Here is a 56,016-nt window from a genome sequence, read left to right as displayed (position 1 = left end):
GCCTGAACGCCATGCTGCCGGAACCGTCGCTGATAGCGATTTATCTGCTCGGACTGTGGGATGGTTTTTTCGCCTCGCTCGGCGTGACGGCGCTGCTGGCGGCAACCCCTGCGCTGGTGGGGCGCGAGAATCTGATGCAGGCCGGGGCGATTACCATGCTGACGGTGCGTCTGGGGTCGGTGATCTCGCCGATGCTCGGCGGTCTGCTGCTTGCCTCCGGCGGCGTGGCCTGGAACTACGGTCTGGCGGCGGCGGGGACGTTTATTACTCTGCTGCCGTTGCTGAGCCTGCCCGCGCTGCCGCCACCGCCGCAGCCGCGTGAGCATCCGCTGACCTCGCTGCTGGCGGCGTTCCGCTTCCTGCTCGCCAGTCCGCTGATTGGCGGTATCGCGCTGCTCGGCGGCCTGCTGACGATGGCGAGCGCGGTGCGCGTGCTCTATCCGGCGCTGGCGTCGGGCTGGCAGATGTCGGCGGCGCAGATTGGCCTGCTGTACGCCGCTATTCCCCTCGGCGCGGCGGTCGGCGCGCTGACCAGTGGACAGCTGGCGCACAGCGCGCGTCCGGGTCTGGTTATGCTGATTTCCACCGTCGGATCGTTTCTGGCGATTGGTCTGTTCGCGCTGATGCCGGTCTGGGCGCTGGGTATGGTATGCCTGGCGCTGTTCGGCTGGCTGAGCGCGGTCAGTTCGCTGTTGCAATACACGATGCTGCAAACCCAGACGCCGGAACATATGTTGGGGCGCATCAACGGCCTGTGGACCGCGCAGAACGTCACCGGCGACGCCATTGGCGCAGCGCTGCTGGGAGGTCTGGGGGCGGTCATGACGCCGGTCGCATCGGCAAGCGTCAGCGGATTTGGCCTGGTGGCGGTTGGCGTGATGTTGATGCTGCTGCTAAGCGAGCTGCGGCGTTTTCGTCAGCAGCCGGGCGAAGCCCCGCAGGCCGGATAAGGCACAGCCGCCATCCGGCAAAACAGAGGTTAAAACAGTCCCGTAGGCCGGATAAGGCGCAGCCGCCATCCGGCAAAAGCACGGATTAAAACAGCGCCGCAATACGGTCCAACACCCGCATCGCGCTGTAATAATCCAGACGGAAGGATTCGGTGCCCAGCGCATAAACGCGCTTATTCTGCACCGCAGGCAGGTGCGCCAGCAGCGGGTTGGCATAAATCGCTTTCTCGTCCTTTTCGTCTCCGGCAAACAAAAACAGCGCTTCGCCGTTCAGCCCGGCGGCCAGGTTTTCCCCGCCAAGCTGAATGATGTCGTGACGTTTGCCCTGACTCTGACTGGCCTGCAACCCTCCAGGCAGCGGCGCCAGCGTAAAGCCAAGCTGCTCCAGCAGCTGGCCCTGGGCCGATTCCGGCGTCCACAGATTAGCGCTGTGGGCGGCGGCGGTATAGACCAGCGCGCTTACCGGCTGCGGCGGCAGCGTCAGCTGCTGCTTCACGCTCGCCAGCTTTTTATCGAACTCGGCGATGCGGCTGGCGGCCTGCTTTTCCTGGCCGGTAATCTCGCCCAGCTGCGTCAGCAGCGTCTGCCAGCTTTTATCATCGTAGTTGATGATTAACGTTGGCGCGATGGTCGAGAGCTGATCGTAGAGCGCCAGCGCGGAGTCGCCGCCGGTCGCGCTGATCAGAATCAGATCCGGCATTTGCGCGGCGATGGCCTCAGCGCTCGGTTCGCCGATATACAGACGCGTCAGTTTGCGCGCTTTCGCCACCTCGCTCCACTGGCGTAAAAAGCCCCGATCGTCAGCCACGCGGTTGTTTGGGGTGGTGGCGCCGCTGGCGACGACCGGCGCATCAATCGCCAGCAGGGAGCCGGTGAGGGTGACGCTGGTAGAGATGATACGTTCAGGCTTGTGCGCCAGCGTGTGGCTTCCGCGGCTGTCGGTGATTTGACGCGGCCAGTCGGCGGCCTGGGCTGAGGAGAATCCGAAAACGAAGAGGGCGATTAGCAGGCCGGGAAGGGAAGAGAGTCTCACAAATCAGTTCCTGGGTAGTGTTATTAATGCTTCTCATTTTCATTATTAAGCGTGGGGGATGCAAGCGTTAGTCGCACAATGTGCTGCGCAGGAGTTGACATAGTGGCTGTTTACTTTTAGGTTAGCGCCGAAATATAAATGATAATCATTATTAAAGCCTTTATCATTTTTGGAGGATGATATGGATACGTCACTGGCTGAGGACGTTCAGCAGACGATGGCAACGCTTGCGCCCGATCGCTTTTTCTTTATGTCGCCGTACCGCAGTTTTACGACGTCAGGTTGTTTTGCCCGCTTTGATGAACCCGCCGTCAACGGCGATTCGCCAGACAGTTCCTTCCAGAAAAAATTACACACCCTGTTTGCCGATGCCAGGGCCGCCGGCATCGACAAGCCGGTGGTGGTCGGCGCGATTCCTTTCGATACCCGCCAGCCTTCAGCGCTGTTTATTCCCGAAGCCCGGGAAAGCTTTTCCCGCCCGCAGAAACAGCACGCCTCGCGTTCTTTTACTGCCCATCAGTCGCTCAACGTCATTGAGCGTAAAGCGATTCCGGAGCAGAAAACCTTTGAGACGATGGTCGCCCGCGCCGCCGCGCTGACTGCGACGCCGGAGGTCGACAAGGTGGTGCTGTCGCGGCTGATTGATATTACCACCGATGGTGACATCGACAGCGGCGCGCTGCTCGAGCGCTTAGTGGCGCAAAATCCGGTTAGTTACAACTTCCATGTGTCGTTGCAGGATGGCGTCGTTCTGCTCGGTGCCAGTCCTGAACTGCTGCTGCGCAAAGAGGGCGATCGCTTCAGCTCGCTGCCGCTGGCAGGTTCGGCGCGTCGCCAGCCAGATGAGGTGCTGGACAGGGAAGCGGGCAACCGACTGCTGGCTTCTGAAAAAGATCGTCATGAACACGAGCTGGTGACCCAGGCGATGAAGGCCGTGCTGCGCGATCGCAGCAGCGATCTGCAACTGCCGGATTCGCCGCAGCTGATTACCACCCCGACGCTGTGGCACCTCGGCACGCCGTTCGAAGGCAAAGCCAACGCCGGGGAAAATGCCCTGACGCTGGCCTGCCTGCTGCATCCTACCCCCGCGCTGAGCGGCTTCCCGCATCAGGCGGCGAAACGGCTGATTGCCGAACTGGAGCCGTTTGACCGCGAACTTTTTGGCGGCATCGTTGGCTGGTGCGACGCCGAAGGCAACGGCGAGTGGGTGGTGACGATCCGCTGCGCCAGATTGCATAAAAACCAGGTTCGTCTGTTTGCGGGGGCGGGAATCGTTCCGGCCTCTTCGCCTGTCGGAGAGTGGCGCGAAACCGGTGTGAAGCTCTCCACGATGTTGAACGTCTTTGGATTGCATTAAGGAGTGATGATGAGCATACCTTTCACCCGCTGGCCTGACGACTTAGCCCGTCGCTACCGCGAAAAAGGGTACTGGCAGGATCTGCCGTTGACCGACATTCTGACCCGCCACGCAGACAGCGACAGCACGGCGGTGATCGACGGCGAGCGACGCCTGAGCTACCGCGAGCTGAACCAGGCGGCGGATAATCTGGCCTGTAGCCTGCGCCGTCAGGGCATCCAACCGGGCGAAACGGCGCTGGTGCAGTTAGGCAACGTCGCGGAGCTGTACATCACCTTTTTCGCCCTGCTGAAACTTGGCGTCGCGCCGGTGCTCGCGCTGTTCAGCCATCAGCGTAGCGAACTGACCGCCTATGCGCAGCAGATTGAACCGGCGCTGCTGATTGCCGACCGCCAGCACGCGCTGTTCGCCGCTGATGATTTTCTGCCTACCTTTATTGCGCAGCACAACTCCATTCGCGTCGTACATCTGCTGAACGACAGCGGCGAGCGCTGTCTGCAGACGGCGATAAAGACCCCTGCGGCGGATTTTACCGCTACCCCTTCGCCTGCCGATGAAGTGGCGTATTTCCAGCTCTCCGGCGGCACCACCGGGACGCCGAAACTGATCCCGCGTACCCATAACGACTACTACTACAGCGTGCGCCGCAGCAATGAAATCTGCCGGTTCACCGCGCAGACGCGCTTTTTATGCGCCATTCCGGCGGCGCATAACTACGCGATGAGTTCGCCGGGGTCGCTGGGGGTGTTCCTCGCGGGCGGGATCGTGGTGCTGGCCGCCGATCCGAGCGCCACGCTGTGCTTCCCGCTGATTGAAAAACACCAGATTAACGCCACGGCGCTGGTGCCGCCTGCGGTGAGCCTGTGGCTACAGGCAATCAGTGAATGGGGCAGCAATGCGCAGCTGGCCTCGCTGAAGCTTTTGCAGGTTGGGGGTGCGCGTCTGTCCGCGTCGCTCGCCGCGCGCATTCCGGCGGAGATCGGCTGTCAGCTTCAGCAGGTCTTCGGCATGGCGGAAGGGCTGGTGAACTACACCCGCCTCGACGACAGCCCGCAGCGGATTATTCATACCCAGGGACGTCCGATGTGTCCGGACGACGAGGTGTGGGTGGCCGACGCCGACGGCAACCCGCTGCCGCAGGGGGAAACCGGACGGCTGATGACGCGCGGCCCGTATACTTTCCGCGGCTACTTCAAAAGCCCGGAGCATAACGCCAGCGCTTTTGACGCCAACGGTTTTTACTGCTCAGGCGATCTGATCTCCATCGATGAGGATGGCTACATCACCGTGCATGGCCGTGAAAAGGATCAGATCAATCGCGGCGGCGAGAAGATCGCGGCGGAAGAGATCGAAAACCTGCTGCTGCGCCATCCGGCAGTGATCCACGCGGCGCTGGTCAGTATGGACGACGAACTGATGGGCGAAAAAAGCTGCGCCTGGCTGGTGGTTAAAGAACCGCTGCGCGCCGTGCAGGTGCGCCGCTTTCTGCGCGAACAGGGCGTCGCCGAATTTAAGCTGCCGGACCGTGTGGAGACCGTCGAGGCGCTGCCTCTGACCCCGGTCGGTAAAGTCGATAAAAAACAATTACGTCAGTGGCTGGCAACGCGCCCGGCCTGAAGGAGAATATACGATGGCAATCCCTAAACTGCAGGCCTACGCGCTGCCAGACGCACAGGATATCCCGACCAACAAGGTTAGCTGGGCCTTTGACCCCGAGCGCGCGGCGCTGTTGATTCATGATATGCAGGACTATTTCGTCAGCTTCTGGGGCGAAAACTGCCCGATGATGGAACAGGTGATCGCTAATATCGCCGCCCTGCGCGACTACTGCAAAGCGCACCATATTCCGGTCTATTACACCGCGCAGCCGAAAGCGCAGAGCGATGAAGATCGCGCGTTGCTGAACGATATGTGGGGGCCGGGTCTGACCCGCTCGCCGGAACAGCAAAAGGTGGTGGAGAGCTTAACGCCGGATGAAGCCGATACCGTGCTTGTTAAGTGGCGCTACAGCGCGTTTCACCGCTCGCCGCTGGAGCAGATGCTGAAAGAGACCGGGCGCAATCAGCTGATCATCACCGGCGTGTACGCGCATATCGGCTGTATGACCACCGCTACCGACGCGTTCATGCGCGACATCAAACCGTTTATGGTGGCCGACGCGCTGGCGGATTTCAGCCGCGAGGAGCACCTGATGGCGCTGAACTATGTTGCCGGGCGTGCCGGACGCGTGGTGATGACTCAGGATCTGCTGCCCGCGCCGGTACCGGCCAGCAAAGAGGATCTGCGGGCGCTGATCCTGCCGCTGCTCGATGAGTCCGAAGAGCCGATGGATGATGAAAACCTGATCGACTATGGCCTTGATTCGGTACGTATGATGGCGCTGGCGGCGCGCTGGCGCAAAGTGCATGGCGATATCGACTTCGTGATGCTGGCGAAAAACCCGACGATTGACGGCTGGTGGAAACTGCTGTCGCGCGAGGTGAAATAATGGCCGGGTTCGATTTTCGCGGTAAAACGGTGTGGGTCACCGGCGCGGGCAAGGGCATTGGCTACGCCACCGCGCGGGCGTTTGCTGAGGCAGGCGCGCAGGTGACGGGCTTCGATCGTGCGTTCGTGCTCAGCGACTACCCGTTTGCCTGCGAAGTAATGGACGTGGCGGACGCGGAACAGGTAAGCGATGTTTGCCAGCGGCTGCTGGCGCAGACTGAACGACTGGACGTGCTGGTTAACGCCGCCGGGATCTTGCGAATGGGGGCCACCGATGCGCTGAGCCAGGACGACTGGCAGCAGACCCTGGCGGTTAACGTCGGCGGCGCGTTTAACCTCTTTCAGCAGACGATGGCGCAGTTTCGACGCCAGCAGGGCGGGGCGATCGTCACCGTTGCTTCTGACGCCGCCCATACGCCGCGCATCGGCATGAGCGCCTACGGCGCGTCGAAAGCGGCGCTGAAAAGCCTGGCGCTGAGCGTCGGGCTGGAGCTGGCGGGCAGTGGCGTGCGCTGTAACGTGGTGTCGCCGGGCTCCACCGACACCGATATGCAGCGCACCTTATGGCAAAGCGATGACGCGGAACAGCAGCGCATTCGCGGCTTTGGCGAACAGTTCAAGCTCGGTATTCCGTTGGGGAAAATCGCCCGCCCGCAGGAGATCGCCAGCACCATTATGTTCCTTGCGTCCGATCTGGCCAGCCACATTACGCTACAGGATATCGTGGTGGACGGCGGCTCAACGCTGGGAGCGTAATGATGATCTGGAAACGTCACTTAACGCTTGCAGAGCTGAACGCCACCAGCCAGAACACGATGGTGGCGCATCTGGGTATTGTCTACACCCGGCTTGGCGACGATGTGCTGGAGGCGGAAATGCCGGTCGACAGCCGTACCCATCAGCCGTTTGGCCTGCTGCACGGCGGGGCGTCGGCGGCGCTGGCGGAGACGCTGGGATCGATGGCCGGTTTTCTGCTGACCCGCGACGGCCAGTGCGTGGTGGGCACTGAGCTGAACGCCACCCATCATCGTCCGGTCTCGCAGGGCAAAGTGCGCGGCGTTTGCCAGCCGCTGCATCTCGGACGCCAGAGCCAGAGCTGGGAAATCGTGGTATTTGACGAGCAGGGTCGGCGCTGCTGCACCTGTCGGCTGGGAACGGCGGTTATCGGCTGAGATAAACGCCCCTCCCGCTTCAGGGAGGGGCAAGGGCTTAAAGCTGCGACAGGATGCGGCGCAGCAGGCGGATTCGTGGTTCGATCGAGGCGATATCCAGCCACTCTTTCGGGCTGTGGAAACCAGCGCCCACCGGACCAAGACCATCCAGCGTCGGTATACCTAACGCGGCGGTATGGTTCGCGTCGCTGCCGCCACCGACGGCCTGCCAGCTAATCGCAATACCTTCTTCTTTACCCGCCTGCTCAACCAGCGCCATCAATTCGCCGGTCGCTTCGCTCGCCGCCATCGCGGGCTTATGAGTGACCAGAGTCAGCGTGGTGGCGACCCCTTCAAGGAATCCCTGTTCACACATCGTCTGCAGCGCCTGACGGACGCGGGCATCCTCTTCATTTTGCCAGAAGCGCACGTCCAGTTCGGCAAACGCGCTGTCCGGCACCACGTTGGCGGCGCTGCCGCCGCGCACCACGCCGACGTTAAGCGTGGTTCCCGTGCTGCTGTCGGCAAGAGCATTGATGGCGACAATGCTGTTCGCGAGGGCGGTAATCGCCGAACGACCTTTTTCCGGTTCGTTACCGGCATGGGCGGCTACGCCGCTAAAGGTCAGATGGTAACCTGCCATCCCTTTTCGCGCTTTCACCAGCGAGCCGTCGGCGCGCGCCGCCTCACAGACTAAAACGCAGCGCGATTTTTTCGCCAGCTCGCCAATCCACTCATGAGAATGAACGCTGCCGGTCTCTTCATCGGGGTTCATGGCCACGGCGATCGCCAGCCGTTCACGATGTTCCGGGGCCAGCGTGCGCATGGCCCAGAGGATATTGAGCAGGCCGCTTTTCATATCGGAGACGCCCGGCCCGTACAGGCGGGTTTCATCGCGGCTTAACGGACGTTCGGCAACGGTGCCAGGCGGAAAAACGGTGTCCAGGTGGCCGACGAGCAGTACGTCGAATTTTTCGGCATCGGGCTTATTGGTGACAAAAAGCCCCGGTCCCACCGCATCGCCCAGATTAACGGTGTCTACGCGCCAGCCCTCCTGTAGCCAGAGCTGACGAACGATTTCCGCTACCCTGGCGACGCCATCAATAGTGCTGGTGCCGCAGTCCACGTTGACCAGCGTTTGCAGTTCGGCAATGTACTTTTCGAGATTCATAAATTGTCCTTAATTCAGAGAATGATGCGCATCAGCAGCATGGCGATAAACGCGTTAACGATCGAGATAGCGATCATCAGCGGAATACGTCTGGCCTGGGTGCCAATCACCCCGAGAATGCGTCCCAGATACTGCACCTGAGAGCCCATCAGGTAGATGGCGGGAGCCAGAATGGCAAGGTGTTGGCCGGTAAGGATCCCCTTGTCAAACAGACCAATGGCGACGCCGATCCCGCCGCCCATCGACATCCAGCCGCCGATCAGCACCGCCGCGGCTTCGCCGGGAAGACCAAACAGTCCCATCAGCGGGGCGAAAACCATCCCCATCCCTTTCAGCGCGCCGGTGATTTCCAGCGCTTTGATGATAATAAAGGCCATGACCACGTTGGGCAGCGTGCTGCTGGTGGCAATGTTCCATCCTTTACGGGCGCCTTCAACGAATACGTCCGTGATGACCGGTCTGGCGTTTGGCACGCTCATCAGGCTTCTCCTTTTTCTGCGGTGGTTACCGGGGCGCTTTTATTGTTGAAGGTAAGGATCAGGCGCATCAGATTGGCGCCGAAGATTTTCATCACGAACATCACCATAATGCAGACGCCGATAGAGGTGGGAACGGCAGGCGTACCGTCCATCGCTATCAGGGTAAACAGAATGGCGCCGGAGGAGAAAAAGTTGGTGATCATCGCCCCGGCGGAGAACTGAAACATGGCGAAAATGTCCTTCTCTTTTTCGGTAATTTGACCCTCATCGGACAGGTTGCGGGTCAGCGAAGCGCCAACGTCGGTGCTTTGCAGGCTACCGATCAGCGCCAGACCGGTGTTACCGGGAATGCCCATCAGCGGACGCAGCAGTGGCGTTAACAGGCGGCGCGCAGCGCGCAGCGCGCCGTAATGCTCCAGCACGTTAATCATCCCCAGCGCGAACATCACCGCTGGAATAAGACCAAGGGCGAATAGAAAACCATCCATCGCGCCGTTGCCGCCCACGCCGCGGAAGGCGCTGGTGGTGGTGGCAATGGTATCTCCCTGTTGGCTGACGCCGCTGACGACGCGGCCAAAAGCACCGTTGAGAGTGGTAAAGTCAAAGACGCCATACCACTCCTTACCGCCCAGCAAACCTGAAAAAAAGACGGCCGCAAAAGCCAGGGCGAAGTAGGCGCCAGCTCCTGTTTTTTGCTCCTTTACATCCGAACTACTCATTTCCATCTCCTTGTAGATACGCGTTTTAGCCCGCTTATTCTGACGACACGGGCAATTAAAAAAATGATTCAAATCATTTCATCAATCAACGCAGTGGAAACGAATAAAAAACTGTGAACTGGGGGAATATTTTGCTGTGGGGCGAGTTTTTCGACGGAAAGTGATCTGCTTAACAATGCAATGTAAAAAACAGGTGATGGTTCAGGTTTGTAAGGTTGTCAGGTTGTTAAATTGCCAAAAGGTGTTATAGAAACAAAATGTAACATCTCACTTCTCTGGAACACGTAGACGGATAACAACCATGAATAAATCAGGGAAATATCTTATCTGGACGCTGCTCTCGGTACTGGGCGCGTTTGCGCTTGGCTATATTGCGCTTAACCGTGGAGAACAGATCAACGCGCTGTGGATTGTGGTGGCGTCGGTCTGCGTCTATCTCATCGCCTACCGGTTTTACGGATTGTACATTGCCAGAAACGTGCTGGCGGTAGATCCGACGCGTATGACGCCCGCCGTGCGTCATAACGATGGTCTGGACTATGTGCCGACCGACAAAAAAGTGCTGTTCGGTCATCATTTCGCGGCGATTGCCGGCGCAGGCCCGCTGGTCGGGCCGGTACTGGCGGCGCAGATGGGCTATCTGCCGGGGATGATCTGGCTGCTGGCCGGCGTCGTGCTGGCCGGGGCGGTGCAGGATTTTATGGTGCTGTTTGTCTCCACCCGCCGCGACGGGCGCTCGCTGGGCGAACTGGTCAAAGAAGAGATGGGGGCGACCGCCGGGGTGATCGCGCTGGTGGCCTGTTTTATGATCATGGTGATTATCCTCGCGGTGCTGGCGATGATCGTGGTGAAGGCGTTAACCCACAGTCCGTGGGGAACTTATACCGTGGCGTTCACCATTCCGCTGGCGATCTTTATGGGCATCTATCTGCGCTATCTGCGGCCAGGGCGCATTGGCGAAGTGTCGGTGATTGGCCTGGTATTCCTCGTCTTTGCGATTATCTCCGGCGGCTGGGTGGCGGAAAGCCCAACCTGGGCGCCATATTTTGATTTCACCGGCGTACAGTTAACCTGGATGCTGGTCGGTTACGGCTTTGTGGCGGCGGTGCTGCCGGTGTGGCTGCTGCTCGCGCCGCGCGATTATCTCTCCACCTTCCTGAAAATCGGCACTATTGTCGGCCTGGCGGTCGGCATTCTGATTATGCGTCCGACTCTGACCATGCCCGCGCTGACGAAATTCGTCGACGGCACCGGGCCGGTATGGACGGGGAATCTGTTCCCGTTCCTGTTTATCACTATCGCCTGCGGTGCGGTATCTGGCTTCCATGCGCTGATCTCCTCCGGCACCACGCCGAAGATGCTGGCGAATGAAGGGCAGGCCTGCTTTATCGGCTACGGCGGTATGCTGATGGAGTCCTTTGTGGCGATTATGGCGCTGGTTTCCGCCTGTATTATCGATCCGGGCGTCTATTTCGCGATGAACAGCCCGATGGCGGTGCTGGCGCCGGCCGGAACGACGGACGTGGTAGCTTCTGCCGCTCAGGTGGTCAGTAGCTGGGGCTTTACGATTACCCCGGACACGCTGAATCAGATCGCCAGTGAAGTGGGTGAACAATCGATCATTTCCCGTGCGGGCGGCGCGCCGACGCTGGCGGTGGGGATGGCGTACATTCTGCACGGTGCGCTGGGCGGCATGATGGACGTGGCCTTCTGGTATCACTTCGCTATTCTGTTTGAAGCGCTGTTCATTCTGACCGCGGTGGACGCAGGCACGCGTGCGGCGCGCTTTATGCTACAGGATCTGCTGGGCGTCATCTCTCCGGGGCTGAAGCGTACCGATTCGCTTCCCGCCAACCTGCTGGCGACGGCGCTGTGCGTACTGGCGTGGGGCTATTTCTTGCATCAGGGGGTAGTCGATCCGTTAGGCGGCATTAACACCCTGTGGCCGCTGTTCGGCATTGCCAACCAGATGCTGGCGGGAATGGCGCTGATGCTCTGCGCGGTGGTGCTGTTCAGGATGAAGCGCCAGCGCTACGCGTGGGTGGCGCTGGCGCCAACGGCATGGCTGCTGATTTGTACGCTGACCGCCGGCTGGCAGAAGGCCTTTAGCCCGGATGCGAAAATCGGCTTCCTGGCGATTGCCAACAAGTTCCAGGCGATGATCGACAGCGGCAATATTCCGCCGCAGTACACTGAGTCGCAGCTGGCACAGCTGGTGTTCAACAACCGTCTGGACGCTGGCCTGACTATCTTCTTTATGGTGGTGGTCGTGGTGCTGGCGCTGTTCTCGATCAAGACCGCGCTGGCGGCGCTGAAAGAGGACAAGCCGACGGCGAAAGAGACGCCGTACCAGCCGATGCCGGCAAATGTGGATCAGATTGTCGCGCAGGCGAAAGGCGTGCACTAACATATCAACCCCCTCTCCCGACCGGGAGAGGGGAGTCAGACAGGTGGTAAAAGATGTTTGATACGCTTTCGAAAGCCGGAAAATATTTAGGCCAGGCGGCGAAGTTAATGATCGGCGTGCCGGATTATGACAACTATGTCGCGCATATGCGCGCGACCCATCCCGAGCAGACGCCGATGACCTATGAAGAGTTTTTCCGCGAGCGTCAGGATGCGCGCTATGGAGGGAAGGGGGGCGCGCGCTGCTGCTGATGCTCTTCATCATTCAGATGGCTGCTGCGTTTTCACCGGCCAGGCCGGATAAGCGTGAGCGCCATCCTGCGCCTTTCAGCTTTATTTCACCGTCCAGGCTTTAGAATATCGACGGTTGGCAAACAGCTCCTGCAGGCCGTTGATCTGTTTCAGGCGCAGCACCTCATCTTCGTCCATACCCAGCTCTTTGCCGATACGCTCGTCGCTCCACCCCAGCAGCGCCAGCTCGCGCACTATCTCTGACATCGCGTGGATCTGATGACGCCCTCTGGCGCGGTTATGGCGAATCGTCGCGGCCATGCGTTCGTGGCGGGTGCGTTCAAGGCAGGATACCGGAAGATAACCTTTCAGCCGGGAGCGGATCGCCGCTTTACCCTTGCCTAACTCATGGCGGTGAAAGCCATCGACGATTTCATACTCCCCGCTTCTGGCTTGCGAAACGACGATAGGTTGTGTGAAACCGTCCGCTTCGATCGATTTCAACAACAGCTTTTTCTCCGGTGGCGCGACGTTGTTCGGGTTGTAATCGTTAGGCGTAATCTGTTCATTTTTGACCCAAAGTACGCAGTCAACCGGCTCATCGCGAAATGGGCTGACGCTGTGTATCACCATGCGAAATTCATTGATCGCCTTGATCCGCTCCTCTTCACTCAAAGACGAGAGAAAGCGCGTAAGCTCCTGCTTTAATCGTTGTTGCATAGGATTCCCCACTCTTTACGTTTTGCTTTCATGCGTTCGCTGTAACGCTGGTAGCTTCTGGGTTTTGTCGGGCTGAAAGAGAGCGCCCGGCACCAGTAATCATTGTTCAGCAGCACTTTGCAGATGCGTCGCCATGAAGGAATGTCTTTCGAACCGATATCGCCTTGCTGGGTTTGCGGTATTTCGTCGAGACCGTTTTTTTTGTACCAGTGCAAATAGGCGGCGATCTTATTGCGATAATGCTCCGCCGTTTCTTCCGGCATGCTAAATAACAGCAGCATTGCATATTCCTGCCAGCTCAGGTGTTCGGGTTTGAGAATTTTGCGATGACCGTAGAAATGGTTGCCCTGTCCGGCATAAATACCGCCGCTACGCACGCCGCTGACGCGGGCGCACATCGTCGCCCAACGTTCGGGTTCCAGAACGTGGTACAGCCACAGTCCCTGGCGCTGCTCGGGGCCAAAGGGTTCGCAAATCCGCATATAACGGGGCGGCACCCCCGCCTGGTACATCAGGTTATATAGCGGATTACAGGGGAGTCTGGTACGGCCAAACCATGTCCAGATATCAGCGGTTTGCCAGTCGTACATCGGGTAAATATACCAGGTATGTCCCCCCGGTGCGGAGGTGGTCCAGGGCTTATCATCAGCGAAACGCTGTTTACTCAGGTTGGCAATGGCGACAAAACGATTATAAGACTCGTCTGCGCGGATCCCGACCAGCATGGCGGCGGGGCGTTTATTTGAAAACCAGTCGGCGAAATCGCGCACGAACTGTTCAAAGGTCATGCCCGCCTGATAAAACGGAAAAAATGCGGTATCGGTTATCGCATCTGCCGGCGGCTGGCGTACCCAGCAGGTATTCGGTTCCCAGCATTGCCATTCCTGCTGGAATTGCGAAAGAGAATTTTGCGTCGTCATCGGTAATGCCACCCAATAGAATTGCTCAATGACGTCGGAATACATTTCGCGCATTGCTTCAATATAACGGATGGTGCAGGAAAATTGCGCTTCCCAGTCTATAAACAAAACGCTAATTTTTTTACCGGACTGGCGCGCAAGTTTAGCTGTTAAATGCAACATAATCCCGGAGTCTTTACCCCCGGAAAATGACACGCATACGCGTGGGAGATTTTCAAGGGTCCATGCTATTCGTTCTTCAGCGGCTTCAAGAACGTTTTGCTCTAATGGAATTTTATAAACCGACATACCAACACGAGTCCCTGCAAGATATTACGTGTCCATATATACCATAAGATAAGCCGGCGTGTTTAAGATAAAACACAATATTTATATTCATTTCAGAAGAAAATGAATTCAATACTAAATATTAGCATAGTAAATATGTTGACCTAAATGAAATTCAGGGGACATTATCCAGACAGGAAATCACTTCGGCGAATAACTTGTTGTTCAGCGAAGCGCGATTATACATATAATAGAGACGCAACGAGGGGGTTGATAAGGGGTAGGCGACGCGCTTAAACCCCAGTAGCGGCTGGTAAAAATCGTACACGGGTTTGGGGATAAATCCGATGATATCCGTTGTGGCGATGACGTTGGCGATAGAGATAACCGACTGGCTTCTGAAGCCAATTTTTCTGCCTTTGATGATATTATCCGGATGAAGCTGAAACTCTTTTACCCCCGGATCGTCGTGCATAAGCATTGTGAATTGCTCTTCAGTTATCTCGTCCAGTGATGAATGTTCATGAATACGCGGATGATCTTTATTGCATATCAGAACGCACTCGACCGGTCTGGAGGGCTTACAGACGATGGAGAGATTATTCACCGCATACAGAGAGATGACCAAATCGGCTTTACGGTAGGCTAATAAATCTTCCGCCGATTCTTTACTGGCTATAATATCGTGATGCTCAATTTCAATGTTCCTGTTTTGACGGATCTGCTTAATCAGCATTAAGACATTGCTGGAGATAATTATTTGTGGACCATAGATAATGAATTTCTTTCTGATATCCGTCTCATGCATAATATTTATGGTTTGCTCGAGACTATTTAGATTATTTTCAAGATGGTGATGTAAGTTAATTCCCATTGTGGTCGGCGTAATGCCTTTGCCCGAACGGATGAATAAGGGATCGTTTAGCTGAGTCCGTAGCCGCTGTAACGACTGGCTAACCGCAGAGGGCGTGATGTAAAGCGTTTCGGCCGCTTTGCTGATGCTGAGATGTTGATAAATGCATTCAAATATAACTAACAAGTTAAGGTCGAACTTTTTGAGATCGTAAAGGTTAGCCATGTGTTTTTCCTTTTCTCACTTTTTGATATGAAATCATCCGTATCATTAATGCTTTCCGTGTCATCTTAAGCTAAAGAAATCAATGCCTGACTTAAAGTTAGTTTTAGTATGGCTAAAATAGCACAATAAAATTTCTTTGGGGAACTATTTAAATTATATTCAGGGTGGTTATATTTGAGATATTTTTAATCACCCTGATAAATTTTAATGGCTTTCCATCATTGCCGCGAGCTGTTGCTTATCCGGGAGACCGATCACCTGTTGCAGCGTGTTTTCCCGGCTCATGTAATAGATGGCTGGCGTGACGTTGGCACCGAGATCGTCCATGATTTTTTCATTGTGGTTTAACGTCTCCTTATATCTGGCATCGATGGACGCCGGGACGTTAAGCGTCATTTTTCCTGCGGAATTTTCGTAGTCGCGCCACGCCTTCGCTGGGTCCTTCGCCGCCAGGATCGCCGCTGCCGTCGCCGGGCTTTCCGGCTTAATCACTCCGACCAGCAGCGTGCGTAACTGAACCTTCCCTGACTCAACCCACGGGCGCGCCTGTTGCCAGAACTGTTTACAGTAGGGGCAGAACGGATCGGCAAAGACATACAGAACCACCGGCGCCTCTTTGCTGCCCTCCAGCAGCCAGGAGGCTTTCTCCATGCGTTGCCACAATTCACGTCCGGCAGGCGCATAAATCTCTTTTTCGATCAGCTGATTACTCAGGTTATCGCCTTTTTCGTTATACATGTAGCCGGAGATAGCCTGTTTACCGTCCGGCGTCAGGTAAATCGTTACGCCCATATCCTGGTACTTTCCCAGGTAACCTTTCATTCCCCCCGGCGCGTCAAAGGATTTGATGATGGTAATGCCTTGCTGTTCAATGGCTTTGACCGGAGCGGGCAGTTCCTCAGCGTATGCGCCAAAAGGGAGTAAGGCGAGAAGAAGCGTACGTTTAAGCATTTTTTATCCTTATAAATCATAAATATATCGAGGGGAGTGAGCAAACCTATCGCAATCATAGGTAACACCTCAGACAGGAAGATTGCCCTTTTAATTGTGGGGTGTTGTAATTCCTCTCGCTGTTACAACCTTTGTTAAGGTAATGTAGAGCGCAACACTTAGCCAGTCTCACTGGCGCTGAAGTTACCTACGGGTAGTTCAGGTAACGGGGCCGCCTGTAAAGGTGGCCTTTTTACTATGGGTCGTAGTATGTTCATCACGTTGGTGAAAAACGGTTGTTAGTTAACGCTTATTGATTTGATAAAAGAAACGCATTAGCCCTGTCAGTCATTTTTCGTTAACTTACACCTCAACGAAAACACGGAGGAAGTACAGATGTCCTTGATTAATACTAAAATTAAACCTTTTAAAAACCAGGCGTTCAAAAACGGCGAATTCATTGAAGTTACCGAGAAGGATACTGAAGGCCGCTGGAGCGTGTTCTTCTTCTACCCGGCTGACTTTACCTTCGTATGCCCGACTGAACTGGGCGACGTTGCAGACCATTACGAAGAACTGCAGAAGCTGGGCGTAGACGTGTACTCTGTTTCTACTGACACCCACTTCACCCACAAAGCATGGCACAGCAGCTCTGAAACCATCGCCAAAATCAAATATGCGATGATCGGCGACCCGACTGGCGCCCTGACCCGTAACTTCGACAACATGCGTGAAGATGAAGGTCTGGCAGACCGCGCAACGTTTGTTGTAGACCCGCAGGGTATCATCCAGGCGATCGAAGTTACCGCTGAAGGTATCGGCCGTGATGCGTCTGACCTGCTGCGTAAAATCAAAGCAGCTCAGTACGTTGCCGCTCACCCAGGCGAAGTTTGCCCGGCGAAATGGAAAGAGGGTGAAGCGACCCTGGCTCCTTCCTTAGACCTGGTCGGCAAAATCTAAATTTCCGTCGTCTTTCACGCCATAGCTGCGTTGGCGTCGCCTGCTCACCCCGGTCACTTACTTCAGTAAGCTCCCGGGGGATTCTCAGGCTAGCCGTCTTGCTCTGACGCGAAATACTTTGGAAATTGTTTCAGTCATGGGCGCATCTGCGCCCATTTCATCCCAACACCATGATTCAAGTTGCATTCAGGCAGCCCGTTTAAGGCAGCTTGCATGATGATGTTTTCAGAGAGGGAACAATAATGCTCGACACAAATATGAAAACCCAGCTCAAGGCTTATCTTGAGAAACTCACTAAACCTGTTGAGCTGATTGCCACGCTGGATGACAGCGCTAAATCGGCAGAGATCAAGGAACTGCTGGCTGAAATCGCCGAACTGTCGCCGAAGGTGACGTTCAAAGAAGAGAACAGCCTGCCGGTGCGTAAACCGTCCTTCCTGATTACAAACCCCGGTTCCGATCGGGGGCCGCGTTTCGCAGGTTCTCCGCTGGGCCACGAGTTTACCTCTCTGGTGCTGGCATTGCTGTGGACCGGCGGCCATCCGTCAAAAGAAACGCAGTCTCTGCTGGAGCAGATCCGCGATATCGACGGCGATTTTGAATTTGAAACCTATTATTCGCTTTCCTGCCATAACTGTCCGGACGTGGTGCAGGCGCTGAACCTGATGGCGGTGCTGAACCCGCGCATCAAACACACGGCTATTGACGGCGGCACCTTCCAGAATGAGATCACCGATCGTAACGTGATGGGCGTTCCGGCGGTATTTGTGAACGGCAAAGAGTTTGGTCAGGGCCGTATGACGCTGGCTGAAATCGTGGCGAAAGTGGATACCGGCGCGGAAAAACGCGCAGCCGAAGAGCTGAACAAACGCGACGCTTATGATGTGCTGATTGTCGGCTCCGGTCCGGCGGGCGCGGCGGCAGCGGTTTACTCTGCGCGTAAAGGCATCCGTACCGGTCTGATGGGCGAACGTTTCGGCGGTCAGGTGCTGGATACCGTCGATATTGAGAACTATATCTCTGTGCCGAAAACTGAAGGCCAGAAGCTGGCAGGGGCGCTGAAAGCGCACGTCAGTGATTACGATGTGGATGTGATCGACAGCCAGAGCGCCAGCAGACTGGTGCCGGCAGCGGTAGAGGGCGGTCTGCATCAGATCGAGACGGCCTCCGGCGCGGTACTGAAAGCGCGCAGCATTATCATCGCCACCGGCGCGAAATGGCGCAACATGAACGTTCCGGGCGAAGATCAGTATCGCACCAAAGGCGTGACCTACTGCCCGCACTGCGACGGCCCGCTGTTTAAAGGCAAGCGCGTGGCGGTGATCGGCGGCGGTAACTCCGGCGTCGAAGCGGCGATTGACCTTGCGGGGATCGTTGAACACGTTACCCTGCTGGAGTTTGCGCCGGAGATGAAGGCTGACCAGGTATTGCAGGATAAAATTCGCAGCCTGAAAAACGTCGACATCATTCTCAACGCCCAGACCACCGAAGTGAAAGGCGACGGTTCGAAGGTTGTCGGTCTGGAATACCGTGACCGCGTCAGCGGCGATATTCACAACGTTGAGCTGGCGGGGATTTTCGTCCAGATTGGTCTGCTGCCGAACACTAACTGGCTGGAAGGCGCGATTGAGCGTAACCGGATGGGTGAGATCATCATCGATGCGAAATGCGAAACCAGCGTGAAAGGCGTATTCGCCGCAGGCGACTGCACCACCGTGCCCTATAAGCAGATTATCATCGCTACCGGCGAAGGGGCGAAAGCGTCGCTGAGTTCGTTTGACTATTTGATTCGCACCAAAACTGCATAAAAAGAAAGTAAGACATTACCTGCAAAAAAGCCCTGCCTTTCGGCAGGGCTTCTTATTACCCAATCAACTTCAAATCAGCTTTACGATGTTTCTTCTGCTCGTCGTAAAAATTTTCGTGCGAGCCGACGTGAAGTAAATAAAGCTCTATCTTATCCTCAAGCCAGGTATAGCCTAACAGCGTTAACTGACCATTAAGGCGGAACTTATGTACCCGTAGGTGCGATAAGTCGCCTTTTTTCAACTCGCCGATCTGCGGGTTAGCGAGGATAATATCGATTTGATCTTCAACTTCTTCCTGAAGTGCTTCAGGCAGTTTATCTACCGTTTTCTTGAACCTATTGGTCTCGTAAACGTCAATCTGTGTCTGATTTTCTTCTTGTCCTGCGTTCATAACGGGAAACCCTGTTGTTAGCGACTTCCGCCTGAGCAAGTAAGATTTCGCTAATGAAGCTATACGGCAAATCCGGGTTATCTTCGGCAATGCGGCCAATTTTGGCCCAATGCTCGATTTGCTTCGGAATGCTGCGGCTAGCTGCGTCAGCATAAACCTTAACGTCGCTCACGAAGTCATCATCTAGACGGATGCTCGTAGCCATAAATTGAGTTCCTTGAGTGTCGATGAGTAGCTATTAACTCTCTGCTTTATTTGAGGTTTAATAAAATAAAACGTATAGGGATCTACGTTTTAGTCTGAAATCAGTATGCAACAATTTGTCGCGTAATGCAACTTTTTGGCGTAAGCAATTACTCGCAAGCACAGCGGGTGAGGCGGCAAAAGCCGATTTACTGTTTTCTTCGGCATCAGCCACAGATTTTTTATCAGTCGTTCAGAGCTGGCAGTATCAAATAGAAGTTTATCAGCCTGTCCATGACTACAATAAAGAACCGATAAGCCTGACATTAACGGGCCTGAATCCGGGAGAATACCTAAATCAGGCCCTGGAAGCCGCTTAATATGAACTGCCTGGTTTTATGTGGCAGTCCATTATGCGGTTTTTTTAACGCTGCCTGATTACAGCGGGTAACGTAAAATCGCGTACAGATCAGCGCCAGCTGGCAGATCTTCGCCGCGTACAGCTAACACTCTGGCCCCGGTAGCCATCGCCCGTTTAGCGATCTCGTCAATAATCCCGTAGCTGTGTTTATTATCGTCGAACGAGATTAAGCCATCCTCGTCAATGGTTCCCTTTATTGCGCTTTCGATATTAATCAAAAGCAGTTCGATAGCCCCAAAAGTAGCGGCGCGGGCGGCGTCCGATAGCTCTTGAGTAACCCGCCGTTCGCCTGAGCGGATTTCGAAACGGGTTTTAAGGGAATCTAACTGCGCCTGATAATAGTTATCCAGTAACGGACGAACCTGAGATACCAGATCGGATATACTCATATGGTCGGCGTTAGTGAACAAGGTTTCGTCGGTAAGGTTAGAAAGAGAATTAGTTGCACGATAGATAGAAGCTAAGGGTTCGGCAGCCACTAAAAAGAGCGGGTAGTCGTGGCTGATAAACAGCGGGCGTAAGGCTTGATCTACCTTTCGGGTGTATTGTGCGAGCCGTACCTTATGATGCACAGCGCCATGATGATGGTCGTTTAATGCCGCTTCGCACATTGCATCGCGTCTACAGGTCGGCATGTTCGGAACGATCACTTCCGCCGGGGGAACATCGGCGAAAAACTCGATCAGCCGCGCTTCGTTCACTGATAAAGCCAGAATATACGCGGAATGCGGGAAAGTAAGCGCGCGTAACAATGGCTTAAGGTAAAAGCGTTCGCTTACTTCAAGCCGGTCAGGTAAGTTGTTCGCTAACCGGTAAGTCGTAATGCTTTCCGGAGTCGCCAGAATGGCGAGGCTGCGGGCGTGGAAATCCCAAAATTCAACATCTTCCAGCACCGAACAGAGTTCTTCTTCCAGCATGGCTAAACGGCGTTTATCAATGCCTTTTTCTTCGACCTGTTGCAAAGCCTCTTTTATGAAGTTACTTAATTGAATTTTGCTCGCGTCTAAATTTTGCCGGATCGGGGAGGTTTCCAGATAGATAGAGATACACGCATCAGAGCGAATATCGGATAAGCGGGAAAACTCTTCACGGCAAGGAATATCAACGTATAACATTATCTACCTCAAGGAATTTATTTTTTAGTAAAGTTGTGTCACCCGTATTAAGCGTTATGTAATCCTGGTTTGAGATATACTGTATGGGTGACGAGTTTTTATTATTCTCGCGCAGTGCGTTACTCTGACAGGTCAAATAACTGAAAACTTTCTGTAACCCCTTGACAGAAATAAGGGGTTACTTTTATCAGCGCACAACAAGCACCGGGCATTCGGCATGTCTTACAACTGCTGAAGTTGTGGAACCGAGCAAAAATTTAGTAAATTTATCGCGGCGGGAGCTAATAATGATGAGGTCGATAGAGAGTTTCTCCGCCATTTCGAGAATTTTATCTTTTGGGGAGCCTGCAATGACATGAACGAAGGTTTTTACATCAGGTAGCTCGAAGTTTCTTACTGTTTTTTCAAGCGTTTTTCTTGCGTCGTCAACGAGTTCATCAATCGATGGGATGTGGACAGAGTGACGTCCTCCCAGCGCGGGGTAATAAGGAAACGGCTGTACGACTGACAAAAAATGTATCTCGGCGGTATCAAAACGTGATTCATTTTGAGTATGGGTAATAATAGTGTGAGCTAACTCACTTTCGGTCACATCAACAGGTATAAGTAGTTTTCTGGTCATAAATCCTCCATTTTTTATAACTTTTCAATTTATATGGCTGTCAGCGCTATAGTCGATCGGGAGTGTATCCTCCATAAGAGGTAAAATTTTATTGCACTTTAAAAAATATACCTTTTTCGTTGAATTATCCTAAACCGTTTTTAAACGGGAAAGAGATAAATAATAAAGCGAGAAACAGAATGAACTATTTAATGAGACATGCTTAATCAGGGTGATCTATATCAATCTATGTACATTGTTTTTATTATACTGGGCGCGAGAGTTATAATTAAAAAATGTGATAATGCTCAGAAATCGGTTACGCAGATTTGCATTTTAAATCTGCGTTGAAATTCGGATGATTATTGAGGTTGTCTGACTTTATTCGTCTGGCCTGAAGAGATCTTTTCCGCTTTTTGCGTAATCCTGTAAGAAAAAGCCCTGGCTAAACTGGACCGATCCCATCAGGCTGGACAGTCCAGGGCAGGGCTTGTTTCTGAAGCGGCGAACTAAACGTACTACCAGCACCGGTAACGTTGCGTGGCGCACCACGCTGGAGGCATTTGAACCGAGCAGGTGAGTGGTAATGGAGGGGCTACGCGAGCCGATCACCACCACGTCCGCGTCCAGTTCTTCGCCCAGCTCATTGACCACATCGCGTACGCTGCCGAAGCGGACGTGCTGCTTAATGCGTGAAGGATCAATGCTGAAATGGCTGACCATCGTTTGCAGCCGGGTTTCGGCTTCGTGCTGCAAATGTTCCTCAAAACGACGGACATCGGCGGCAAAGCGGTGCAGGCTCATGCTGGCGGAGCCTGGTAATACGTGTAACAAATGAATGACGCCATCCTGCTGCGCAAGAAACTCAGCGTGGCGGATCGCCTTATCGCTTAGCTCCATTTCAAAAACATCAACCGGCATAATGATCGTCTTATACATACCCGTTTCTCCCTGTTAATTAATGCTCAAATCATTCAAGCACAAAATAATATACTTTTCTGCTATCTGTATGGCACTTTTTTCACTTTCTCTGCTTTCATTTAACGAAACCGGCTATCCAGGAATATTCTTAAATCACCGCGGCGTGACGGCTTTTCCCGGACGATAGCTACCCTTTATAGATGCGCCGTTTCTGAAACTCTGTTCCGGGAGGTTGTATGAAAGCACTGACGTACCACGGTCCGCATCATGTTCAGGTAGAAAATGTTCCCGATCCCATTATCGAGCAGCCTGACGATATCATCCTGCGCATTACCGCCACCGCCATTTGTGGTTCCGATTTGCACCTCTATCGCGGGAAGATACCTCAGGTTAAGCATGGCGATATTTTTGGTCATGAGTTCATGGGCGAAGTGGTGGAAACCGGGCGCGATGTGCGCAATGTGCAGAAGGGCGATCGGGTGGTGATCCCGTTTGTGATTGCCTGCGGCGACTGCTTTTTCTGCCGTCTGCAGCAGTATTCCGCCTGTGAAAATACTAATACCGGCAAAGGCGCGGCGCTGAATAAAAAGCAGATCCCGCCGCCGGCGGCGCTGTTTGGCTACAGCCATCTTTATGGCGGCGTGCCGGGCGGGCAGGCGGAGTATGTCAGGGTGCCGAAAGGCAACGTCGGGCCATTTAAAGTGCCGCCGTTGCTCTCTGACGACAAAGCATTGTTTCTGTCCGATATCCTGCCAACCGCCTGGCAGGCGGCGAAAAACGCGCAAATCCAGAAGGGTTCAAGCGTGGCGGTGTTTGGCGCCGGACCGGTCGGGCTGTTGACCATCGCCTGCGCGCGGCTGCTCGGCGCGGAGCAGATCTTTATCGTCGATCACCATCCGTACCGCCTGCGTTTTGCCGAAGAACGCTATGGCGCGATCCCGATTAATTTTGACGATCATAATGACGCTGCGGAGATTATCATCGAACAGACCGCGGGCCATCGCGGGGTCGATGCGGTGATTGATGCCGTTGGCTTTGAGGCAAAGGGCAGTACCACGGAGACGGTGCTGACCAATCTGAAGCTGGAGGGAAGCAGCGGCAAAGCGCTTCGCCAGTGCATTGCGGCGGTAAGACGCGGCGGGATAGTCAGCGTTCCCGGCGTCTATGCCGGATTTATCCATGGCTTCCTGTTTGGCGACGCCTTTGATAAGGGACTGAGCTTTAAAATGGGGCAAACGCACGTTCACGCCTGGCTTGGCGAACTGCTACCGCTGCTGGAACAAGGCCTGCTTAAGCCAGAAGAGATTGTCACCCACTATATGCCGTTTGAAGAGGCCGCTCGCGGCTATGAAATCTTTGAAAAACGTCAGGAGGAGTGCCGGAAAGTGATCCTCGTGCCGGGGGCGCAGAGTCCGGAGGTAGCGCAAAAATCGGTAAAAGGGCTGGTTAATGCCATGCCTGGCGGCGTGATTTAACCGGCTACCAGTGGTTTTCCAGGTACAGCATGGCCCCGACGACGATCGCCGCGATGATAAAAAAGCCCAGTAGTATCGCGAACGTGTCGTTCATGACCGTACCTGCCAATGAATCCATTTAATTCTGGACGAGGCGGCGGGAAAAAAACCAGGAAAAAGGGGTGATTTTGCGGAAAGAGGATGCGAAAGCATCCTCTGAGTAAAGCGAAAAATCGCTTAAGCAGATGGGATTAACGCAGAAAATCGCCTGCCGCTTCAGGCTGGTATTCCAGTTCAAGCACTTCAAGATGCGCAGAGACGCCGCCCGGCAGCTGCCAGTGGATGGTGTCGCCCACGCGTAAGCCCAACAGTGCCGCGCCGACCGGCGCCATCAGCGAGAGCTGCGTGTTGCTGTCAGTCATTGCCGCGGGATACACCAGCGTACGCACACGCACTTCACCATCGCTCAGGTTGCGGAATTTGACACGGCTGTTCATGGTCACAACGTCATGCGGCATGGTTTCTGGCGAACACATCCGGGCGCGATCCAGTTCAGCGTTTAACGCATCCGCGATGGGTAAATCCGCATACGCGGGCTGCTCCAGCAGGCGATCGATACGTTCTGCGTCAAGGTCGTTAATGATGATAGGGGGTCTGGACATTTTTACTCCATGTCGTCGGTACTGCGTTTTGCCGCAGGTGTAGATTCCTAAAAGAAAACCCTCACCGTCAGGCGGCGAGGGTTTAACTCTCCTGATGATACTGAGACTTCTCCGTTCTTTGAAGTGATTTAGTTCACATTCGGGTAATTACCCGATAAAGCCTCATAAGTATGAATTTTAGGCGATAACCGCGTTCGTTCTCAAATTTGCATTATGCTTTTTAAGCGCTCACAGCGGGCGCAAACACACTCAGTGTTCCGCGACAGGAGATCTCATGAGCCAGTACGACAAACTTACCCTGAAAGACGGCAGCTATTTGTATTTTAAAGACTGGGGCGACAGCAGTGGTCAGCCGATAGTATTCAGCCACGGCTGGCCGCTAACGGCGGATGCTTTTGAAGATCAGATGTTTTTTCTCGGACAGAAAGGATTTCGGGTCATCGCGCACGATCGGCGCGGGCACGGTCGTTCGGCACAGCCGTGGGACGGGCATAACATGGATCAATATGCGGATGATTTGGCTGAGCTGACTGCGCACCTTAATCTGCAGGAGGCGGTTCACGTCGGCCACTCCACCGGCGGCGGCGAGGTGGCGCGTTATATTGGCCGTCACGGTACCGGGCGGGTGGCGAAAGCGGCGCTGATTAGCGCCGTGACGCCGATTATGGTGAAAACTGACTTTAACCCCAACGGCGTGCCGAAAGAGGTTTTTGACGGCATCCGTGAAGGCGTGGTTAATGACCGTGCGGCTTTCTTTTATGAACTGACGGCGGCGTTTTACGGCTACAACCGTGAGGGGGCAAAAGAGTCCAAAGCGGTGCGCGAAAGTTTTGTCGAGCAGGGATTACAAGGATCGATCAAAGGCCTGTATGACTGCATTAAAGCCTTTTCGGAAACCGATCTGCGCGAGGACCTGCGCAAAATGACCATTCCGACGCTGGTGATTCACGGCGATGACGATCAGATTGTCCCGTTTGAAACCTGCGGCAAAGTGGCGGCGGAGATCCTGCCGGATGCTCAGCTAAAAGTGTATGCCGGGGGTTCCCACGGCATCTGTACGACCCATAAACAGCAGATTAATCAGGATCTGCTCAACTTTATCCAGTCGTAACCGTCAACGGATTGCGCTACGCTGATCCTCTTAGCGCAGGGGGATGAGCGAAGCGCAATTCGTGCTTCGCCCGATGACCGTCAATATCCCACTGTGTCGAGAATAAACTGTTTACCGCAGTTGCCCGGATGGGGCTGCGGGGCGAAAGAGGCCGCCGACAGCGGCGCGTTAATGGCCTCAGCCTTTAGCGAGAACTGAATTTCCGTCAGATAGGCCGGATTGCCATGACAGCTTAACTTCACCGCGCGGATATTCTCTTTGCCCCAGCGTCTGGCAAACGCCGCGTCGAAAGCGCTGCGGCTGACGCGCTTGCCGTAGTTTTCGCCGAGAAACTGACCTAATTCACTGTCTTTAATCTCTTTATTCAACCGGACCATCGTGTCGAAATAGGCGTCCGGATCGAAACCAAAGCAGGCGCCATGTTTGGCGTACTCATACCGTTCCAGACAGGACCGTCCCCCGGCGCCCGGCATCACCTCGCTCAGTCTGGCGGCGCTTTCCAGCGATAGTCCGGTTTCCGGGGCGGCGCATTTCCGGCTGGCGCGCGCTTCCGGCAGATCAGGAACGGGGCGGGTGGCGCAGCCGAAACGCATCCAGCGACGTTCGTCGACCCCGCGCGCGGCGACGGATTTCGGCAGCCCCGGCCACAGTCCGTGTACCGTCAGATAGTCGACCTTACTGGCGACCTCTTTTTGCAGACGGCACTCATCAGGTTCATGACGGTTGCGCTCATGCTGGCTCTGACAAAAGCCGGTTTGCCAGGAGAGCGCCAGCACGTAACGGTCGAAGTCGCCGTACTGTCTCGGCTGGAGCGGGGCGGCGAAAGCCGCGGACAGGGGTAGTAGCGATACCGCCAGAAGGAGAGATTTTTTCATCTTGAGCGTGGGACTTATATAAAAACTGAATAGTCGCTATTTAACCATAAAAAAGCCCGCCGGGTGCGATTACCGGGCGGGCCGTGAGGTTATTCAGTTTTCTCGCCGGAGAATCAGCTCCACATCGCCAGAATCGGCCAGCCAACCAGCAGCAGCATGGAGATGTAAATCACCCCAAAGATAGCGCCCAGACGCCAGTAATCTCTGGATTTTACGTAGCCGCAGCCGTAGATGATAACGCCAGGACCAGTGGCATAGGGGGTCAGACAGCCCATGATACCGATGGACAGCACCAGCAGAATACAGAGATGTTCCATTGGCACGCCCGGAATACCTTTACCAATCGCCAGGATCACCGGCAGCATGGTGGCGGTGTGCGCAGAGAGGCTGGCGAACAGGTAGTGCGCAAAATAGAACACCAGCACCAGCACGATGACCGTCGCATTTGGCGAGAAACCTTCCAGATGGGCGCTCATGGTGCCCGCGAACCAGTCGATAAAGCCGGAACGGGTCAGTCCGTTAGCCATCACCACCAGAGTGGCCAGGTTAACCAGCGTGTTCCACGCGCTGTTATATTTGGTGATATCTTTCCACGGCACCACGTGCAACGCCAGCATCAGGGATACCGCCAGCAGACCCACGGCGGTCGCGTTGATCATTTTGCCGCCGAACACCCACAGACCCAGGCTTAACAGAACCAGACCGATCAGCGTCCACTCTTTGCGCGTCAGGTTGCCCATCGTTTTCAGTTCGTCGCCAGCCCAGGCGGCAACTTCCGCGCTGTGCGTCACTTCTGGCTTGTACAGAACGTAAGAGAGCCACGGGGCAACGATCAGTAAAATAATCCCTACCGGCAGGAAGCTCAGGAACCATTGCAGCCAGCTGATCTGGACGCCGGCGATTTTGCTGACGAACTCCAGCCCCAGCACGTTCGGCGCCGCGCCGGTCACAAACATTGAGGAGCTGAGGCTGGTACTGATCACCATCATCCACATTAAATACCCGCCGATACGACGCGCGGAGGGATCGTTGGGGAAGGATTTAAACAGCGGCGGCAGGTTTTTAATGACCGGGAATACGGTGCCGCCGGTACGCGCGGTGTTGGATGGGGTGAACGGCGCCAGCAGGATGTCGATAATGACAATCGCATAGCCGAGCGTAAGCGTCCGTTTCCCCATGAACTTCACTAAAAACAGCGCGATACGGCGACCGAGGCCGGTCACTTCGTAGCCCAGGGCGAAGATGAACGCGCCGAACACCAGCCAGACGGTGGTGCTGGAGAAGCCCGCCAGCCCCCATTTCAGCGCCTGTTTGCCAGCGTTGAACGCCGGATCGGCCAGCTCTTTGGCGTCAAACAGCAGGTAGTTGCTGCCGATCACGCAAATGGTGACGGCGATAAAGCTGATGGCGGTGGCCGGGATGGGCTCGAGGATCATACCGACAATCATCGCCACGAAAACGGCGAAGTAGTGCCATGCCTGCGGCGGCATACCGTCTGGAACAGGAATAAGAAACATGACGCCCATGACTATCAAAGGCGCCAATAACTTCCAAATATTATCTTTCGATAAAGACATAAGTGATTCTCCGGAAAGGATCTTTCAATAATTGTGTAAATGTTTAACCTGGGAAATCTGCGCTAAAAACCACGTCACGATCAGCAGGTCGGCACTTCCGCCGGGGCTGAGATTGCGTTCAATGCACGCCTGATCGAACTGGTGAAGAAGATTGAGATCGGCGGAGGTTCTTATGCCGCCGTTTTGCAACAGGGTTTTCGCCTGCTGCTGAATCCAGCGCAGACCGGCCGCGCCGCCGCGCGAGGCAACGTTGGTATCGCCGTTAAGCGCGATCAGCAGCAGCAGCGTGTCGAGCAGCGCCAGTTCGGGATCGCGTCCTGTCGCCAGCAGGCTGCGGTAGTGAGGGAGAGCATGGCGGATCACTAACGGATAGCCCGCTTCGGCTTCGCCGCGCGCGCCGGTCAACCCCAGCTGCTGATAAAGTCGCTGGCCTGCCGTGAGTTGTTGATTATTGTTACGCAGTTCACGTTCGGTCAGGCCGCGGCAAAAAGCGGCGGCGGTCGCGCAGAGGGATTCCGGCGTGACGCTCTGCTGGCTTTGGTGCAGCCGACCAATGGCGGCGCAGAGCAAACCCAGCGAAAAAATGGTGCCCTTATGGGTGTTGACCCCGGCGGTGGCGCGAAACATATCCGCTTCGCAGGCCATGCCTAACGGACGCAGTCCGCTTAATACCGACTCTGCCGCTAACTGCGCGCAGCTTGCGCCATATTCGATAAAGCGCGGCAGCCAGCCCTGAATCGCCAGCGCACTGCGATGAAAGTCCTTCAGCGACATATCTTTATGCGCGCCGCAGTTAAGACGATCGACGAGGCCCGGCTTCGGCGACAGGTTGACTTCCGTCAGCATCGCGCGCCACGCCAGGTGGCCGTAAGCGTCAAACAGGGAGTGCGGCAGAGCCGTAGTGTCAGCGGACGTCGCGTGAATTGGCAGCATGAAGCAGCGCCTCCATATGGTTGAGGAGATCGGCGAGGGTATGGGTTTTCCCGCGCGCGCATTCCGCAGCGCTGCGCCCGCACAGCAGACAGCGGCGAGCGGGCAGCGCAAAATGGCGACGGGAGAGAATTTCGCCTCCGGGGGTGAGAACGTCGATGTCCCACAGGCGACCCAGAGGATGCGTCTGTTCAAGCCCGATCGTGGCGAGCTTGATATCACGGGCGGGCGCTTCAATGGAGAGCATCCCCTCCGGCCCGCTTGCAGAGGCCAGTGCAGCCTGCTCCCTGATTGACCAGCCACTATTTTCCGCCAGCGCGCGCAGGGCGGTTACGCCGTGATTAAAGATGCGACGGGTGAGCGCGCTGTCTTTGATAGGGCCTGGCGCCACCACGGTAAAGGAGACCAGTGGAGTGGGGTGGCGCTTTAGCCAGACGTTCTGCCTTGCCTGTCTCTCATCGCGGCTGGCGAGCAGCTCGGGAATCGACACCGCGTGGCGGGAGGCCTGTTCAGGGAGCAGGTGCATGGCTTATTCCTTCACCTGGTGAACAACGTCAATCACCGAACCGTCGCGATAGCGCACCACGGCGATGACGCGGTCGGTGAATTCGATCGGACGCGGTTCGCCGGTCAGCTGTTGCGCGCGTTCGCGCAGCCACTCAATCGACACCACTTTCATACCGGCTTCTTGCAGGCGCTCGGCCAGTTCCGGACGCGCCGGGTTAACCGCAATACCGTGATCGGTAACCAGAATGTCGACGCTGGAGCCTGGCGTGACGCAGGTCAGCACGTTATCCACCAGCGTCGGGATACGACCGCGTACCAGCGGCGCGACGATGATCGACAGCGCGGCGGCGACCGCGGTATCGCAGTGTCCGCCGGAGGCGCCGCGAATCACGCCGTCGGAGCCGGTCAGCACGTTGACGTTAAACTGGGTGTCCACTTCCAGCGCGCTCAGCACCACAACGTCGAGACGGTCAACGGAGGCGCCTTTCGACCCCCAGTTGGCGTACTGGTTAGCGCTGATTTCAATGTGATTCGGGTTGCGCGCCAGCGACTCTGCGGCGTTGCGATCGAAACTCTGGACGTCCAGCAGCTTGCGGATCAGCCCTTTTTCATGCAGTTCGACAATGGTCGCGGTAATGCCGCCGAGCGCAAAGTCAGCGCGAATATCGCGGCTGCGCATTTTATCTTCGAGGAAGCGCGTTACCGCCAGCGATGCGCCGCCGGTGCCGGTTTGCAGCGAAAACCCTTCTTTGAAGTAGCCGGAGTTAGCAATCACTTCTGCCGCGCTGCGGGCAATCAGCAGCTCGCGCGGGTTAGTGGTCATGCGGGTGGCGTCAGCGCCGATTTTATCGGCGTCGCCGACTCGGTCGATGCGGACGATCAGATCAACCTGATCCTGGGCAATGCTGGCCGGGTTATGCGGATACGGCAGCAGTTGCTCTGTCAGCAGCACCACCTGTTTTGCGCTTTCGGCGTCGACCCGCGCGTAGCCCAGCGAGCCGCAGCAGGCTTTGCCGGTGTAGCCGTTGGCATTGCCGGACGGATCGCATGACGGTACGCCGAGGAAGGCGACATCAATGTTCAGTTCGCCGCTTTGCACCAGGTGCACGCGACCGCCGTGGGAGTGGATCTGCACCGGTTCCGCCAGCAGCCCGCGGGAAATCTCTTCCGCCAGCGGTCCGCGCAGGCCGGAGGTGTAAATGCGGCTGACTACCCCTTTACGAATATGGTCAACCAGCGGCGCGTGGCAGTCGCTCAGCGAGCTGGAGGCCAGCGTCAGGTTTTTAAAGCCCATGCTGGCGATAGTTTCCATCACCAGGTTAATGGTCAGATCGCCGCCGCGAAACGCATGGTGGAAAGAGATGGTCATGCCGTCCTGCAGGCCGGAACGGCGAATCGCTTCTTCCAGGCTGGCGCACAGTTTTTGATCGCGCGGCTTCTGCGCCTGCTGGTTTTGTTTAGAGGTGCTTGTAAAGCTGGAAAGATCGCTGTCAGCGCGGCGACGCCAGGCCGCTACCCGTTCCTGCCGTTGAGTCTGTTCGATTTTCTGAGTCATTGTTTTTGCCTTATTCTTCGCGAATGCCGGAAAGTTCTGCGCGGGAGAGCACCAGACGCGCGCGCTCGATCACCGGGCTGTCGACCATCTTGCCGTTCAGGGAGACAACCCCAAGCCCCTCACGGGCAGCGGCTTCAGCGGCTTCCACGACCAGACGCGCGTGCGCGACTTCTTTTTGCGTCGGGGCATACAGGTTGTGCAGCAGTTCAATCTGGCGTGGGTTGATCAGCGACTTGCCGTCAAAACCCAGCTGTTTGATGTGGGCGGCTTCATGCAGAAAACCCGCTTCGTTGTTGGCGTCGGAATAGACGGTATCGAAGGCCTGGATACCGGCGGAACGCGCGGCCTGCAAAATGGAGCAGCGGGCGAACAGCAGTTCAGTGCCTTCCGGCGAACGTTCGGTGCGCAGATTGCGCACATAGTCTTCCGCGCCTAGGGCGATGCCGATTAAGCGTTCAGAGGCGTGGGCAATCTCCACCGCGCGGGTAATGCCCAGCGGCGATTCAATTGCGGCCAGCAGGCCGGTGCTGCCCGCTTCGCGACCGCAGGCTTTTTCGATGCGCAGAATTTCGTTTTCAATATCAATCACATCCTGCGCGGTATCGGTTTTCGGCAGACGTACCACATCGGCGCCGCCGCGAACGACCGCTTCCAGGTCGTTGATGCCAAATTCGGAGTCCAGCGCGTTCACGCGCACGATGGTTTCCACTTCACGGTACAGCGGATGCTGAAGCGCGTGGTAGACCATGCGGCGCGCGGTATCTTTTTCACGCAGCGCGACGGAGTCTTCCAGATCGAACATCAGCGCATCGGCAGGGTAAATAAATGAGTTGCTGACCATCGCGGCATTGGCGCCCGGCACAAACAGCATACTGCGGCGCGTACGGGATTTACGTTGTTGCAGAGACGCGGAAATCATTGGCGATCCTCCCAGGGCAGGGCCGGAATGCCGCTGGCGCGGGCCAGTAAAGCTTCCAGTCGTGCGCGTAAAATGCAGTCCAGCGCGCCTTTATCATCGACATTTATTTGCACGCCGCGGACGTCGTACTGCGCAAGAACCGCCAGAATGGTGGCGCGAATGGCGTCGCCAAACTGTTTCTCAACGCTGCTATTGATTTGCAGGTCAATTTCCTGCGTTTCGAGTGGGGCGATGCGAATCATCACATCACCAGACTCAAGTGTGCCTGCGACGACAGCCTGGTTTATTTTCATTTTTCACCTGTTACTAATGCGGGGGTCTGTTGACGGACCGTCGCTCCGCTGGCGCTGCGTTCAGACATCTGTTGCAGGTAGTGCAACGTGGCCTGTGGCACCAGCGACGCGATAGCCGTGAGATCTTTTTTAACCAGCAGCTTGCGTACCAGAGAGGCTGAGACAGGCGTTCCCTGGAAACACAGGCGCTCTATTTCCACCAGTTCAATCGGTGGGGCGGGAAGGGTTGGCGTGTCCAGCCAGAAACGCATGTCGCGGTTGTACTGCGCGGTGACGCTACAGAACGGTTCCGTTCCGACGAAGCGGTGGGTGATGCCCAGCGCTGGCGCCAGATACTGACGGAAAATTTTCAGGTCGATTTCGGTATAGCAGTGGTTAATCACGCTCTGCTCTTTGATGAAATAGCACGGGAACGTGGCGCGCGAGATGATGTATTCGGAACCGGGATGCACGGTGAGGCGCGGGATATCCGCCGTGCCTTTCAGCACCAGATCGAGGCGGTCCACATAGGGAAAGCGCGAGGTGTCTTCTTTAACCAGGAACAGATGCAGCCAGTCGCACTGCGCCGCCGCCTGCTGAATCAGATAGCGATGGCCGTTGGTGAACGGGTTAGCGTTCATGACGATGCTGCCGATTTTTTTCCCGTCATGGCGCTGTTTGCCGAGCGATTCCGCGTAGCGTTTCAGCCGCGTGGTGCTGTTTTCCATCAGCACCATAATGTCGGGAACCGTTGCCAGCGTTGAGAAGCCGCACTGTCTGAACAGCGCTTCATATTCCGTTTTGGTGTAGATAAAAAGGTGCGTGCAGTGTCTTTCATAGGCGAGGTTGATTAATTCCGTCGCCAGCGTGAGCGCTAACCCTTCGCCGCGCACCGACTCGCAGATGGCCACGCACTTAATGATATTTCCGGCAATGCCGCCGCAGGCGATAAGACGGTCATCGCGCGTTACCGTAATAAACACTTCCACGGTGGTGTCTACGCTCAAATCATTCTCTTTCAGGAATTGCGCGATCTCCGCCATTTTTATATTTTCTGAGCGTTTGACTCGCGTAAACACATTATTACTAAACATCGCAAAAGTATCCTGAGGCACTCTTATTGTTGCCGTTTTTGGGCGTATGTTGTACAAAAAATCAATTTAATAACGTTTTGTTTGCATTTGGAGAGAAAGGCTTTTTTGCTACGGGATATTTCTTTTTCTCCCTGATGTATACATCGTAAGGAGTATTGTGGGGGTAAATTTTGATTTATTTCACAAAGAGTTAGATGGTTTTTATGAGTTTTATGGTTTTAAGTTTTTTAATTATTCTAATCAGGTTTTGTCGCGTGGCGTTAAGTTGTTTAATTGATTTAAGGCGATGAATCTGTAACGATCGCCTTTATTCGTCTCGCGGTGAAATAAAACATTTTTATTACATTTGCCTGAAAATGACATCAAATAAAGCCCGCTAAGGTATTGCAATGTTGGTTCAAAAAAATAAAAAACCTTTTTCTTTTTTTCGCCAGTTAGCATTTCCGCTGCGTATTTTTTTGCTCATTCTTGCTTTTTCAGTGCTGATCATTGCCGCGCTGGCGCAATATTTCTCCGCCAGCTTTGAGGATTATTTGAGTTTGCACGTTCGCGATATGGCAATGAATCAGGCCAAGATCATTGCCGCTAACGACAGCATTATTGCGGCCGTGAAGCAGCGCGATTATAAACGGCTGGCGACCATTGCCGATAAACTGCAGAGCGATACCGATTTCGATTATGTGGTGATCGGCGACAAAAACTCTATCCGCCTCTACCACCCTAATCCGGAGAAGATCGGTTACCCGATGCAGTTCACCCGGCCTGGCGCGCTGGAGCGCGGTGAAAGTTACTTCATTACCGGCAAGGGATCGATCGGGATGGCGATGCGCGCTAAAACGCCAATCTTCGACGATGAAGGCCAGGTTATTGGCGTGGTATCGATAGGCTATCTGGTCAGCAAAATTGACAGCTGGCGGCTGGACTTTATTTTGCCGATGGCCGGCGTGTTTGTGCTGCTGCTGGTGGTGCTGATGCTGCTGTCATGGTTCTTTGCCGCGCACATCCGCCGCCAGATGATGGGGATGGAACCGAAGCAGATCGCCCGGGTCGTGCGCCAGCAGGAGGCGCTGTTCAGCTCGGTTTATGAAGGGCTTATTGCCGTCGATCCGGAAGGATTTATTACCGCCATTAATCGCAGCGCGAGAAAAATGCTTGGCCTGCGCTCGCCCGGCCGGCAATGGCTGGGAAAACGCATTGCGGAGGTGGTGTCGCCTTCCGATTTCTTTACCGACCGGATTGCCGAAAAGCGCGTGGATGTGATGATGAATTTCAACGGGCTGAGCGTGATTGCCAACCGTGAAGCTATCCGTTCCGGAGAGGAGTTGCTGGGGGCGATCATCAGCTTTCGCAGTAAAGATGAGATCGCCACCCTGAACGCGCAGCTCACGCAGATTAAGCAATATGTGGAGAGTCTCAGAACGTTACGCCATGAACATCTAAACTGGATGTCAACGCTGAATGGCCTGCTGCAAATGAAAGAGTACGATCGGGTCAGGGAGATGGTGCAGGGCGAGTCGCAGGCGCAGCAGCAGCTTATCGATAGCTTACGCGATGCCTTTGCCGATCGTCAGGTGGCGGGGCTGCTGTTCGGCAAGGTTCAGCGCGCGCGCGAGCTGGGGCTGAAAATGGAGATCGTTCCCGGCAGTCAGCTGCATCAACTGCCGGAAGGGCTGGACAGCACCGAGTTTGCCGCCATCGTCGGCAATCTGCTCGACAACGCGTTTGAGGCGAGCTTACGCACCGCAGAAGGCAATAAAGTCGTGGAGCTGTATCTGAGCGATGAGGGCGATGATGTGGTGATCGAGGTCGCCGATCAGGGATGCGGCGTACCGGAGGCGCTACGCGACAAAATATTCGAGCAGGGCGTCAGCACCCGTTCCGACGAGCCGGGCGAGCATGGCATTGGGCTGTATCTGATTGCCAGTTATGTGGGGCGCTGCGGCGGGATGATTACTCTGGAAGATAATTTCCCCTGCGGCACCTTATTTTCTCTCTTTATTCCGAAAGTGAAAAAAAACAATGACGGAACCACTAACCCTGTTAATCGTTGAGGATGAAATGCTGCTTGCGGAGATGCACGCAGAGTACATCCGCCATATTCCCGGCTTTAACCAGATCTGGCTGGCCGGTAACCTGGCGCAGGCGAGAATGATGATCCGACGGTTTAAGCCGGGACTGATATTGCTGGATAACTACCTGCCTGACGGGAAGGGGATTACGCTGTTGCATGAGTTGAGGGAGACACATTATCCCGGCGGGGTGGTGTTTACGACTGCCGCAAGCGACATGGAGACGGTATCAGAGGCCGTGCGTAGCGGGGCGTTTGACTATCTGATTAAACCCATCGCCTACGAGCGGCTTGGTCAGACGCTGACGCGTTATCAACAGCGTAAACGGATGCTGGAAGGTAACGACAGCGCGAGTCAGCGACAAATTGATGAGATGTTTAACGCTTACGCCAGAGGCGAGCCGAAAGATGAACTGCCGACCGGAATTGATGCCCTGACGCTGAACGCGGTGAAAAAACTGTTTGCCGACCCGCAGGTGCATCATACTGCCGAAACCGTCTCTCAGGCGCTGACCATCAGCCGCACCACCGCCAGACGGTATCTGGAATACTGCGCCAGTCGGCACCTGATCACTGCGGAAATTGTGCATGGGAAGGTGGGAAGGCCGCAGCGCATTTATCGCGGGTGATACATGTTGTTGCCGAATTTATCCGGCCTGCGCAAACCATCTGACTTGTAGGCCCGGTAAGCAAAAGCGCCACCGGGCAAATGCAAAAGTGAAATACGATCAACCGCCGGTTACGGCGGTTGATGCGCCCGGCACCATCACTTCGGTAGCGATAATCACGATTAACAGCCCCACCATGACCGGTACGGAAGTGCGTTTTACCACTTCAAAAGGCGAAATTTTCGCCATCCCGGCGACTGCGACCACCACGCCTGAAACCGGAGAAATAGTCCGACCCAGGTTGGAGGCTTGCAGCATCGGAATCGACAGATACGCCGGGTTGATGCCGGAAGAGTGCGCCAGTTTGGGGATCATTTCGACGAACGCATAGAACGGCGCGTTACCGGAACCGGTGGTCATTGCCGCCAGCATGGTCAGGATCACCAGCACCAGCATCAGAATGATGCTCGCCGAGCCAAACGAGGTGGCGATGGAGATCAGGCTCTGGATAAAGCCGATGGTACTCAGCCCCTGGGCGAACACGCCCGCCGCGACTAACAGCATCACCACGTTAGCAAAGGCGTCCGCCATGCCGCGATAAGCCACCTCAAGCCCGGAAAAGACCTTCTGGGTGTTGAAACCGCGCACAAACTCCAGCACTGCCGCAATAAGCATACAGAGCACCAGAATGGTGATGATGTGCAGCTGCGGTCCCCACTTACCGTCAAAAACCAGCACGCCGATAATCGGCGTAAACGGCAGAATGGCATAGAACGCTGGCGCCGTGGTGGTGATTTCATTAACGTCCAGTATTTCACGAGTGATATTTTCTTTCTTATCCAGATAGCGCTGCCAGAAGAAGTGGGCGATCGCCATGCCGATAATCGCGGCGATGGAGATAGGCAGCGTGGTTTTAAAGGCAAAATCAATCAACGGCATCTCCGCCGCTTTTGCCGCCAGCACCACGTCGCCGGAGGTTGGCGAAAGAATGATTGCTGCCGGCGAGGCGCAGATTGCCGCCGCCGCGCCGCGGCTGATCCCGACGTTGACCATCACCGGAAAAAGCGTCGCCATCAGCAGCACGCCCAGCCCGGTGGCGGAAGAGACCGCCAGCGACATCAGACAGGCGACAAAATAGGCGGCGATCATCAGCAGATAGGGTGAGTTAATGTATTGCAGCGGTCTGGAGGCCAGCTTGACGACCATATCGTTGGCGCCGATATGGGTCATGTAGGCGGCAAAACCGCAGAGCATCATGATCATCATGCCAAGATCGCCGCCGCGGCTCATCAGCAGGATCTTGATGTATTCAATGATATCGGTTGCGGTATAGCCGGTGCTCGACTCGCTGGCAGGCAGCACTTTGTGCCCCATCAGCGCGCTAATGATCAGCAAGACCAGGCCGCCGACAAAAAGCACGCCTGTCGCCGAATACCCTTTTATGATGTAGCGCGCTACACCCACGATAACCACAACCCCAATAAGGAGTTCGATAACTGTTAACATTGTTTCCCCTGTCGTGCGGACGCCCAGTTGTAAAATAAGTAAATACCAAAAAAGAGGTATGAAAATGTGCCGAATAAATGCCGCAGGCTTGCTGATTAAAATCAATAAACAGACGGATTAAACCCGGTTAGCGGCTATTTTTACACCAGCGCCAGGAAGATTAAATCTCTTTGTTCACATTTTTTGAAAAAGAGCTGGTTGTAATATATTTGTAATTTTAATGGTGGGGTTTTGTTATTAATTGCCGTCCGGAAAGAGTATTCCGCGTGACCGGACAAAAATCACGCATTATCTTGCTGATAAGTTAGTGATTTATAACAATGCTAATAATAAGGTTTTAGCGGGCTAAAATTAACATAGGGAACAATCCGATATTGGTTAAAAAAGCAGCCATTAAGCTTCTGTTAAACTTATTTTTGGTATGATGCAGGCTGTTTTTATGAATGGTTGTAAACGTTGTGATAGTTGCTAAAAAATATTTTTTGTTTATTACGTTGCTTATTATTCAGGTGAGCCTGCCAGCGCATGCCGGGACGGATGAGAAAGGATGGTTTAATACCTTTACGGATAATGTCGCCGAAACGTGGCGCGAACCTGAGCATTACGATTTATATATTCCGGCCATTACCTGGCATGCCCGTTTTGCTTACGACAAAAGGAAAACCGATCGCTATAACGAGCGGCCCTGGGGCGGTGGTTTTGGTCAGTCGCGCTGGGATGAAAAAGGGAACTGGCACGGGCTGTACGTGATGGCCTTTAAAGACTCATGGAATAAGTGGGAGCCTATCGGCGGTTACGGATGGGAAAGCACCTGGCGACCGCTGCCGGATGACAACTTCCATCTGGGGTTAGGGTTTACCGCAGGCGTGACGGCGCGCGATAACTGGAAATACATCCCGGTCCCCGTCCTGCTGCCGCTGGCCTCCATTGGCTACGGACCGGCGACTTTCCAGATGACCTACATCCCCGGTACTTACAATAACGGTAACGTCTATTTTGCATGGATGCGTTTCCAGTTCTGAACCGACGAAAGGCTCTAAAATCGCATATAAAACAGTAAGCTATAAGCTTATAGCGAAAAATAACGCGATATTTATCACTTTTTATCAAAGTTCGACTGGACAAAGCGTACCACAATTGGTGTACTGATACCCGACACAGCATTTGTGTCTATTTTTCATGTAAAGGTAATTTTGATGTCTAAGATTAAAGGTAACGTTAAGTGGTTTAATGAGTCCAAAGGATTCGGTTTCATTACTCCGGAAGATGGCAGCAAAGATGTGTTCGTACACTTCTCTGCAATCCAGACCAATGGTTTTAAAACTCTGGCTGAAGGTCAGCGCGTAGAGTTCGAAATCACTAACGGTGCCAAAGGCCCTTCTGCTGCAAACGTAACTGCTCTGTAAGCCTACGTCAGCAAGAATTCAAAACCCGCTTATTAAGCGGGTTTTTTTTGGCCTTCAGTTGGCGCTGGCAGCGGAAAACAGCCAGAACGCCAGCGCGGTCATGGCAAACGATCCCAGTAAATTAACTGCCACATTGAGCAGTGCCCACGCGAAACGTCCTTCCTGCAATAAGAAAACCACCTCTGCCGAAAAGGTGGAGAAGGTAGTCAGTCCGCCGCAAAATCCGGTTGTGATGAGCACTTTCCACATCGGGTCTATATTTGTCATGCGGCTGAACCACGCCAGTCCCATACCAATAATGAATGCGCCCAGCAAGTTTGCCGTTAGCGTTCCGATGGGGATAGCCTGATGCACCGGATTGAAGCGCATGCTGAGCATCCATCTCGCTACACTTCCTGTGCCGCCGCCAATAAAAACCGCTAAAAGGAGTTGTAACACCGCAAAATCCTGCTATTTGATTGTTAAAGGCGAAGTGTAACGCCGAATAGTAACCGTTGGCGAGTTTATCAAAACTGACTGGAGGGATTATGTTTGCTGCCGCCGGGCAATTTGCCGTGAGTCCCGTTTGGGAAAAGAATGCGGAAACCTGCGTAACATTGATGTCGCAGGCTGCTCAAAAGGGCGTGTCGCTGCTGGTGCTGCCGGAGGCGTTGCTGGCGCGTGATGATGACGATCCCGATCTGTCGGTGAAATCCGCACAGCGACTGGAAGGCGATTTCCTGAAGCTGCTGCTACGCGAGAGCGCCTCGAATACGATGACCACCATCCTGACGATTCATGTCCCTTCGCTCCCCGGTCGTGCGGTAAATACCCTGCTGGCGCTACGCGGCGGGAAAATTATCGCCAGCTACGCCAAGCTGCATCTTTATGATGCCTTTGCCATACAGGAGTCGCGTAACGTGGACGCCGGCAACGCTATTGCGCCGCTGATTGAGGTAGGGGAGTTCAGGGTGGGGCTGATGACCTGTTACGATCTGCGCTTTCCTGAACTGGCCCTTGCCCAGGCGCTACAGGGGGCTGACGTGCTGGTGCTGCCAGCGGCCTGGGTGCGCGGCGCGCTGAAAGAGCATCACTGGGCGACGCTGCTGGCCGCCCGAGCGCTGGATACCACGTGCTACATGGTTGCCGCCGGGGAGTGCGGCAATAAAAATATCGGCCAGAGCCGCATTATCGACCCGTTCGGGGTCACCCTTGCCGCAGCGGCGGAGAGCCCGGCGCTGATTATGACGGACATTTCCATGGAACGAATCCGCCAGGTTCGCGCGCAATTGCCAGTGCTACGTAACCGCAGATTTGCGCCACCGCAATTATTATGATGTTTTTTTAAACGCTGCTTGATTCACCTTGTTACAGATTGCTATTGTGTGCGCGCGTAAATGACCGTTAATGTTATCGGGTTACTAAGGCGCGTTTTGCTGCCTGTTTTAAGTCAAGAAGGTATATATGGGTGAGATAAGTATTACCAAACTGCTGGTGATTGCCGCACTGGTTGTTCTGCTGTTTGGTACGAAGAAGTTACGCACGCTGGGTGGAGACCTGGGCACGGCAATCAAGGGTTTCAAGAAAGCCATGAACGATGACGATGCAACTGCGAAAAGAGACGCAGACAGCGGCATTCAGGCTGAGAAACTCTCTCATAAAGAGTAATGCCCGGAGCAGGATGCTCATCCGTTTTACTCTGACGAGAAAAAACCCGCTAAAGAGCTAACACCGATCGGTTAAGCAAAATGATCGGTTGAACGATCCAGTGGGTAGGTGACAATAGCCTCATCAATTTTCTGATGGGGCTTTTTTATGCTTTCGACCTGGCTTGACGATACCCAGACCTGGGCTGAACCCGCTTCACTTTCCTGTTTTCAGCGTGCCATTCCCCTTGAGTGGATTTCTCAGGTCCTTGATTCCACCAATAAAGCCAGTATCCGTAAACGTAAGCTCCCCGCAGAACTCGTGGTCTGGCTGATTGTGGGCATGGGCCTGTATCGCGACCGCTCCATCACGGACGTTGTGACAAAACTCGATCTCGTCCTGAGTTCACAGGAAGGCGAGACTCTCGCCGCCAGCTCTGTTGCCCAGGCCCGTCAGAGACTCAGTGATGAACCGCTCCGGGAGCTCTTCACCCTGACGGCCAGCCACTGGACGCAGCAGGAAGACAAGGATGACCTCTGGTACGGGCTGCGCCTGTTTGCCGTTGATAGCACGCTTTTTCGTACTCCCGATACGCCCGAACTTGCTGAGCATTTTGAGTACATAAAGCATCGTCCGGACAGACACACCGAGTACCCGATGGTCAGGCTGTGCGCCATGATGTCACTGCGCAGCAGATTGATTCACGGCGTAAAATTCGGCCCGGCAAACACCGGAGAAGTCAGTTACGCGAAGCAGTTATCGCCGCAGGCGAAGAGCCTGACCCTGTTTGACCGATGTTATCTGTCCGCAGAGTTACTGATTAACTGGCAGCGCAGGCAGCAGGAAGCGCACTGGCTGGTTCCCCTGAAGGGCAATACAAAATACCGCATAGTTGAAACCTTCGCCGGAGGAGACCATCTGGTGGAGATGCAGGTCTCGCCGCAGGCCCGCAAACAGGACAGTTCGCTGCCAGAAAACTGGCAGGCCCGGCTAATAGAATATGAAGATGAATCAGGCGATTACAAAGGTTTTATCACCTCTCTGACAGAGCCGGGGCAGTATCCGGCAGAGGCGCTGCGTTATGTATATCAGGAACGATGGAGCATAGAAAATGGTTATGGAGAACTGAAACAGTTCCAGCTGAGCACAGCCACGCTGTTGCGCAGTCAGAAAGTGAGCGGGATTTACCAGGAAATATGGGGCCTGCTGACGGCCTATAATCTGATACGGATGGAGATGAGTCAGATAGCACGGGAAGCAAAAGTGCCGCCGCTGCGGATAAGCTTCGTGATGGCGATGAGACTAATCCAGGATGAACTTATCTGTAAGCGGCTCGCCAGAACCGTATTGATATTTACTGAGAGCTCAGATCAACTTTCCAGGGCAACAGATCGCGTACCCGATTTGCCGGCCAGTCCTGGATATGCTCAATGACGTAACGCAGCCATTTTTCTGGCTCCACATTGTTCAGACGGCATGTGCCGATCAGCGAGTACAACACCGCCGCATGTTCGCCACCGCTGTCAGAACCCGCGAACAGCCAGTTTTTCCGGCCTACGGCCACTCCCCTTAAGGCGTTCTCTGCGATGTTGTTGTCGATTTCCACCCAGCCATTACTGCAGTACACGTTCAGGCTATCCCACTGTTTCAGCAGGTATGCGAACGCTTTTGCCGTATCCGAGTGACGCGACAGTGTTTTCATCTGAGTCTGTATCCAGTCATACAGTGACTGCATCAGTGACGCAGCTCTGGCTTTTCTTGCCGCCAGACGCTGTTCTGCTGAACATCCCCGGACTTCTGCTTCGATGGCATACAGTTCACCGATACGCTGCAGGGCTTCCGTGGTGATATCGGTTGGCGCTCTTGCATGCACATCGTGGATTTTTCTCCGGGCATGGGCCATACACGCGGCTTCCGTTATTCTGCCGGATTCGTATAACGCCCGGTAGCCACCGTAAGCATCGGCCTGAAGCACTCCGCTGTAACCGGACAGGTGATTCTGTGGATGTATGCCTTTCCGGTCCGGGCTGTACGCGAACCAGACCGCCGGGGGCATCTGTGAACCGGCGTTACGGTCATCACGGACGTAGACCCACAGCCGGGCTGTCCGGGTTTTACCGCTGCCCGGCTCCTGGACCGGGACGGGGATATCATCAGCATGGACTTTACCGGGCATCAGCACATACTGGCGCAGGACGTCATACAGCGGCTCCAGCAGTTCAGCAACAGCACCTGTCCAGCGCCCCAGTGTGGCACGGCTCAGCTCCACTCCCTGACGACGGTATATTTCTGACTGGCGGTATAACGGCAGATGGTCTGCATATTTCCCGGTGACAACATGGGCCAGAAGCCCCGCTCCGGCATAACTGCGTGCAATGGGTTTTGAAGGTACTGGTGCCTGCACGATATGGTCGCACCGGCAACAGGCCAGTTTCGGACGTTGTGTTTCGATAACCTTAAAGGCGCTGCTGATAAGCTCCAGTTGCTCTGACACATCACATCCCAGAGAACTGAGTTCACCACCACAGGCAGGACAGCATTCCTCTTCCGGCCGGATAACCCGGGTTTCACGGGGAAGTGAGGCCGGTAACGGTTTACGGGCTGAAGACTGGCGCAGGGCGGATGGCAGTGCCGGGTCATATTGCTCACCCAGCGTTTCAGCCATTTCTTCCTGAAGTGCGCTGATTCTCTCCTGTGCATCCTGTATCTGCCGTTCGGTTTTTGCGCGAAGTTTTTCTGAGCTTTTACCGAACTGCATACGTTGCAGTTTCGCAACCAGCGCCTTCAGCCGGTTGATTTCGGAAGCATAAGCCGCCACCCGCTGTGAGAGCAGGCGGTTGTATTCGGCCATCTGGCGGATGGTGTCCTGTTGCGTCTGCAACAGTGCCCGCAGGCGGGCGTTCTCATGAGCAAGTGAGGTGTCCATATCCTCACTTTACAACGGGTTATATGCGGATTCCAGCGCGTTCCGTTCGTTTCGGGTGCTTCCAGTTGATACCTTCAAGAAGCATGGATAACTGAGCCGGAGTAAGGTGCACCTTGCCGTCACGGGTGACTGGCCAGATGAAGCGGCCCCGCTCCAGGCGTTTGGTGAAGAGGCACAGTCCGTCACTGTCAGCCCACAACACTTTTATCTGGTCACCCCGGCGTCCGCGGAAGATGAACAGGTGTCCGGAGAACGGGTCATCCTTCAGGACGTTCTGAACTTTTGATGCCAGGCCGTTAAAGCCATTTCGCATATCGGTGATACCTGCAACCAGCCAGATACGCGAACCTGCAGGGAGAGATATCATCAGTGGCTGCTCCCTTTTATTTCGCGGATAAGTGTCTGTAATAACGCCGGCGTCAGTTTACCTTTAAGCCTGAGAGTTCCGGCCGGCAGAACCAGCTCACAACACAGACTGTCGGACGGTGTATTTATCTGCTCTGGTTCCTGTGCGGGGGCCGGGATTTTATTATCCGGCTCCGGCGTTAACGTCACGGGAAGCAGTGCCGGCATATTTTTTCCGGAAGGCAGCAGGCCACCTTTCCGGTATTGATGGCGCCAGTTGAAGAGCAGGTTATCGTTGATTCCGTTTTCCCGGGCGATCTGCGCCACACAGGCTCCGGGCTGCAGTGACTGCTCCACTAAGGCGATTTTAAACTCATAAGGGAAGTTGGGCCGCCGGGGACGTTTTTTTACCACGGGGGTTTCGGATATAACGGTGCTTTCAGGACGTACGACTGGTACCGTGGAAAATTGTCCGTAAAGGCAGGCATCAAGTTCCTGCTCCGACATGCCTGCGGGCAAAGGCCACGAAAGGCCAGCTCTCCGAAAGCGCACGAACATACTACAAACTGTTGATTTTGGTACACCCAGGCGACGTCCGGCCACAACCCGAGGTAAATGTTCTTCGAAGTGAAGGCGTAAAGCTTCAGTAATCCAGGTCCGGTATTCCATACGATAGTGTCCACTAAAAATGATGGACATTATTTTTGTGGAGCCGGAGGAAACAGACCAGACGGTTTAAATGAGACGCTTACACTTATCTGGTGCTCACTGGGTAAACCGGGGACGATCCCAACGAAGCTAAAGAAAATGCGGGAGAATGTGAAGCAATTTATCCTGCCAGAAAAGAGAAAACGGCCCAAAAAGAGGACCGTCAGAATCTCAAAAACCCAGTATCCCGTTCACTTAAAACATCTTAAGTGAACGGTGTTACGCTAAAGAGCGGGTTTTTTTTATAGATGAAATGTAAGTATTCATTACAGAATTACTTCACTTCCATCCCTTTCGCCTGCAGGTCGGCATGATAGGAGGAACGGACGAACGGCCCGCATGCCGCATGGGTAAAGCCCATCGCCAGCGCTTCGGCCTTCATCTCGTCAAACTCTTCCGGGCTGACATAACGCTGAACCGGCAGGTGGTGGCGGCTGGGTTGCAGATATTGCCCCAGCGTTAACATGGTGACGCCATGACGACGCAGGTCGCGCATCACCTCAATGATTTCCGCATTGGTTTCACCCAGTCCCACCATCAGACCTGATTTGGTCGGAATCTGTGGATGCGCTTCTTTAAAGCGTTCCAGTAGCTTGAGCGACCAGTTGTAGTCCGCGCCCGGGCGAACCTGGCGGTAAATACGCGGTACGTTCTCAAGGTTATGGTTGAACACATCCGGCGGGGTGGCCGTCAGGATCTCCAGCGCGCGGTCCATACGACCACGGAAGTCCGGCACCAGCGTTTCAATCTTAATATCCGGACTTTTTTCGCGGATTGCGGTGATGCAGTCGGCAAAGTGCTGCGCGCCGCCGTCGCGCAGATCGTCGCGATCCACGGAGGTGATCACCACATAGCGCAGCGCCATATCGGCGATGGTTTGCGCCAGCTTTACCGGTTCGTTGGCATCCGGCGCGACAGGGCGACCGTGCGCCACATCGCAGAACGGGCAGCGGCGGGTACAGATAGCGCCGAGGATCATGAACGTGGCCGTGCCGTGATTGAAACACTCCGCCAGGTTCGGGCAGGAGGCCTCCTCACAGACGGAATGCAGGCCGTTTTTGCGCATTGCGGCTTTAATGCCCTGGATACGCGTGGAGTCCGCAGGAAGCTTAATTTTCATCCATTCCGGTTTGCGCAGCAGGGCTTCTCGCTCTGTCGCCACATTTTTGACCGGGATAAGGGCCATCTTATCGGCATCACGGTATTTAACACCGCGTTCCATCACAATGGGTTTACTCATAGCGTGCGTGTTCCAGTTGCGAATAACGAAGGAAAGCGTTTTAATTCAATGAAATGTTGTATTTATCAACTATTTTTGAATTCACTACACGCAGTATATCATTGAAATGGGCCATAAAGCAGCCTGAGTGGTCGGTAAAATGTAAAATAGTTGTTGTTTTGTGCCATTTGCCCAACCTGTGTTGTGACCCGGCGGCAACATTTCTTTTTCAAAAAGCATCCTGGATAACCGTAATCACGCTCTCAAGTATCGGGTCGCGCAAGCTCAGCTTATTGAAGTGCAGGGAATAGTCGATCTGCTCGGCGTTTAACTGAGGATGAGGAAGCCGCTGGAGCGGCCAGCAGAGATTAAACAGGGTAAAAAATCGCGCCGGCATAATGCCAACCAGGTCGCTGTTGGCGATCAGCGACGCAAGGGTGAAAATATTGTAGCTGCTGAAGCTGATTTTTCGTTCAGGGAATATCTCCTGGATACGCTGGCGCAGAAGCGTGAAGCTTTGTCCTTCCACCATCAACAGGCTATGTTCCGCGGCATTGATTTTCTCCGCCGTGAGCGCCGCCGCCAGCGACGGATGCTGCTGGCGGCAGACCAGTTCGACATTATCTGAAAACAGCACCTGATGCTGGATTACGCGATTGCTGTAAACGTGGTTATCGATAATCAAATCGGTCTGAAACTGGCTGAGCTGCGTTTCGGCGTCATGCACGGGAATATTTCGCAGCAAAAGCTGAGGGTGGTGCGTTTTGATGGCCTGATAGATAGTTGGCATAACCAGCGCGCCAACTGACGGAGTGGTGCCAATGGTAATGGTCCGCTGTTTGTCATAGCTGCCGGTGAGGTCCAGCGCGCCGAGAATCGACTCCAGACCCTGGCTAATATATTCATGCAGATGACTGGCGTAGGTCGTAGGGGTTACGCCCTGGCCTTTACGAATAAACAACGGGTCCGGAAAGATCGAGCGTAATTTCTGAATGGACTGGCTGATAGCCGAGGGGGTTAAATTAAGTATTTTCGCGGCATTCACGATGCCTTTATGCACATAGACTGCTTCAAAAATGGTAAGCAGGTTGAGGTCAATATTTCGCAGCGTGCGGAAAACCTGTGGTTTATCTTCGGGTCGGTGTTCGTAAGAATATTCTTTCGGCTTAATTTTATCACTCACGCTCGCACTCCAATACATTAAGTTAATGAATAATAATGGTGATTGTAATTGTTGGTTGCATATATTTACTCCACAATTATTCATTTCGCACAGTAAAACTTGCGCAAACAGAAAAGCATATGAAGTGTTAACATTTGCACAAGAGAAAAAATCACATCATTTTTGATGAGGTAATAAATCGTCAACGCGGCAAACTGAACGCTAAGAAAATATAGAAAGCAGAAGGCAATGTAAAGCCTTCAAATGAATTAGGATTAATGGCCTGGCTCTTTCAGGCCATTAAATTGAAGTAATTAAGCAGGAATATATTCGCAGGGAGGATTATTTAGCAGTGCTAAAATATTTTTTAATAATCGTGGGCGGATATTCTCCGTTGTCGCCGCATTATCCCATTCCGCTATTTTCGTCATTTCCATTCCCGCATAGCCGCATGGGTTAATTCGCAAGAAAGGCGAAAGATCCATATTAACGTTTAAGGCCAGCCCGTGAAAGGAACAGCCGCGGCGAATACGTAAACCGAGGGAGCATATTTTCTTTTCGCCGACATATACGCCAGGCGCGTCGGCCCGCGGATGCGCGTCAATGTCCAGCTCCGCGAGGGTGTTGACGACGGTCTGCTCCAGTAAGGTCACCAGCTCCCGTACTCCCAGCTTACGGCGCTTGAGATTTAACAGGACGTACATCACCTGCTGGCCGGGGCCGTGATAGGTCACCTGGCCGCCGCGGTCGCTCTGGATCACCGGGATATCGCCGGGCATCAGGATATGTTCCGCTTTACCCGCCTGACCCTGGGTAAAGACAGGATAGTGCTCTACCAGCCAGATTTCGTCGGCGGTGTTTTCATCACGGGTGTCAGTAAAGTGGTGCATGGCCTGGGAGACGGGTTCATAAGGTTGCAGGCCGAGCTGGCGGACCAGTATTTTATCCTGAGACAAAACAGCATCTCCGTAGAGAAAAACAAAAGGGGAAGGGAAGTATACCACAGCGAGAGAGGGGAGAGGTTACCCGGACGCGCCGGGTAACGGAGTTAAGGCTTTACAGCACCATACGAACGATATCGATGTTGCCAAGCTCTTCGTACAACGTTTCAACCTGCTCAATATGGGTGGCGTTGATGGTGATCGATACCGAGTGGTAGTTGCCTTTGCTGCTCGGTTTTACCGTCGGGGAGTAATCACCTGGCGCATGGCGCTGTACCACTTCAACCACCTGATCGACCAGCTCAGGTAACGCCTGCCCCATTACTTTGTAAGTAAAAGGAGTAGGGAATTCAAGCAGTTCATTAAGTTTGGTTTTCATGTCAGCTCCGGCGTAACGTAAAAAAATAGCAACTCCCGCTACAGAGCGGGAGTTTTATTGTTCCATAGTATATGGGGACGGAAATCACACTTTCAAGTGTTCAATTTTTAGCCAAACCAGTGATGGAACATTAGCTTAATGTAATCAACGATTTTGCCGAAGAAGTTACCTTCCGGGATCTCCTGCAGAACGACCAGCGGACGCTGCTCAATGGTTTTACCGTCAAGCTGGAAGTTAATGGTGCCCACCACCTGATTTTTCTGCAGCGGCGCATGCAGCTCGGTGGTATTGAGGAGGTAGCTGGCTTTCAGATCTTTCATCCGGCCACGCGGAATGGTCAGATAAACATCCTTATCGACGCCTAAAGAGGCGCGATCGGTATCGCCAAACCATGCCGGTTCGGAGGCAAACTCTTTCCCGGCTTTCAGCGGATTAACGGTTTCAAAAAAGCGGAAGCCCCAGGTCAGCAGCTTTTTACTTTCGGTTTCGCGCCCCTTATAGGTGCGACCGCCCATGACCGCGGAGATCAAACGCATCTGACCTTCGGTTGCGGAAGCCACCAGGTTGTAGCCAGCTTTTGCAGTATGTCCGGTTTTGATGCCGTCAACGTTCAGGCTGTTGTCCCACAGCAAACCGTTACGGTTCAGCTGACGGATGCCGTTAAAGGTGAACTCTTTTTCTTTATAGACCGAGTATTCATTAGGGACGTCGCGGATCAGCGCCTGACCAATCAACGCCATGTCGCGAGCGGAGCTGTACTGGCCGTCGGCGTCAAGACCGTGAACCGTCTGGAAGTGCGTGTTTTTCAGCCCCAGCGCGGTAACGTAGCTGTTCATCAGCCCGACAAACGCATCCTGGCTGCCGGCGGCGAAATCGGCCATCGCCACGCAGGCGTCATTACCGGATTGCAGGTTAATGCCGCGAATCAGCTGCGAGACGGGCACCTGCATCCCTGGCTTGAGGAACATCAGCGAAGAGCCTTTAAATACCGGATTACCTGTCGCCCACGCATCGTTGCCAATCGTCACCAGATCGGTTTCTTTAAACTTACCCGCTTTCATCGCCTGGCCGATAACATAGCTGGTCATCATCTTGGTCAGGCTGGCCGGGTCGCGACGGGTGTCGGCGTTCTGTTCAGCCAGCACTTTACCGGAGTTGTAATCGATAAGGATGTAAGATTCCGCGTCGATCTGCGGAACACCCGGGATCATGGTTTTAATGTTCAGGTCATCGGCATGCGCGCCTGAGAGAGCGGCTGTGCAAAGAGCCGTGGTGAGCGCCATGCGCTGCAGGAAACGAGCGGAAAAAGTGGTCTTCATGGTCTGAACTACGACGTCCGTGATGAAAAAAGAAAAAGTGCCCTACTATAGCAAATGCAGTACCGGCAGGCATCTGACTTTCCGGGTGACTTTTGTTAACGTTGTTAACGTCACTTACAGAAACTGACAAATCAGATGCCGCCCTGGCGGTTATTGCGCGCCGGTAATGAATGACTGCAGTTGGGCTTCGGTTTGTAAACGCTGTTGCAGGGCGCTGGCCTCCGCTTTGCTGGCGAAAGGACCCAGTTGAATACGCCATACTGCGCCGTTCTGGGTTACCCGCCCCGGTACGCTAAACTGCTGCGCTAAACGCTCCTGATACTGCTGAGCGCGTCCCTGGTCGCTGACGGCGCCAACCTGCACCACGTAACCGCCGCTGGTCGACGCCGCGACGGGCGCTGGCGTCGCCGCTGGCGCGCTCACCGGCGCGGTTACCGGTACGGCGGCAGGAGGCTGCGGCGCGGGCGTAGGTTCGCTGCCTTCCAGTACGCCCGGCGCTAGGGTCGTCGGCGCGCCGAGGAAGCCGCTGCTGTTAACCGGCGCGCCCGCGCTGTCTTCGCTTTTCAGCGTGGCGTTGCTGATGGGGCGAATATCGCCCTGCGGCTGCGCAGGCTGGGGAGTCGGCGAAGCGCTGCCCATTCCGCCGCTCAGATCAGGACGGGCGGGCAGGGCGTAAGTCTGTTTCGCCACGGTGGTGCAGGCCATCCCCGGACCCGAGAGCGAGCCATCCTGCGCGACAATAATCGGGTCAATGCGGACTTTAGTGTTATTGGAGGTGTTCAGACGATCGGCGGCGGCGCGCGACAGCGAAATCACCCGATCGTTGCCGTAGGGGCCGCGATCGTTAATCCGCACCACGATCATCCGGCCATTGGCAAGGTTGGTGATACGCGCATAGCTCGGGATGGGTAAGGTAGGATGCGCCGCGGTCAACTGCATCGGATCGAACATTTCGCCGGAGGCGGTCAGATTGCTGCCCGGTTCGGCGTCATAAATTGCCGCCAGCCCTGCCTGACTGAAGCGCGAGGGATCCTGGACAATCCTGTAACTTTTACCGTCTCGCTGGTAATCCTGATTAGCGGTGGCGTTAAGCGGTTCATAACGCGGTTCCGCGCCGCTGATTTCAACGACAGGACCATTACATACCGCAGGCAGCGGCGGCTGGGTCGGCTGCTGCTGACCTTCATCACTTGTACATGCTGCGAGCAGCATTATTCCTGCTGCGACGCAGACTCCAGGCAACTGCTTACGCATTGCGCACCCCTTATACGCTTTTCGACAACATTTTTCTGTGGGTATGGATCGACATGACAATCCCGAACCCGGCCATCAGCACGATCAGTGCCGAGCCTCCGTAACTGACCAGCGGCAGCGGCACGCCGACGACCGGCAGAATACCACTCACCATACCAATATTAACGAAGACATAAACGAATAATATCAACATTAAACCACCCGCCATCACACGTCCAAAAGTGGTTTGCGCACGGGCGGCAATCCACAGGCCGCGCATAATCAGCAGAATATAGAGCGCCAGCAGAACGAGGATCCCGACCAGACCGAGCTCTTCAGCCAGCACCGCGAAGATAAAATCGGTGTGGCGCTCAGGCAAAAATTCCAGCTGCGACTGGGTGCCGTGAAGCCAGCCTTTGCCGCTCAGACCGCCGGAGCCAATGGCGATTTTCGACTGAATGATGTGATAGCCGGCGCCGAGCGGATCGGTTTCCGGGTCCAGCAGCATCATCACGCGCTGGCGCTGATAATCATGCATCAGGAAGAACCACAGAATCGGAATAAACGCCGCGAGTAACAGCGCCGCGACGCCAATCAGCCGCCAGCTCAGGCCGGAAAGAAACAGTACGAACAGGCCGGAAAGCGCCACCAGAATCGAGGTTCCGAGGTCAGGCTGCGCCGCCACCAGCAGCGTTGGCATAAAAATAAGCACCAGCGCGATGGCGGTATTTTTCAACGACGGCGGGCAGACGTCGCGGTTTATAAAGCGCGCGACCATCAGCGGCACCGCAATTTTGGCGATTTCCGAGGGCTGAAAACGCACGATGCCCAGGTCCAGCCAGCGCTGCGCGCCTTTGGAGATCGCGCCGAAGGCGTCAACCGCCACCAGCAAAATAATACATAAAACGTAGAGGTAAGGCGCCCAGCCCTCATAGACACGGGGCGGGATCTGCGCCATGACGACCATGACCACCAGACCGATAGCGATCTGTCCGACCTTACGCTCCGTCATGCCAATGTCCTGGCCGCTGGCGCTCCAGATAACCAGCGAGCTGTAGACCAGCAGCGCCAGCAGTATCAGCAGCATGGTGGGATCGATATGGATCTTATCCCAGAATGTTTTTTTGTCCGGATTATCCGTCATGGTTATTGATCCTCCGCCGCTGCAACCGCCGGGTTTTCTGCTGGCAGACTGGTGTTGTTATCGCCCAACATAATGTGGTCAAGAATCTGTCGCATAATCGTACCGACTGCGGGACCTGCGCCGCCGTTTTCGAGGATCATGGCGACCGCGACCTGCGGGTTGTTATAGGGCGCGAAGGCCGTCATCAGCTTGTGGTCGCGCAGACGTTCGGCAATTTTATGCGCGTTATAGGTTTCATTGGCTTTCAGGCCGAAGACCTGAGCCGTACCGGATTTGGCCGCAATCTTATAGGGCGCGCTGGCAAAATATTTATGCGCCGTGCCGTTGCCGCGGTTCGCCACGCCGTACATGCCGTCTTTCGCCAGCTCCCAGTAGCCGGAGTGGATATCGCCCACCGGCGGTTCGTGCGGCTGCACCCACGGCACTTGCTTACCGTTCTCTGCGGTGCTCATCAGCAGGTGCGGGACCTTCACCACGCCATCGTTAATCAGGATCATCAGCGCTTTGCTCATCTGGATCGGCGTTGCCGTCCAGTAGCCCTGGCCGATGCCCACCGGGATGGTGTCGCCCTGATACCACGGCTTTTTGAAGCGCTTCATCTTCCATTCGCGGGTTGGCATGTTGCCGGAGCGCTCTTCCGCCAGATCGATGCCGGTATAGTGGCCATAACCGAATTTGCCCATCCACTCCGAAAGGCGGTCGATCCCCATGTCATAGGCGACCTGGTAGAAGAAGGTATCGGCGGACTCCTCCAGCGATTTGGTGACGTTCAGATGGCCGTGGCCCCATTTTTTCCAGTCGCGATAGCGTTTTTCCGAGCCGGGCAGCTGCCACCAGCCGGGGTCAAACAGGCTGGTATTGCGGGTAATCACCCCGGCGCTCAGCGCGGAAACGGCAACGTAAGGCTTCACCGTCGACGCTGGCGGGTAGACCCCTTGCGTGGCGCGGTTAACCAGTGGAGTGTTCGGATCGTTAAGCAGAGCGGAATAGTCTTTGCTGGAGATGCCGTCAACGAACAGGTTCGGGTCGTAGCTTGGCATGGAAACCAGAGACAGGACGCCGCCGGTGCGGGGATCGGTCACAATCACCGCCGCCCGGCTTCCGGCGAGCAGCGTTTCAATATACTGCTGCAGTTTTAAATCTATCGTAAGGTAGATGTCGTGTCCGGCCTGCGGCGGCACCTCTTTAAGCTGGCGGATAACGCGGCCCCGGTTGTTGACTTCAACCTCTTCGTAACCGGTCTGGCCGTGCAGTACCTCTTCGTAGTAGCGCTCAATCCCCAGCTTGCCGATATCGTGGGTGGCGGCGTAATTCGCCAGCTTGTCCTCTTTATCAAGCCGTTCAATGTCCTTATCGTTGATCTTCGACACATAGCCGATGACGTGGGTCAGCGCCGAACCGTAAGGATAATAGCGGCGCTTGTAGCCTTTTACTTCGACGCCGGGGAAACGGTACTGGTTAACGGCAAATCGTGCGACCTGCACTTCGGTGAGGTTAGTTTTTACCGGAATCGAGGTGAAACGATGCGAACGGGCTCGCTCTTTTTTGAAGGCGGCAATGTCGTCGTCGGTAAGATCGACCACGCTGCGCAGGGCATCAAGGGTATGCTGAACGTTATCAACCTTCTCCGGCATCATTTCAATCTGGTAGATGGTGCGGTTAAGGGCGAGCGGAATGCCGTTACGGTCGTAGATGATCCCGCGGCTGGGGGCGATAGGCACCAGCTTGATGCGGTTTTCATTCGAGCGGGTCTGATAATCGGTATACCGGACGATTTGCAGATTATAGAGGTTGGCGATCAGCACGCCGGTGAGCAGCAATATGCCTGAAAAGGCGACCAGCGCCCGGCGCACAAACAGCGCGGACTCAGCCGTATAGTCGCGAAAAGAGTTCTGTCGTTTCATCCGCTGCGTAGTCTACTCAAGCTCAACGATCACTCACGGTGATAAGGGTGATTAGTGGTAATGCTCCACGCCCGGTACAGGCTCTCGGCGACCAGCACCCGGACCAGCGGGTGGGGAAGGGTCAACGCAGAGAGCGACCAGCTTTGTTCCGCCGCCGCCTTACAGGCAGGGGAAAGGCCTTCCGGCCCACCGATCAACAGGCTGACGTCGCGGCCATCCAGCTTCCAGCGCTCCAGTTCGCACGCCAGCTGCGGCGTGTCCCAGGGCTTACCCGGAATATCAAGGGTGACGATGCGGTTTTTGCCTGCGGCAGCCAGCATCTGCTCACCCTCTTTATCGAGAATACGCTTAATATCCGCGTTCTTGCCGCGTTTGCCCGCCGGAATTTCGATCAATTCAAAGGGCATATCTTTCGGAAAGCGCCGCAGGTACTCGGTAAAACCGGTCTGTACCCAGTCGGGCATTTTCGTGCCTACCGCGACAAGTTGAAGCTTCACGCATTAACTCCAGAGTTTTTCCAGTTCATACAGGCGACGACTCTCTTCCTGCATCACGTGGACAATCACTTCTCCCAGGTCAACGACGATCCAGTCGGCGACGCTTTCCCCTTCCACGCCGAGCGGCAGCATTCCCGCCGCGCGGGACTCCTGAACGACGTGGTCAGCGATTGACATCACATGGCGGCTGGAGGTGCCGGTGCAGATAATCATGCAGTCGGTGATACTGGATTTGCCCTGAACGTCTAAGGCGATGATGTCCTGACCTTTAAGGTCATCAATTTTGTCGATAACAAAATCCTGGAGTGCTTTACCCTGCAAGTTTTCCCCCTGGGTGAATATATGAAATCAATAAGCCTGTCAGTATACCTGAACCCACACGGGTTTCGGGACAAATGTCACCGGAAGGGTTCCGGAAAGTGGGCTATCATCCCACCCCATGCGACAGAATGCATCGCCATTTTTGTAAAACAATTTTCCGCAAGGCGCGACAGGGCGGGAAAAGGCCGGCAGCGGAGAATAGCAGCCTGTCCGGGGGTGTCAATGGTCAGCGCGTTTCTGGCGCTAAAAAACAGACCTTTCACTCTCCGGGTTGCCATACCGCTCTGCTGTTCAGCACCCGCAGTGTGGCAAAATCGTCGTGAAAATCAATCGCGCTCCAGCACCCTTGCTCAATGCGAAAGCGCCACATGGCGGCGTCGGGCATGGCAAGCAGCTTCGCCACCAGCAGGCTAAGCACGCCCTGGTGGCTGACCAGCAATACGTGAGAGTGATGCTGATAGTCGGCAAGCTGGCGGATAACCCGTTCCACCCGCCGGGAAAAAGCCTGAAAGCCTTCGCCGTTTGTGGGGATCGCATTCTGCCAGTCGTTGCACCAGGCCGCGTAGTTGCTGGCGTCTTCCGTGCAGAGATCCCGGTGATGGCGCATCTCCCAGTCGCCAAAAAACATTTCGTTCAGGTCAGGACAGGTTCGCAGCGGCACCTCCCGACCCGCTAACAGCAAACGCGCCGTATTCTGCGCGCGTTCCAGTTCGCTGCACAGCACCTGTTCAAAAGGCGCCTGCGCGAGCAGGGCGTTCAGCGTTTTCGCCTGCGCCACGCCACGCGCCGTCAGCGGCGTGGGGGCATGGCCGCTGTACAGCCCGGCCACGTTGGCTTCGGTTTCGCCATGACGAACTAACCAGAGTCGCATTTTTTCCTCATTTTCCTGTTCGCGCAAAATATGATATTTGCCCTGATTGCGCGCGCGGTTTTCTCTAAAATAGCGTTTTTTGCCAGGAGCGGCACGATGTCTCTGTTTAAAAGCGCCCACGGCGGCAATATCCGGGAGGCCGCCGAGCTTCTCGGCATCTCAGCCGGGCAGTTGCTCGATTTTAGCGCCAATATTAATCCACTGGGTATGCCGGCGTCGGTAAAACGCGCCATCGTCGACAATCTGCAACTGGCCGAGCGCTATCCTGACGTCGAATATCGCCATCTGCACCAGGCGCTGGCCCGCCATCATCAGGTGCCGGTGGAGTGGATTGTGGCCGGCAATGGCGAGACGGAGGCCATTTTCGCGTTAGTGGATGGCCTTAAGCCACGCCGGGCGATGATCGTGACGCCCGGATTTGCTGAATATCGCCGGGCTTTAGAGTGGAGCGGTTGCCTGATTAACACTTTCGCTCTGCGGGAAGAGGACGGCTGGCAGCTGACTGAGGCCATTCTTGACGCGCTGAGCGCAGAGCTTGATTGTCTGTTTCTCTGTACGCCAAATAACCCTACTGGCCT

Annotated in this window: 58 protein-coding genes and 3 pseudogenes (2 of these 61 running past the window's edge); 22 read left to right on the top strand and 39 right to left on the bottom strand. The window is 54.9% G+C overall.

What is annotated here, in order from left to right:
- On the top strand, positions 1–950 hold the 3' portion of the coding sequence (gene entS / locus K7R23_RS23530; protein WP_012904939.1) for an enterobactin transporter EntS. The gene continues 298 nt to the left of window position 1, outside the view; only the last 950 of its 1,248 coding nucleotides appear in the window; its start codon lies off the left edge, out of view; the stop codon is at positions 948–950.
- 85 nt (positions 951–1,035) lie between these two features.
- Here the strand turns inward: entS and fepB are convergent, their stop codons facing one another.
- Positions 1,036–1,983: a Fe2+-enterobactin ABC transporter substrate-binding protein gene (gene fepB / locus K7R23_RS23525; RefSeq protein ID WP_012904940.1), complete on the bottom strand. Its 948-nt coding sequence runs from the start codon at positions 1,981–1,983 to the stop codon at positions 1,036–1,038.
- 181 nt (positions 1,984–2,164) lie between these two features.
- Here fepB and entC point away from each other — a divergent pair, with 181 nt between their 5' ends.
- From entC to entH, 5 genes are read left to right on the top strand one after another with little or no spacing between them, the layout of a single operon-like run.
- Positions 2,165–3,340, top strand: a complete 1,176-nt coding sequence (gene entC, locus K7R23_RS23520) for an isochorismate synthase EntC (protein ID WP_012904941.1) — start codon at positions 2,165–2,167, stop codon at positions 3,338–3,340.
- Between the two features lie 9 nt (positions 3,341–3,349).
- Positions 3,350–4,957 (top strand): (2,3-dihydroxybenzoyl)adenylate synthase EntE, encoded by a 1,608-nt coding sequence (gene entE / locus K7R23_RS23515; protein ID WP_012904942.1) that lies wholly within the window; start codon positions 3,350–3,352, stop codon positions 4,955–4,957.
- A 13-nt stretch (positions 4,958–4,970) separates the two neighbouring features.
- Positions 4,971–5,828 carry an isochorismatase gene (locus K7R23_RS23510; RefSeq protein WP_012904943.1) on the top strand — a complete coding sequence of 286 codons (858 nt, stop codon included), beginning with the start codon at positions 4,971–4,973 and terminating at the stop codon, positions 5,826–5,828.
- Positions 5,828–6,583, top strand: a complete 756-nt coding sequence (entA, locus tag K7R23_RS23505; RefSeq protein WP_012904944.1) for a 2,3-dihydro-2,3-dihydroxybenzoate dehydrogenase EntA — start codon at positions 5,828–5,830, stop codon at positions 6,581–6,583. Before K7R23_RS23510 ends, entA begins: the two co-directional genes overlap by 1 nt.
- A gap of 2 nt (positions 6,584–6,585) precedes the next feature.
- Positions 6,586–6,999, top strand: a complete 414-nt coding sequence (gene entH / locus K7R23_RS23500; RefSeq protein ID WP_024132534.1) for a proofreading thioesterase EntH — start codon at positions 6,586–6,588, stop codon at positions 6,997–6,999.
- A 37-nt stretch (positions 7,000–7,036) separates the two neighbouring features.
- Here the strand turns inward: entH and K7R23_RS23495 are convergent, their stop codons facing one another.
- The 3 genes from K7R23_RS23495 to K7R23_RS23485 are packed head-to-tail and all read right to left on the bottom strand — an operon-like array spanning position 7,037 to position 9,347.
- A complete protein-coding gene (locus K7R23_RS23495; protein WP_012904946.1) occupies positions 7,037–8,149 on the bottom strand; it encodes a M20 family metallopeptidase in 1,113 nt (370 codons plus the stop codon).
- 14 nt (positions 8,150–8,163) lie between these two features.
- Positions 8,164–8,628, bottom strand: a complete 465-nt coding sequence (locus K7R23_RS23490) for a YjiG family protein (protein ID WP_012904947.1) — start codon at positions 8,626–8,628, stop codon at positions 8,164–8,166.
- Complete coding sequence (locus tag K7R23_RS23485) at positions 8,628–9,347, bottom strand: nucleoside recognition domain-containing protein (RefSeq protein ID WP_012904948.1); 720 nt, start codon at positions 9,345–9,347, stop codon at positions 8,628–8,630. The genes K7R23_RS23490 and K7R23_RS23485 overlap by 1 nt, the downstream gene beginning before the upstream one ends.
- 301 nt (positions 9,348–9,648) lie before the next feature.
- On the opposite strand from K7R23_RS23485, the gene cstA reads away from it, so the two are divergent.
- Both cstA and K7R23_RS23475 read left to right on the top strand, forming a co-directional pair.
- On the top strand, positions 9,649–11,754 hold the full coding sequence (cstA, locus tag K7R23_RS23480) for a pyruvate/proton symporter CstA (RefSeq protein WP_012904949.1): 2,106 nt from the start codon (positions 9,649–9,651) through the stop codon (positions 11,752–11,754).
- A 53-nt stretch (positions 11,755–11,807) separates the two neighbouring features.
- Positions 11,808–12,005: a YbdD/YjiX family protein gene (locus tag K7R23_RS23475; RefSeq protein WP_012904950.1), complete on the top strand. Its 198-nt coding sequence runs from the start codon at positions 11,808–11,810 to the stop codon at positions 12,003–12,005.
- A gap of 81 nt (positions 12,006–12,086) precedes the next feature.
- Here the strand turns inward: K7R23_RS23475 and K7R23_RS23470 are convergent, their stop codons facing one another.
- The 4 genes from K7R23_RS23470 to dsbG form a co-directional block, all read right to left on the bottom strand.
- Positions 12,087–12,704, bottom strand: a complete 618-nt coding sequence (locus tag K7R23_RS23470; RefSeq protein WP_042623122.1) for an IbrB-like domain-containing protein — start codon at positions 12,702–12,704, stop codon at positions 12,087–12,089.
- Entirely contained in the window at positions 12,689–13,912 is a 1,224-nt protein-coding gene (locus tag K7R23_RS23465; RefSeq protein ID WP_012904952.1) for a phosphoadenosine phosphosulfate reductase, read from the bottom strand. The genes K7R23_RS23470 and K7R23_RS23465 overlap by 16 nt, the downstream gene beginning before the upstream one ends.
- Positions 13,913–14,066: 154 nt before the next feature.
- Positions 14,067–14,969: a DNA-binding transcriptional repressor CitR gene (gene citR / locus K7R23_RS23460; protein WP_012904953.1), complete on the bottom strand. Its 903-nt coding sequence runs from the start codon at positions 14,967–14,969 to the stop codon at positions 14,067–14,069.
- A gap of 204 nt (positions 14,970–15,173) precedes the next feature.
- Complete coding sequence (gene dsbG, locus K7R23_RS23455; RefSeq protein ID WP_012904954.1) at positions 15,174–15,920, bottom strand: thiol:disulfide interchange protein DsbG; 747 nt, start codon at positions 15,918–15,920, stop codon at positions 15,174–15,176.
- A 375-nt stretch (positions 15,921–16,295) separates the two neighbouring features.
- Between dsbG and ahpC the strand changes: the two genes are divergently transcribed.
- A complete protein-coding gene (gene ahpC, locus K7R23_RS23450; RefSeq protein WP_000052802.1) occupies positions 16,296–16,859 on the top strand; it encodes an alkyl hydroperoxide reductase subunit C in 564 nt (187 codons plus the stop codon).
- A gap of 242 nt (positions 16,860–17,101) precedes the next feature.
- Positions 17,102–18,667, top strand: a complete 1,566-nt coding sequence (gene ahpF / locus K7R23_RS23445) for an alkyl hydroperoxide reductase subunit F (protein ID WP_012904955.1) — start codon at positions 17,102–17,104, stop codon at positions 18,665–18,667.
- Between the two features lie 55 nt (positions 18,668–18,722).
- On the opposite strand, the gene K7R23_RS23440 is transcribed toward ahpF, so the two are convergent.
- Positions 18,723–19,058 carry a type II toxin-antitoxin system RelE/ParE family toxin gene (locus K7R23_RS23440; protein WP_024132535.1) on the bottom strand — a complete coding sequence of 112 codons (336 nt, stop codon included), beginning with the start codon at positions 19,056–19,058 and terminating at the stop codon, positions 18,723–18,725.
- Positions 19,021–19,263: a ParD-like family protein gene (locus tag K7R23_RS23435; protein ID WP_043013902.1), complete on the bottom strand. Its 243-nt coding sequence runs from the start codon at positions 19,261–19,263 to the stop codon at positions 19,021–19,023. Before K7R23_RS23435 ends, K7R23_RS23440 begins: the two co-directional genes overlap by 38 nt.
- A gap of 115 nt (positions 19,264–19,378) precedes the next feature.
- Between K7R23_RS23435 and K7R23_RS23430 the strand changes: the two genes are divergently transcribed.
- Positions 19,379–19,621: a hypothetical protein gene (locus K7R23_RS23430; protein ID WP_012904957.1), complete on the top strand. Its 243-nt coding sequence runs from the start codon at positions 19,379–19,381 to the stop codon at positions 19,619–19,621.
- Positions 19,622–19,679: 58 nt separating this feature from the next.
- Here the strand turns inward: K7R23_RS23430 and K7R23_RS23425 are convergent, their stop codons facing one another.
- The 3 genes and pseudogenes from K7R23_RS23425 to uspG all read right to left on the bottom strand — a co-directional run.
- Positions 19,680–20,777 (bottom strand): baeRF11 domain-containing protein, encoded by a 1,098-nt coding sequence (locus tag K7R23_RS23425; protein ID WP_012904958.1) that lies wholly within the window; start codon positions 20,775–20,777, stop codon positions 19,680–19,682.
- A 187-nt stretch (positions 20,778–20,964) separates the two neighbouring features.
- Positions 20,965–21,399, bottom strand: a complete 435-nt coding sequence (uspF, locus tag K7R23_RS23420; RefSeq protein ID WP_012904959.1) for a universal stress protein UspF — start codon at positions 21,397–21,399, stop codon at positions 20,965–20,967.
- A gap of 492 nt (positions 21,400–21,891) precedes the next feature.
- Positions 21,892–22,317: pseudogene (gene uspG, locus K7R23_RS23415) on the bottom strand (universal stress protein UspG); the annotation flags it as partial.
- A 218-nt stretch (positions 22,318–22,535) separates the two neighbouring features.
- Between uspG and K7R23_RS23410 the strand changes: the two are divergent.
- Positions 22,536–23,774: a zinc-dependent alcohol dehydrogenase gene (locus K7R23_RS23410; RefSeq protein ID WP_012904961.1), complete on the top strand. Its 1,239-nt coding sequence runs from the start codon at positions 22,536–22,538 to the stop codon at positions 23,772–23,774.
- A 4-nt stretch (positions 23,775–23,778) separates the two neighbouring features.
- Here K7R23_RS23410 and yldA read toward each other — a convergent pair whose 3' ends face one another.
- Both yldA and rnk read right to left on the bottom strand, forming a co-directional pair.
- Entirely contained in the window at positions 23,779–23,892 is a 114-nt protein-coding gene (gene yldA, locus K7R23_RS25810) for a small membrane protein YldA (RefSeq protein WP_276520373.1), read from the bottom strand.
- 112 nt (positions 23,893–24,004) lie between these two features.
- Positions 24,005–24,415 (bottom strand): nucleoside diphosphate kinase regulator, encoded by a 411-nt coding sequence (gene rnk / locus K7R23_RS23405; protein WP_012904962.1) that lies wholly within the window; start codon positions 24,413–24,415, stop codon positions 24,005–24,007.
- A gap of 274 nt (positions 24,416–24,689) precedes the next feature.
- Between rnk and K7R23_RS23400 the strand changes: the two genes are divergently transcribed.
- Positions 24,690–25,526, top strand: coding sequence for an alpha/beta fold hydrolase (locus K7R23_RS23400; protein WP_012904963.1), 837 nt, complete (start codon positions 24,690–24,692; stop codon positions 25,524–25,526).
- A gap of 80 nt (positions 25,527–25,606) precedes the next feature.
- Here K7R23_RS23400 and rna read toward each other — a convergent pair whose 3' ends face one another.
- The 8 genes from rna to citC form a co-directional block, all read right to left on the bottom strand.
- Entirely contained in the window at positions 25,607–26,401 is a 795-nt protein-coding gene (gene rna, locus K7R23_RS23395) for a ribonuclease I (RefSeq protein ID WP_012904964.1), read from the bottom strand.
- Positions 26,402–26,514: 113 nt separating this feature from the next.
- On the bottom strand, positions 26,515–27,978 hold the full coding sequence (gene citT / locus K7R23_RS23390) for a citrate/succinate antiporter CitT (RefSeq protein WP_012904965.1): 1,464 nt from the start codon (positions 27,976–27,978) through the stop codon (positions 26,515–26,517).
- Positions 27,979–28,002: 24 nt separating this feature from the next.
- A complete protein-coding gene (gene citG, locus K7R23_RS23385; protein WP_012904966.1) occupies positions 28,003–28,911 on the bottom strand; it encodes a triphosphoribosyl-dephospho-CoA synthase CitG in 909 nt (302 codons plus the stop codon).
- Positions 28,883–29,434 (bottom strand): citrate lyase holo-[acyl-carrier protein] synthase, encoded by a 552-nt coding sequence (gene citX, locus K7R23_RS23380; protein WP_012904967.1) that lies wholly within the window; start codon positions 29,432–29,434, stop codon positions 28,883–28,885. The genes citG and citX overlap by 29 nt, the downstream gene beginning before the upstream one ends.
- Positions 29,435–29,437: 3 nt before the next feature.
- Positions 29,438–30,970, bottom strand: coding sequence for a citrate lyase subunit alpha (gene citF / locus K7R23_RS23375; RefSeq protein ID WP_012904968.1), 1,533 nt, complete (start codon positions 30,968–30,970; stop codon positions 29,438–29,440).
- 10 nt (positions 30,971–30,980) lie between these two features.
- Positions 30,981–31,889 (bottom strand): citrate (pro-3S)-lyase subunit beta, encoded by a 909-nt coding sequence (gene citE, locus K7R23_RS23370; RefSeq protein WP_012904969.1) that lies wholly within the window; start codon positions 31,887–31,889, stop codon positions 30,981–30,983.
- Complete coding sequence (gene citD / locus K7R23_RS23365; RefSeq protein ID WP_012904970.1) at positions 31,886–32,182, bottom strand: citrate lyase acyl carrier protein; 297 nt, start codon at positions 32,180–32,182, stop codon at positions 31,886–31,888. Before citD ends, citE begins: the two co-directional genes overlap by 4 nt.
- The gene (citC, locus tag K7R23_RS23360) at positions 32,179–33,255 is read right to left on the bottom strand and encodes a [citrate (pro-3S)-lyase] ligase (protein WP_012904971.1); all 1,077 of its coding nucleotides are present in this window, start codon (positions 33,253–33,255) and stop codon (positions 32,179–32,181) included. Before citC ends, citD begins: the two co-directional genes overlap by 4 nt.
- A gap of 389 nt (positions 33,256–33,644) precedes the next feature.
- Here citC and dpiB point away from each other — a divergent pair, with 389 nt between their 5' ends.
- Positions 33,645–35,306, top strand: a complete 1,662-nt coding sequence (gene dpiB, locus K7R23_RS23355; RefSeq protein WP_012904972.1) for a sensor histidine kinase DpiB — start codon at positions 33,645–33,647, stop codon at positions 35,304–35,306.
- The gene (gene dpiA, locus K7R23_RS23350) at positions 35,275–35,952 is read left to right on the top strand and encodes a two-component response regulator DpiA (protein WP_012904973.1); all 678 of its coding nucleotides are present in this window, start codon (positions 35,275–35,277) and stop codon (positions 35,950–35,952) included. Before dpiB ends, dpiA begins: the two co-directional genes overlap by 32 nt.
- 99 nt (positions 35,953–36,051) lie before the next feature.
- On the opposite strand, the gene dcuC is transcribed toward dpiA, so the two are convergent.
- The gene (gene dcuC / locus K7R23_RS23345) at positions 36,052–37,437 is read right to left on the bottom strand and encodes an anaerobic C4-dicarboxylate transporter DcuC (protein WP_012904974.1); all 1,386 of its coding nucleotides are present in this window, start codon (positions 37,435–37,437) and stop codon (positions 36,052–36,054) included.
- Positions 37,438–37,880: 443 nt separating this feature from the next.
- Here dcuC and pagP point away from each other — a divergent pair, with 443 nt between their 5' ends.
- A complete protein-coding gene (gene pagP / locus K7R23_RS23340) occupies positions 37,881–38,459 on the top strand; it encodes a lipid IV(A) palmitoyltransferase PagP (protein WP_012904975.1) in 579 nt (192 codons plus the stop codon).
- A gap of 174 nt (positions 38,460–38,633) precedes the next feature.
- Positions 38,634–38,843: a transcription antiterminator/RNA stability regulator CspE gene (gene cspE / locus K7R23_RS23335; RefSeq protein WP_000034826.1), complete on the top strand. Its 210-nt coding sequence runs from the start codon at positions 38,634–38,636 to the stop codon at positions 38,841–38,843.
- 54 nt (positions 38,844–38,897) lie between these two features.
- Here the strand turns inward: cspE and crcB are convergent, their stop codons facing one another.
- On the bottom strand, positions 38,898–39,281 hold the full coding sequence (gene crcB / locus K7R23_RS23330; protein ID WP_012904977.1) for a fluoride efflux transporter CrcB: 384 nt from the start codon (positions 39,279–39,281) through the stop codon (positions 38,898–38,900).
- Positions 39,282–39,370: 89 nt separating this feature from the next.
- Between crcB and K7R23_RS23325 the strand changes: the two genes are divergently transcribed.
- From K7R23_RS23325 to K7R23_RS23315, 3 genes and pseudogenes are all read left to right on the top strand, one after another.
- A complete protein-coding gene (locus tag K7R23_RS23325; protein WP_012904978.1) occupies positions 39,371–40,159 on the top strand; it encodes a deaminated glutathione amidase in 789 nt (262 codons plus the stop codon).
- Between the two features lie 127 nt (positions 40,160–40,286).
- Positions 40,287–40,490 carry a twin-arginine translocase subunit TatE gene (gene tatE / locus K7R23_RS23320; protein WP_012904979.1) on the top strand — a complete coding sequence of 68 codons (204 nt, stop codon included), beginning with the start codon at positions 40,287–40,289 and terminating at the stop codon, positions 40,488–40,490.
- 147 nt (positions 40,491–40,637) lie between these two features.
- Positions 40,638–41,831: pseudogene (locus tag K7R23_RS23315) on the top strand (IS4 family transposase); the annotation flags it as partial.
- On the opposite strand, the gene K7R23_RS23310 reads toward K7R23_RS23315, so the two are convergent.
- The 3 genes from K7R23_RS23310 to tnpA are packed head-to-tail and all read right to left on the bottom strand — an operon-like array spanning position 41,824 to position 44,439.
- Positions 41,824–43,395, bottom strand: a complete 1,572-nt coding sequence (locus K7R23_RS23310) for an IS66-like element ISCro1 family transposase (protein WP_012904571.1) — start codon at positions 43,393–43,395, stop codon at positions 41,824–41,826. The pseudogene K7R23_RS23315 and the gene K7R23_RS23310 overlap by 8 nt on opposite strands.
- 19 nt (positions 43,396–43,414) lie before the next feature.
- On the bottom strand, positions 43,415–43,762 hold the full coding sequence (gene tnpB, locus K7R23_RS23305) for an IS66 family insertion sequence element accessory protein TnpB (RefSeq protein ID WP_012904570.1): 348 nt from the start codon (positions 43,760–43,762) through the stop codon (positions 43,415–43,417).
- Entirely contained in the window at positions 43,762–44,439 is a 678-nt protein-coding gene (gene tnpA, locus K7R23_RS23300) for an IS66-like element accessory protein TnpA (protein ID WP_012904569.1), read from the bottom strand. Before tnpA ends, tnpB begins: the two co-directional genes overlap by 1 nt.
- Before the next feature lie 54 nt (positions 44,440–44,493).
- On the opposite strand from tnpA, the pseudogene K7R23_RS23295 reads away from it, so the two are divergent.
- Positions 44,494–44,661: pseudogene (locus tag K7R23_RS23295) on the top strand (IS4 family transposase); the annotation flags it as partial.
- Positions 44,662–44,722: 61 nt separating this feature from the next.
- Here the strand turns inward: K7R23_RS23295 and lipA are convergent.
- From lipA to K7R23_RS23240, 11 genes are all read right to left on the bottom strand, one after another.
- Positions 44,723–45,688, bottom strand: a complete 966-nt coding sequence (gene lipA, locus K7R23_RS23290) for a lipoyl synthase (RefSeq protein ID WP_012904980.1) — start codon at positions 45,686–45,688, stop codon at positions 44,723–44,725.
- A 208-nt stretch (positions 45,689–45,896) separates the two neighbouring features.
- The gene (locus tag K7R23_RS23285) at positions 45,897–46,850 is read right to left on the bottom strand and encodes a YbeF family transcriptional regulator (RefSeq protein ID WP_024132539.1); all 954 of its coding nucleotides are present in this window, start codon (positions 46,848–46,850) and stop codon (positions 45,897–45,899) included.
- Positions 46,851–47,143: 293 nt separating this feature from the next.
- Positions 47,144–47,785 carry a lipoyl(octanoyl) transferase LipB gene (gene lipB / locus K7R23_RS23280; protein WP_012904982.1) on the bottom strand — a complete coding sequence of 214 codons (642 nt, stop codon included), beginning with the start codon at positions 47,783–47,785 and terminating at the stop codon, positions 47,144–47,146.
- Positions 47,786–47,885: 100 nt separating this feature from the next.
- Complete coding sequence (gene ybeD / locus K7R23_RS23275; RefSeq protein ID WP_000850547.1) at positions 47,886–48,149, bottom strand: DUF493 family protein YbeD; 264 nt, start codon at positions 48,147–48,149, stop codon at positions 47,886–47,888.
- A 107-nt stretch (positions 48,150–48,256) separates the two neighbouring features.
- A complete protein-coding gene (dacA, locus tag K7R23_RS23270; RefSeq protein ID WP_012904983.1) occupies positions 48,257–49,468 on the bottom strand; it encodes a D-alanyl-D-alanine carboxypeptidase DacA in 1,212 nt (403 codons plus the stop codon).
- Between the two features lie 150 nt (positions 49,469–49,618).
- Positions 49,619–50,722 (bottom strand): endolytic peptidoglycan transglycosylase RlpA, encoded by a 1,104-nt coding sequence (rlpA, locus tag K7R23_RS23265; RefSeq protein WP_012904984.1) that lies wholly within the window; start codon positions 50,720–50,722, stop codon positions 49,619–49,621.
- Positions 50,723–50,732: 10 nt separating this feature from the next.
- The gene (gene mrdB, locus K7R23_RS23260) at positions 50,733–51,845 is read right to left on the bottom strand and encodes a peptidoglycan glycosyltransferase MrdB (protein ID WP_012904985.1); all 1,113 of its coding nucleotides are present in this window, start codon (positions 51,843–51,845) and stop codon (positions 50,733–50,735) included.
- Positions 51,846–51,847: 2 nt separating this feature from the next.
- Positions 51,848–53,749, bottom strand: coding sequence for a peptidoglycan DD-transpeptidase MrdA (gene mrdA, locus K7R23_RS23255; protein WP_012904986.1), 1,902 nt, complete (start codon positions 53,747–53,749; stop codon positions 51,848–51,850).
- Between the two features lie 29 nt (positions 53,750–53,778).
- Positions 53,779–54,246, bottom strand: a complete 468-nt coding sequence (gene rlmH / locus K7R23_RS23250; RefSeq protein ID WP_012904987.1) for a 23S rRNA (pseudouridine(1915)-N(3))-methyltransferase RlmH — start codon at positions 54,244–54,246, stop codon at positions 53,779–53,781.
- 3 nt (positions 54,247–54,249) lie between these two features.
- Entirely contained in the window at positions 54,250–54,567 is a 318-nt protein-coding gene (gene rsfS, locus K7R23_RS23245) for a ribosome silencing factor (protein ID WP_012904988.1), read from the bottom strand.
- Positions 54,568–54,826: 259 nt separating this feature from the next.
- Entirely contained in the window at positions 54,827–55,438 is a 612-nt protein-coding gene (locus K7R23_RS23240; protein WP_012904989.1) for an adenosylcobalamin/alpha-ribazole phosphatase, read from the bottom strand.
- 96 nt (positions 55,439–55,534) lie between these two features.
- Here K7R23_RS23240 and cobD point away from each other — a divergent pair, with 96 nt between their 5' ends.
- Positions 55,535–56,016: the 5' portion of a threonine-phosphate decarboxylase CobD gene (gene cobD, locus K7R23_RS23235; RefSeq protein WP_012904990.1), read on the top strand. The gene runs 604 nt beyond the window's last position; the window shows 482 of its 1,086 coding nt (coding positions 1–482); the start codon lies at positions 55,535–55,537; its stop codon lies beyond the right edge, outside the window.

The organism is Citrobacter rodentium NBRC 105723 = DSM 16636, from assembly GCF_021278985.1.
GTDB classification, from domain to species: Bacteria; Pseudomonadota; Gammaproteobacteria; order Enterobacterales; family Enterobacteriaceae; genus Citrobacter_A; species Citrobacter_A rodentium.
Note: the sequence above shows the minus strand (reverse complement) of the source record. Positions and strands in the feature narration are given on the sequence as shown.

Coding starts and splice junctions, on each gene's coding strand:
- entC (WP_012904941.1), top strand. CDS start 2,165: ATGGATACGTCACTGGCTGAGGACGTTCAGCAGACGATGGCAACGCTT.
- entE (WP_012904942.1), top strand. CDS start 3,350: ATGAGCATACCTTTCACCCGCTGGCCTGACGACTTAGCCCGTCGCTAC.
- K7R23_RS23510 (WP_012904943.1), top strand. CDS start 4,971: ATGGCAATCCCTAAACTGCAGGCCTACGCGCTGCCAGACGCACAGGAT.
- entA (WP_012904944.1), top strand. CDS start 5,828: ATGGCCGGGTTCGATTTTCGCGGTAAAACGGTGTGGGTCACCGGCGCG.
- entH (WP_024132534.1), top strand. CDS start 6,586: ATGATCTGGAAACGTCACTTAACGCTTGCAGAGCTGAACGCCACCAGC.
- K7R23_RS23495 (WP_012904946.1), bottom strand. CDS start 8,149: ATGAATCTCGAAAAGTACATTGCCGAACTGCAAACGCTGGTCAACGTG.
- K7R23_RS23490 (WP_012904947.1), bottom strand. CDS start 8,628: ATGAGCGTGCCAAACGCCAGACCGGTCATCACGGACGTATTCGTTGAA.
- K7R23_RS23485 (WP_012904948.1), bottom strand. CDS start 9,347: ATGAGTAGTTCGGATGTAAAGGAGCAAAAAACAGGAGCTGGCGCCTAC.
- cstA (WP_012904949.1), top strand. CDS start 9,649: ATGAATAAATCAGGGAAATATCTTATCTGGACGCTGCTCTCGGTACTG.
- K7R23_RS23475 (WP_012904950.1), top strand. CDS start 11,808: ATGTTTGATACGCTTTCGAAAGCCGGAAAATATTTAGGCCAGGCGGCG.
- K7R23_RS23470 (WP_042623122.1), bottom strand. CDS start 12,704: ATGCAACAACGATTAAAGCAGGAGCTTACGCGCTTTCTCTCGTCTTTG.
- K7R23_RS23465 (WP_012904952.1), bottom strand. CDS start 13,912: ATGTCGGTTTATAAAATTCCATTAGAGCAAAACGTTCTTGAAGCCGCT.
- citR (WP_012904953.1), bottom strand. CDS start 14,969: ATGGCTAACCTTTACGATCTCAAAAAGTTCGACCTTAACTTGTTAGTT.
- dsbG (WP_012904954.1), bottom strand. CDS start 15,920: ATGCTTAAACGTACGCTTCTTCTCGCCTTACTCCCTTTTGGCGCATAC.
- ahpC (WP_000052802.1), top strand. CDS start 16,296: ATGTCCTTGATTAATACTAAAATTAAACCTTTTAAAAACCAGGCGTTC.
- ahpF (WP_012904955.1), top strand. CDS start 17,102: ATGCTCGACACAAATATGAAAACCCAGCTCAAGGCTTATCTTGAGAAA.
- K7R23_RS23440 (WP_024132535.1), bottom strand. CDS start 19,058: ATGAACGCAGGACAAGAAGAAAATCAGACACAGATTGACGTTTACGAG.
- K7R23_RS23435 (WP_043013902.1), bottom strand. CDS start 19,263: ATGGCTACGAGCATCCGTCTAGATGATGACTTCGTGAGCGACGTTAAG.
- K7R23_RS23425 (WP_012904958.1), bottom strand. CDS start 20,777: ATGTTATACGTTGATATTCCTTGCCGTGAAGAGTTTTCCCGCTTATCC.
- uspF (WP_012904959.1), bottom strand. CDS start 21,399: ATGACCAGAAAACTACTTATACCTGTTGATGTGACCGAAAGTGAGTTA.
- K7R23_RS23410 (WP_012904961.1), top strand. CDS start 22,536: ATGAAAGCACTGACGTACCACGGTCCGCATCATGTTCAGGTAGAAAAT.
- yldA (WP_276520373.1), bottom strand. CDS start 23,892: ATGGATTCATTGGCAGGTACGGTCATGAACGACACGTTCGCGATACTA.
- rnk (WP_012904962.1), bottom strand. CDS start 24,415: ATGTCCAGACCCCCTATCATCATTAACGACCTTGACGCAGAACGTATC.
- K7R23_RS23400 (WP_012904963.1), top strand. CDS start 24,690: ATGAGCCAGTACGACAAACTTACCCTGAAAGACGGCAGCTATTTGTAT.
- rna (WP_012904964.1), bottom strand. CDS start 26,401: ATGAAAAAATCTCTCCTTCTGGCGGTATCGCTACTACCCCTGTCCGCG.
- citT (WP_012904965.1), bottom strand. CDS start 27,978: ATGTCTTTATCGAAAGATAATATTTGGAAGTTATTGGCGCCTTTGATA.
- citG (WP_012904966.1), bottom strand. CDS start 28,911: ATGCTGCCAATTCACGCGACGTCCGCTGACACTACGGCTCTGCCGCAC.
- citX (WP_012904967.1), bottom strand. CDS start 29,434: ATGCACCTGCTCCCTGAACAGGCCTCCCGCCACGCGGTGTCGATTCCC.
- citF (WP_012904968.1), bottom strand. CDS start 30,970: ATGACTCAGAAAATCGAACAGACTCAACGGCAGGAACGGGTAGCGGCC.
- citE (WP_012904969.1), bottom strand. CDS start 31,889: ATGATTTCCGCGTCTCTGCAACAACGTAAATCCCGTACGCGCCGCAGT.
- citD (WP_012904970.1), bottom strand. CDS start 32,182: ATGAAAATAAACCAGGCTGTCGTCGCAGGCACACTTGAGTCTGGTGAT.
- citC (WP_012904971.1), bottom strand. CDS start 33,255: ATGTTTAGTAATAATGTGTTTACGCGAGTCAAACGCTCAGAAAATATA.
- dpiB (WP_012904972.1), top strand. CDS start 33,645: ATGTTGGTTCAAAAAAATAAAAAACCTTTTTCTTTTTTTCGCCAGTTA.
- dpiA (WP_012904973.1), top strand. CDS start 35,275: ATGACGGAACCACTAACCCTGTTAATCGTTGAGGATGAAATGCTGCTT.
- dcuC (WP_012904974.1), bottom strand. CDS start 37,437: ATGTTAACAGTTATCGAACTCCTTATTGGGGTTGTGGTTATCGTGGGT.
- pagP (WP_012904975.1), top strand. CDS start 37,881: ATGGTTGTAAACGTTGTGATAGTTGCTAAAAAATATTTTTTGTTTATT.
- cspE (WP_000034826.1), top strand. CDS start 38,634: ATGTCTAAGATTAAAGGTAACGTTAAGTGGTTTAATGAGTCCAAAGGA.
- K7R23_RS23325 (WP_012904978.1), top strand. CDS start 39,371: ATGTTTGCTGCCGCCGGGCAATTTGCCGTGAGTCCCGTTTGGGAAAAG.
- tatE (WP_012904979.1), top strand. CDS start 40,287: ATGGGTGAGATAAGTATTACCAAACTGCTGGTGATTGCCGCACTGGTT.
- K7R23_RS23310 (WP_012904571.1), bottom strand. CDS start 43,395: ATGGACACCTCACTTGCTCATGAGAACGCCCGCCTGCGGGCACTGTTG.
- tnpB (WP_012904570.1), bottom strand. CDS start 43,762: ATGATATCTCTCCCTGCAGGTTCGCGTATCTGGCTGGTTGCAGGTATC.
- tnpA (WP_012904569.1), bottom strand. CDS start 44,439: ATGTCCATCATTTTTAGTGGACACTATCGTATGGAATACCGGACCTGG.
- lipA (WP_012904980.1), bottom strand. CDS start 45,688: ATGAGTAAACCCATTGTGATGGAACGCGGTGTTAAATACCGTGATGCC.
- ybeD (WP_000850547.1), bottom strand. CDS start 48,149: ATGAAAACCAAACTTAATGAACTGCTTGAATTCCCTACTCCTTTTACT.
- dacA (WP_012904983.1), bottom strand. CDS start 49,468: ATGAAGACCACTTTTTCCGCTCGTTTCCTGCAGCGCATGGCGCTCACC.
- rlpA (WP_012904984.1), bottom strand. CDS start 50,722: ATGCGTAAGCAGTTGCCTGGAGTCTGCGTCGCAGCAGGAATAATGCTG.
- mrdB (WP_012904985.1), bottom strand. CDS start 51,845: ATGACGGATAATCCGGACAAAAAAACATTCTGGGATAAGATCCATATC.
- mrdA (WP_012904986.1), bottom strand. CDS start 53,749: ATGAAACGACAGAACTCTTTTCGCGACTATACGGCTGAGTCCGCGCTG.
- K7R23_RS23240 (WP_012904989.1), bottom strand. CDS start 55,438: ATGCGACTCTGGTTAGTTCGTCATGGCGAAACCGAAGCCAACGTGGCC.